At 62.4% G+C, this 55,541-nt stretch carries 55 protein-coding genes and 2 pseudogenes (1 of these 57 running past the window's edge); 40 read left to right on the top strand and 17 right to left on the bottom strand.

Features of this window, described 5'->3' with window-relative positions:
* Positions 1-943 carry the 5' portion of a LysR family transcriptional regulator gene (locus tag AWB68_RS03595; protein WP_087642988.1) on the bottom strand. The gene continues 71 nt to the left of window position 1, outside the view, so the window shows 943 of its 1,014 coding nt (coding positions 1-943); it begins with the start codon at positions 941-943; its stop codon lies off the left edge, out of view.
* A gap of 495 nt (positions 944-1,438) precedes the next feature.
* On the opposite strand from AWB68_RS03595, the gene aspT (AWB68_RS03590) reads away from it, so the two are divergent.
* From aspT (AWB68_RS03590) to AWB68_RS03575, 4 genes are all read left to right on the top strand, one after another.
* The gene (aspT, locus tag AWB68_RS03590) at positions 1,439-3,121 is read left to right on the top strand and encodes an aspartate-alanine antiporter (protein WP_087642987.1); all 1,683 of its coding nucleotides are present in this window, start codon (positions 1,439-1,441) and stop codon (positions 3,119-3,121) included.
* 26 nt (positions 3,122-3,147) lie between these two features.
* The gene (gene aspT, locus AWB68_RS03585) at positions 3,148-4,830 is read left to right on the top strand and encodes an aspartate-alanine antiporter (protein ID WP_087642986.1); all 1,683 of its coding nucleotides are present in this window, start codon (positions 3,148-3,150) and stop codon (positions 4,828-4,830) included.
* Between the two features lie 67 nt (positions 4,831-4,897).
* The gene (locus AWB68_RS03580; protein WP_087642985.1) at positions 4,898-5,743 is read left to right on the top strand and encodes an aldo/keto reductase; all 846 of its coding nucleotides are present in this window, start codon (positions 4,898-4,900) and stop codon (positions 5,741-5,743) included.
* Between the two features lie 298 nt (positions 5,744-6,041).
* A complete protein-coding gene (locus AWB68_RS03575) occupies positions 6,042-6,311 on the top strand; it encodes a hypothetical protein (protein ID WP_087642984.1) in 270 nt (89 codons plus the stop codon).
* 38 nt (positions 6,312-6,349) lie between these two features.
* Here AWB68_RS03575 and hfq read toward each other — a convergent pair whose 3' ends face one another.
* Positions 6,350-6,667: an RNA chaperone Hfq gene (gene hfq / locus AWB68_RS03570; protein ID WP_087642983.1), complete on the bottom strand. Its 318-nt coding sequence runs from the start codon at positions 6,665-6,667 to the stop codon at positions 6,350-6,352.
* Positions 6,668-7,213: 546 nt separating this feature from the next.
* Positions 7,214-8,428 (bottom strand): MFS transporter, encoded by a 1,215-nt coding sequence (locus tag AWB68_RS03565; protein ID WP_087642982.1) that lies wholly within the window; start codon positions 8,426-8,428, stop codon positions 7,214-7,216.
* A 299-nt stretch (positions 8,429-8,727) separates the two neighbouring features.
* Between AWB68_RS03565 and xdhA the strand changes: the two genes are divergently transcribed.
* The 5 genes from xdhA (at position 8,728) to AWB68_RS03540 (ending at position 13,840) form a co-directional block, all read left to right on the top strand.
* Complete coding sequence (gene xdhA / locus AWB68_RS03560) at positions 8,728-10,272, top strand: xanthine dehydrogenase small subunit (RefSeq protein ID WP_087642981.1); 1,545 nt, start codon at positions 8,728-8,730, stop codon at positions 10,270-10,272.
* Positions 10,273-10,287: 15 nt separating this feature from the next.
* Positions 10,288-12,651: a xanthine dehydrogenase molybdopterin binding subunit gene (gene xdhB / locus AWB68_RS03555; RefSeq protein WP_087642980.1), complete on the top strand. Its 2,364-nt coding sequence runs from the start codon at positions 10,288-10,290 to the stop codon at positions 12,649-12,651.
* The gene (xdhC, locus tag AWB68_RS03550; protein WP_087642979.1) at positions 12,648-13,142 is read left to right on the top strand and encodes a xanthine dehydrogenase accessory protein XdhC; all 495 of its coding nucleotides are present in this window, start codon (positions 12,648-12,650) and stop codon (positions 13,140-13,142) included. The genes xdhB and xdhC overlap by 4 nt, the downstream gene beginning before the upstream one ends.
* A gap of 81 nt (positions 13,143-13,223) precedes the next feature.
* Positions 13,224-13,550 (top strand): type II toxin-antitoxin system RelE/ParE family toxin, encoded by a 327-nt coding sequence (locus AWB68_RS03545; protein ID WP_087642978.1) that lies wholly within the window; start codon positions 13,224-13,226, stop codon positions 13,548-13,550.
* Positions 13,547-13,840, top strand: a complete 294-nt coding sequence (locus tag AWB68_RS03540; protein WP_087642977.1) for a helix-turn-helix domain-containing protein — start codon at positions 13,547-13,549, stop codon at positions 13,838-13,840. The genes AWB68_RS03545 and AWB68_RS03540 overlap by 4 nt, the downstream gene beginning before the upstream one ends.
* Here AWB68_RS03540 and AWB68_RS03535 read toward each other — a convergent pair.
* The 3 genes from AWB68_RS03535 to AWB68_RS03525 all read right to left on the bottom strand — a co-directional run bounded on the left by AWB68_RS03535 (position 13,837) and on the right by AWB68_RS03525 (position 17,270).
* A complete protein-coding gene (locus AWB68_RS03535; RefSeq protein WP_087642976.1) occupies positions 13,837-14,784 on the bottom strand; it encodes a LysR family transcriptional regulator in 948 nt (315 codons plus the stop codon). The genes AWB68_RS03540 and AWB68_RS03535 overlap by 4 nt on opposite strands.
* 286 nt (positions 14,785-15,070) lie before the next feature.
* Positions 15,071-15,730, bottom strand: a complete 660-nt coding sequence (locus AWB68_RS03530) for a 2-hydroxychromene-2-carboxylate isomerase (RefSeq protein ID WP_087642975.1) — start codon at positions 15,728-15,730, stop codon at positions 15,071-15,073.
* 67 nt (positions 15,731-15,797) lie between these two features.
* Positions 15,798-17,270 (bottom strand): TAXI family TRAP transporter solute-binding subunit, encoded by a 1,473-nt coding sequence (locus AWB68_RS03525; protein ID WP_087642974.1) that lies wholly within the window; start codon positions 17,268-17,270, stop codon positions 15,798-15,800.
* A 703-nt stretch (positions 17,271-17,973) separates the two neighbouring features.
* Between AWB68_RS03525 and AWB68_RS03520 the strand changes: the two genes are divergently transcribed.
* Positions 17,974-18,342 carry a BON domain-containing protein gene (locus AWB68_RS03520; protein ID WP_087642973.1) on the top strand — a complete coding sequence of 123 codons (369 nt, stop codon included), beginning with the start codon at positions 17,974-17,976 and terminating at the stop codon, positions 18,340-18,342.
* A 350-nt stretch (positions 18,343-18,692) separates the two neighbouring features.
* Entirely contained in the window at positions 18,693-20,810 is a 2,118-nt protein-coding gene (locus AWB68_RS03515) for a D-(-)-3-hydroxybutyrate oligomer hydrolase (RefSeq protein WP_087642972.1), read from the top strand.
* Between the two features lie 8 nt (positions 20,811-20,818).
* On the opposite strand, the gene AWB68_RS03510 is transcribed toward AWB68_RS03515, so the two are convergent.
* The 3 genes and pseudogenes from AWB68_RS03510 to AWB68_RS51310 form a co-directional block, all read right to left on the bottom strand.
* Positions 20,819-21,571, bottom strand: coding sequence for a DUF2242 domain-containing protein (locus tag AWB68_RS03510; protein ID WP_087642971.1), 753 nt, complete (start codon positions 21,569-21,571; stop codon positions 20,819-20,821).
* A 201-nt stretch (positions 21,572-21,772) separates the two neighbouring features.
* Complete coding sequence (locus tag AWB68_RS51965; protein ID WP_510183567.1) at positions 21,773-23,005, bottom strand: Ig-like domain-containing protein; 1,233 nt, start codon at positions 23,003-23,005, stop codon at positions 21,773-21,775.
* Between the two features lie 451 nt (positions 23,006-23,456).
* Positions 23,457-24,344: pseudogene (locus tag AWB68_RS51310) on the bottom strand (Ig-like domain-containing protein); the annotation flags it as partial.
* Positions 24,345-24,573: 229 nt separating this feature from the next.
* Here AWB68_RS51310 and AWB68_RS03495 point away from each other — a divergent pair.
* Positions 24,574-24,864 (top strand): co-chaperone GroES, encoded by a 291-nt coding sequence (locus AWB68_RS03495; protein ID WP_025527889.1) that lies wholly within the window; start codon positions 24,574-24,576, stop codon positions 24,862-24,864.
* A 108-nt stretch (positions 24,865-24,972) separates the two neighbouring features.
* Positions 24,973-26,613 (top strand): chaperonin GroEL, encoded by a 1,641-nt coding sequence (gene groL / locus AWB68_RS03490; protein WP_087642968.1) that lies wholly within the window; start codon positions 24,973-24,975, stop codon positions 26,611-26,613.
* A gap of 105 nt (positions 26,614-26,718) precedes the next feature.
* Here the strand turns inward: groL and AWB68_RS03485 are convergent.
* The 3 genes and pseudogenes from AWB68_RS03485 to thiD form a co-directional block, all read right to left on the bottom strand.
* Positions 26,719-27,083 (bottom strand): annotated as a pseudogene (locus tag AWB68_RS03485) (hypothetical protein).
* A 97-nt stretch (positions 27,084-27,180) separates the two neighbouring features.
* The gene (locus AWB68_RS03480; protein WP_087642967.1) at positions 27,181-27,957 is read right to left on the bottom strand and encodes a DUF72 domain-containing protein; all 777 of its coding nucleotides are present in this window, start codon (positions 27,955-27,957) and stop codon (positions 27,181-27,183) included.
* Between the two features lie 34 nt (positions 27,958-27,991).
* Complete coding sequence (gene thiD, locus AWB68_RS03475) at positions 27,992-28,879, bottom strand: bifunctional hydroxymethylpyrimidine kinase/phosphomethylpyrimidine kinase (RefSeq protein WP_087642966.1); 888 nt, start codon at positions 28,877-28,879, stop codon at positions 27,992-27,994.
* Positions 28,880-29,285: 406 nt separating this feature from the next.
* Here thiD and AWB68_RS03470 point away from each other — a divergent pair, with 406 nt between their 5' ends.
* Positions 29,286-29,456, top strand: coding sequence for a rubredoxin (locus AWB68_RS03470; protein ID WP_025527884.1), 171 nt, complete (start codon positions 29,286-29,288; stop codon positions 29,454-29,456).
* Between the two features lie 304 nt (positions 29,457-29,760).
* Here the strand turns inward: AWB68_RS03470 and tnpA are convergent, their stop codons facing one another.
* Positions 29,761-30,177, bottom strand: a complete 417-nt coding sequence (gene tnpA / locus AWB68_RS03465) for an IS200/IS605 family transposase (RefSeq protein WP_087642965.1) — start codon at positions 30,175-30,177, stop codon at positions 29,761-29,763.
* Between the two features lie 22 nt (positions 30,178-30,199).
* Between tnpA and AWB68_RS03460 the strand changes: the two genes are divergently transcribed.
* Positions 30,200-31,426: an RNA-guided endonuclease InsQ/TnpB family protein gene (locus AWB68_RS03460; RefSeq protein ID WP_087642964.1), complete on the top strand. Its 1,227-nt coding sequence runs from the start codon at positions 30,200-30,202 to the stop codon at positions 31,424-31,426.
* A gap of 88 nt (positions 31,427-31,514) precedes the next feature.
* Positions 31,515-32,879, top strand: a complete 1,365-nt coding sequence (locus AWB68_RS03455) for a hypothetical protein (RefSeq protein ID WP_087642963.1) — start codon at positions 31,515-31,517, stop codon at positions 32,877-32,879.
* Here AWB68_RS03455 and AWB68_RS03450 read toward each other — a convergent pair.
* Positions 32,876-34,345 (bottom strand): cryptochrome/photolyase family protein, encoded by a 1,470-nt coding sequence (locus tag AWB68_RS03450; RefSeq protein ID WP_087642962.1) that lies wholly within the window; start codon positions 34,343-34,345, stop codon positions 32,876-32,878. The two genes, AWB68_RS03455 and AWB68_RS03450, sit on opposite strands and share 4 nt — an antisense overlap.
* Positions 34,346-34,375: 30 nt before the next feature.
* Here AWB68_RS03450 and AWB68_RS03445 point away from each other — a divergent pair, with 30 nt between their 5' ends.
* Genes AWB68_RS03445 through AWB68_RS03420 form a run of 6 tightly spaced genes read left to right on the top strand, consistent with a single transcriptional unit; the run spans position 34,376 to position 39,112 of the window.
* On the top strand, positions 34,376-34,954 hold the full coding sequence (locus tag AWB68_RS03445; RefSeq protein WP_087642961.1) for a YqgE/AlgH family protein: 579 nt from the start codon (positions 34,376-34,378) through the stop codon (positions 34,952-34,954).
* A gap of 10 nt (positions 34,955-34,964) precedes the next feature.
* Positions 34,965-35,411 carry a Holliday junction resolvase RuvX gene (ruvX, locus tag AWB68_RS03440; RefSeq protein ID WP_087642960.1) on the top strand — a complete coding sequence of 149 codons (447 nt, stop codon included), beginning with the start codon at positions 34,965-34,967 and terminating at the stop codon, positions 35,409-35,411.
* Positions 35,398-35,913, top strand: a complete 516-nt coding sequence (gene pyrR, locus AWB68_RS03435) for a bifunctional pyr operon transcriptional regulator/uracil phosphoribosyltransferase PyrR (protein ID WP_087642959.1) — start codon at positions 35,398-35,400, stop codon at positions 35,911-35,913. Before ruvX ends, pyrR begins: the two co-directional genes overlap by 14 nt.
* A gap of 46 nt (positions 35,914-35,959) precedes the next feature.
* Positions 35,960-37,003 carry an aspartate carbamoyltransferase catalytic subunit gene (locus AWB68_RS03430; RefSeq protein WP_087642958.1) on the top strand — a complete coding sequence of 348 codons (1,044 nt, stop codon included), beginning with the start codon at positions 35,960-35,962 and terminating at the stop codon, positions 37,001-37,003.
* 19 nt (positions 37,004-37,022) lie between these two features.
* Positions 37,023-38,300 carry a dihydroorotase gene (locus AWB68_RS03425; RefSeq protein WP_087642957.1) on the top strand — a complete coding sequence of 426 codons (1,278 nt, stop codon included), beginning with the start codon at positions 37,023-37,025 and terminating at the stop codon, positions 38,298-38,300.
* 2 nt (positions 38,301-38,302) lie between these two features.
* Entirely contained in the window at positions 38,303-39,112 is an 810-nt protein-coding gene (locus AWB68_RS03420; protein ID WP_087642956.1) for a lysophospholipid acyltransferase family protein, read from the top strand.
* A gap of 3 nt (positions 39,113-39,115) precedes the next feature.
* On the opposite strand, the gene AWB68_RS03415 is transcribed toward AWB68_RS03420, so the two are convergent.
* Entirely contained in the window at positions 39,116-39,958 is an 843-nt protein-coding gene (locus tag AWB68_RS03415; RefSeq protein WP_087642955.1) for a symmetrical bis(5'-nucleosyl)-tetraphosphatase, read from the bottom strand.
* 322 nt (positions 39,959-40,280) lie between these two features.
* Here AWB68_RS03415 and rfbB point away from each other — a divergent pair, with 322 nt between their 5' ends.
* From rfbB to AWB68_RS03370, 9 genes are all read left to right on the top strand, one after another.
* Positions 40,281-41,342, top strand: coding sequence for a dTDP-glucose 4,6-dehydratase (gene rfbB, locus AWB68_RS03410; protein ID WP_087642954.1), 1,062 nt, complete (start codon positions 40,281-40,283; stop codon positions 41,340-41,342).
* Positions 41,343-41,352: 10 nt separating this feature from the next.
* A complete protein-coding gene (gene rfbA, locus AWB68_RS03405) occupies positions 41,353-42,246 on the top strand; it encodes a glucose-1-phosphate thymidylyltransferase RfbA (RefSeq protein WP_087642953.1) in 894 nt (297 codons plus the stop codon).
* Positions 42,231-42,782 carry a dTDP-4-dehydrorhamnose 3,5-epimerase gene (rfbC, locus tag AWB68_RS03400; protein ID WP_087642952.1) on the top strand — a complete coding sequence of 184 codons (552 nt, stop codon included), beginning with the start codon at positions 42,231-42,233 and terminating at the stop codon, positions 42,780-42,782. Before rfbA ends, rfbC begins: the two co-directional genes overlap by 16 nt.
* 10 nt (positions 42,783-42,792) lie before the next feature.
* Positions 42,793-43,704, top strand: a complete 912-nt coding sequence (gene rfbD / locus AWB68_RS03395) for a dTDP-4-dehydrorhamnose reductase (RefSeq protein WP_087642951.1) — start codon at positions 42,793-42,795, stop codon at positions 43,702-43,704.
* A 272-nt stretch (positions 43,705-43,976) separates the two neighbouring features.
* Positions 43,977-44,759, top strand: coding sequence for an ABC transporter permease (locus tag AWB68_RS03390; RefSeq protein WP_087642950.1), 783 nt, complete (start codon positions 43,977-43,979; stop codon positions 44,757-44,759).
* Between the two features lie 13 nt (positions 44,760-44,772).
* Entirely contained in the window at positions 44,773-45,525 is a 753-nt protein-coding gene (locus tag AWB68_RS03385; protein ID WP_087642949.1) for an ABC transporter ATP-binding protein, read from the top strand.
* 447 nt (positions 45,526-45,972) lie between these two features.
* Positions 45,973-47,214 carry a rhamnosyltransferase WsaF family glycosyltransferase gene (locus AWB68_RS03380; RefSeq protein ID WP_235028189.1) on the top strand — a complete coding sequence of 414 codons (1,242 nt, stop codon included), beginning with the start codon at positions 45,973-45,975 and terminating at the stop codon, positions 47,212-47,214.
* Positions 47,214-48,380: a glycosyltransferase family protein gene (locus tag AWB68_RS03375; protein WP_235028188.1), complete on the top strand. Its 1,167-nt coding sequence runs from the start codon at positions 47,214-47,216 to the stop codon at positions 48,378-48,380. Before AWB68_RS03380 ends, AWB68_RS03375 begins: the two co-directional genes overlap by 1 nt.
* Before the next feature lie 207 nt (positions 48,381-48,587).
* Complete coding sequence (locus tag AWB68_RS03370) at positions 48,588-49,457, top strand: glycosyltransferase family 2 protein (protein WP_235028187.1); 870 nt, start codon at positions 48,588-48,590, stop codon at positions 49,455-49,457.
* A 432-nt stretch (positions 49,458-49,889) separates the two neighbouring features.
* Here AWB68_RS03370 and AWB68_RS03365 read toward each other — a convergent pair whose 3' ends face one another.
* On the bottom strand, positions 49,890-50,804 hold the full coding sequence (locus AWB68_RS03365; protein ID WP_087642946.1) for a polysialyltransferase family glycosyltransferase: 915 nt from the start codon (positions 50,802-50,804) through the stop codon (positions 49,890-49,892).
* Positions 50,805-50,832: 28 nt separating this feature from the next.
* On the opposite strand from AWB68_RS03365, the gene AWB68_RS03360 reads away from it, so the two are divergent.
* The 8 genes from AWB68_RS03360 to AWB68_RS48095 all read left to right on the top strand — a co-directional run bounded on the left by AWB68_RS03360 (position 50,833) and on the right by AWB68_RS48095 (position 53,996).
* Positions 50,833-51,321 carry a hypothetical protein gene (locus AWB68_RS03360; RefSeq protein WP_125482859.1) on the top strand — a complete coding sequence of 163 codons (489 nt, stop codon included), beginning with the start codon at positions 50,833-50,835 and terminating at the stop codon, positions 51,319-51,321.
* On the top strand, positions 51,318-51,530 hold the full coding sequence (locus tag AWB68_RS03355; protein WP_087642944.1) for a DUF7940 domain-containing protein: 213 nt from the start codon (positions 51,318-51,320) through the stop codon (positions 51,528-51,530). Before AWB68_RS03360 ends, AWB68_RS03355 begins: the two co-directional genes overlap by 4 nt.
* The gene (locus AWB68_RS03350) at positions 51,511-51,948 is read left to right on the top strand and encodes a glycoside hydrolase family protein (RefSeq protein WP_087642943.1); all 438 of its coding nucleotides are present in this window, start codon (positions 51,511-51,513) and stop codon (positions 51,946-51,948) included. The genes AWB68_RS03355 and AWB68_RS03350 overlap by 20 nt, the downstream gene beginning before the upstream one ends.
* Positions 51,949-52,085: 137 nt before the next feature.
* Complete coding sequence (locus tag AWB68_RS03345; protein ID WP_087642942.1) at positions 52,086-52,481, top strand: hypothetical protein; 396 nt, start codon at positions 52,086-52,088, stop codon at positions 52,479-52,481.
* Between the two features lie 459 nt (positions 52,482-52,940).
* The gene (locus tag AWB68_RS46275; RefSeq protein ID WP_125482858.1) at positions 52,941-53,276 is read left to right on the top strand and encodes a hypothetical protein; all 336 of its coding nucleotides are present in this window, start codon (positions 52,941-52,943) and stop codon (positions 53,274-53,276) included.
* A gap of 77 nt (positions 53,277-53,353) precedes the next feature.
* Positions 53,354-53,641, top strand: coding sequence for a phage fiber-tail adaptor protein (locus tag AWB68_RS03335; RefSeq protein ID WP_087642940.1), 288 nt, complete (start codon positions 53,354-53,356; stop codon positions 53,639-53,641).
* 18 nt (positions 53,642-53,659) lie between these two features.
* Positions 53,660-53,791 (top strand): hypothetical protein, encoded by a 132-nt coding sequence (locus tag AWB68_RS50755; RefSeq protein WP_268810913.1) that lies wholly within the window; start codon positions 53,660-53,662, stop codon positions 53,789-53,791.
* A gap of 109 nt (positions 53,792-53,900) precedes the next feature.
* The gene (locus tag AWB68_RS48095) at positions 53,901-53,996 is read left to right on the top strand and encodes a lipoprotein (RefSeq protein WP_160109952.1); all 96 of its coding nucleotides are present in this window, start codon (positions 53,901-53,903) and stop codon (positions 53,994-53,996) included.
* Here AWB68_RS48095 and AWB68_RS03330 read toward each other — a convergent pair.
* Positions 53,989-54,246 carry a hypothetical protein gene (locus AWB68_RS03330; RefSeq protein WP_087642939.1) on the bottom strand — a complete coding sequence of 86 codons (258 nt, stop codon included), beginning with the start codon at positions 54,244-54,246 and terminating at the stop codon, positions 53,989-53,991. The genes AWB68_RS48095 and AWB68_RS03330 overlap by 8 nt on opposite strands.
* Positions 54,247-54,440: 194 nt before the next feature.
* Here AWB68_RS03330 and AWB68_RS03325 point away from each other — a divergent pair, with 194 nt between their 5' ends.
* Positions 54,441-55,022, top strand: a complete 582-nt coding sequence (locus AWB68_RS03325; protein ID WP_087642938.1) for a class I SAM-dependent methyltransferase — start codon at positions 54,441-54,443, stop codon at positions 55,020-55,022.
* Positions 55,023-55,541: the final 519 nt, after the last annotated feature.

Below are 55,541 nucleotides of genomic sequence, written 5' to 3'. Positions count from 1 at the left end.
GCACCCGCGTCAACGCGGCATCCGGGCGGTCGATTCCCGCGTTCACTTGCGGAGCCAGTTTCTCGAGCGCGTAATCGATGAAAAGGCGCGTCTTGGCGGGCAAGTACTGGCGGCCCGGATACACGATCGATACCTTCATGTCGGGGTCGTCGATCGTGTAGTCCGGCAGAATGCGCTCGAGCGTGCCGGCTTCGAGGTCCGCGGCGACGAGGCCTTCGGGCAGGATCGAGAAGCCCATGCCGGCGAGCGTCGCGAGCCGCACCATCAGCGCGTTGTTGACCGTGTAGACCGGCGTGAGCGTGAGCTGGTCGGAGGAGCCCTGGCGATGGCGGAAATGCCAGGTCGCACTGCGTATCTCATTCGGCAGCGCCACCGACGGGCAGCCTTGCAGATCGACCGGCGCATGCGGGACGCCATGCTCGGCGAGGTAGGCAGGGGTCGCGACCGGAATCAGCGGATTGGTCGCGACGGGCCGCTCGACGAGCGCCGTGCTCGACACCATGAACGCCGTGACGATGCCGACGTCGAAGCCGTCCTCGACCAGGTCGATATGACGCTCGGCGAGCGTGAGGCGCACGTTGACCTTGGGATAGTGTTTGCGGAACCCGTCGATAAGCGGCGTCAGCATGAGCAGCGACAACGAACTTGATGCGACCACGCGCAGCGTCCCGCTCGGTTCACCTTCGGTATGGGCGAGGGCCGTTTCGAGGTTGTCGAGTTCTTCCAGCAGCGCACGGCAACCTTCGAGATAGCGCGTGCCGGCTTCTGTGAGCGACAAGTTGCGGGTGGTGCGATTGATCAGGCGGGTGCGTAAATGCGCTTCCAGCATGGCAATCGATCTCGTAACAAGCGCGTTCGACACGTCGAGTTGCTGTGCGGCGCGCCGGAAACTCTCGGTCTCGGAAACGCGGACGAATACTCGCATTGCGTGGATCTGGTTCATCGCGGTGCCCTCGGATATATGCTTTACTTGTCGGCGTCTGATAAACGTCGCGTATACATCGGACTTTTGCAAGCTGCCTGAAAAGCATATTGACACTCGGGCAGAATTGCAATATTAAAATTTATTCCGGCAATTGTTATCGGTGGCGTGCAATTGCGGTCTGAAATCTCGCATAAATAAGTCGGGATGCTGCGTGGCGGCGCGCAAGAAGGGGCGCGCGATTGATCTTCAATCTGAGTGCGGTGGCGAGAGCCAGAGTCGATAAGGCTTGCGCGGGTCGCGGAGTTCGGGGCTTAATGTGGCGGATACTTAAAGCGTGTTTTTTTGGCGATTTCGTCATTTTGGCGTCATCTAAGGCGCATTGGGACAAGCTGCGATCGGTGATTCTTCAAGATGAATTTATTTATCAGTCGCCGCTTCTTCATAATTATTATTGTTGGCGTGCGTAATCGATCCATTTCTGAATTGGCGCGATAACCAAACGGACAAATAACCATGCTCTGGCATCTACTCGCAGCACAGCCGGAAATCGCGTTGTTTGCCAGTCTCGCTATCGGCTATTTCATCGGTTCCTTCAAGATCGGCCCGATTCAGCTCGGCGGAGTTTGCGGCACGCTGATCGTGGCGCTGATACTCGGACAAAGCGGCGCGCGCATTTCACCGGACCTGAAAAACATCGCGTTCGCGCTATTTATTTTCGCGCTCGGTTTTACGGGCGGCCCGCAGTTTTTCGCCAATGTCGGCCGTGGCTGGCGCTACGGCATCCTGTCGCTCATTGAAATGGCTGTCGTGATCGCGCTCGTGCTTGGCTTTGTCACCGTGCTCAAGCTCGACCAGGGCACGGCAGCGGGCCTGCTTGCGGGTGCCGCGACCGAATCCGCGGTGGTCGGCACGGCGTCGGAGGCAATCGGCCGGCTCGGCCTCTCCGCCGCCGATACCGCGCGCCTGCAAGCGAACATCGTCACCGCGTACAGCGTGAGCTATCTGTTCGGGCTCGTCACCATCGTGCTGTTCACGAGCCAGTTCGCGCCGCTCATCCTGCGCGTGAATCTTCGCGACGAAGCCGAGCGCCTCTGGCGCAAGCTCGGCGGCGACGGCGCGCTGGGCGAGGGCCAGAGCCTCGCGGCTCCGCCGCTCGTCGGGCGCGAGCTGAAGGTGACCGGCGGCGCGGGGCAGACCATCGGCGACATCGAACAGCGTCACGGGCACAACATCAGCATCCAGCGCGTCCTGCGCAGCCGCTCCGTGATCCGGGCGCAACCGGCCGTCGTGCTGAAGGCGGGCGACCGCATCTTGATCGGTGGACGGCGCGAAGCGGTCGTGCAGGCGATTCCCGAGCTCGGCGAGGAAGTGTTCGGCGCCGACCTCGCCGACGCCTATGCCGACAAGCTCGACGTCATGCTCACGCATCGCGGCGTGAATGGCCTGACGGTCGCACAGGTGCGCGAGCGCGCGTCGCCCTCCGACGCGCGCGGCGTGTTCATCGCGGCGGTGACGCGGCTCGACAGCACGATTCCCGCGTTGCCCGGCACGGAGCTGCATCGCGGCGACGTGCTGACGCTGGTCGGCGCGCGGGAGGACGTCGCGCGGGGCGCGGCGAAGCTCGGCTACGTGGTGCGCGCGACGCAGAAGACCGACTTCGTGTTCCTCGGGCTCGGTGTGCTGGTGGGCATCGCGTTCGGGCGGCTCAGCGCGCGGCTCGGCGGTATCGACGTGACGCTCGGCACGGGCGGCGGCTGCCTGCTCGCGGGTCTGTTGTTCGGCTGGATCCGCTCGCGTTATCCGCTGATAGGCTCGCTGCCGTCGGCTGCTGCGCAAATCCTCAAGGACTTCGGCCTCTGCACCTTCATCGCGGCGGTGGGGCTGTCGGCGGGCTCCGACGCGATCCGCCTGATCCGTGAATACGGCGTCGCGCTGCCGCTCGCGGGCATCGTCATCACGCTCGGGCCGGCGCTCGTGTCGCTCGTCGTCGGGCGCTGGCTCCTGAAGCTCGAAGTGCCGATGCTGCTTGGCGCGATCGCCGGTCAGCAGTGCAGCACGCCGGCGATCAGCGCGCTCGTCGGCGTGACGGGCAATTCGACGCCTGTCATCGGCTACACGATCACCTATGCGCTTTCCAACGTGCTGTTGCCGCTGATGGGGCCGCTGGTCGTCGGTCTCGCCGGCCGGGTCGGCTGAGACTCCCGCAAAAAGAAGAGGTCCCGATGGACTGGCTACACCCGATATTCCAGAAGTCGCCGGAAGTCGCGCTGTTCATGTCGCTCGCCATTGGCTACTTGATCGGCCAGATCAACTTCGGCAAGTTCCAGTTGGGCGGCGTCGGCGGCTCGCTGCTCGCGGCGGTCGTGATCAGCCAGGCAGGCGTGCAGATCGACAACGGCGTGAAATCGGTGATGTTCGCCGTATTCATCTACGCGGTCGGCTATGACTCCGGGCCGCAGTTCTTCAACTCGATCAACCGCAAGACGCTGCGCGAGATCGCAATGGCTGTTTTTCTCGCGGCGACCGCGCTCGTCACGGTGCTCGTCTGTGCGCGCTTGTTCGGGCTGAACAAGGGGCTCGCGGCGGGCCTCGCGGGCGGCGCGCTCACGCAGTCGGCGATCATCGGCACCGCGGGCGACGCGATCGCGCGGCTCGGCCTTCCGGCCGCGGAAACGAAGGCGCTGCAATCGGACGTCGCGATCGCCTACGCCGTGACTTACGTGTTCGGCTCGCTCGGCGCGATCATCGTGTGCGTGAACATCCTGCCGAAGTTCATGGGACAGAGCTTGCGCGACGCTTCGATCGAAGCGGAGAAGTCGCTCGGCGGCACGACAGGGCCGGGCGAGGGCCAGATCTCCGCGTTGCCGGTGCTCGTCGGGCGCGCGTTTCGCGTGCGCGGCGCGGCGGGACGCACGGTCGCGCAGGTCGAGACGGCCGAAGCGGACATGATCACCATTGAGCGCATCCGCCGCGCGGGCAAGGTGCTGGAGCCGGGTCCCGAGGTGATGCTCGCGGCGGGCGATATCGTGCTCGCCGTCGGCCGCCGCGAGGTGATGGTGAGCGCCGCGTCGCAACTCGGCGAGGAAGTCGGTGACACCGACGGCATCAGCATCGTGATGCAGCGCCGCCAGGGCGTGTTCACGCGGCGCGGCATGAATCACAAGACGATCGCCGCCGTGCGCGCGAGCGTCGACCGCGAGTTGCGGCACGGCGTGTACATCCACGAGATCCGGCGCGTCGACCGTCCGCTGCCGGTCCTGCCCGAGACCGAGTTGCAGCACGGCGACGTGATCACCTTCTTTGGCTCGCCGCAGGACACGAAACGCGCCGTCGATACCGCCGGCTACGAGTTGCCCTATACCAACAAGACGGACTTCATCTACATGGGCGTCGGCATCGTGCTGGGGCTTTTGATCGGCCTGGTCGTGGTGAACGTTGGCGGCATTCCGCTCACGCTCGGCTCGGGCGGCGGCTGCCTGCTCGCGGGCCTCGTGTTCGGCTGGATGCGCGGCAAGCACCCGATGTACGGCGTGATGCCGTCGGCGGCGTCGCAGTTGCTGAAGGACTTCGGTCTTGCCGCGTTCGTCGCGGTGGTGGGGATCAATTCGGGCCTGCAGGCGGTCGTGACGGTGAAGGAAAGCGGCATCACGATCTTCCTGCTCGGCGTGTTCGTCACGCTGTTCCCGCTGCTGGCGACGATGCTGTTCGGCCGCTACGTGCTGCGCTACGACAACGCCGCGTTGCTGGCCGGCGCGCTGACCGGCTCGCGCAGCGCGAATCCGGCGTTCGGCGGCGTGCTCGACAAGGCCGGAAGCGCCGTGCCGACGGTGCCGTTCGCGATCACCTATGCGCTCGCCAACGTGCTGCTGACGCTGCTCGGGCCGCTGATCGTGGGGCTGGTCTGACGGCCGCAGGAACCCGCACGCGCCTTCGTGGACCAAGGTATTTTCGAGGTTTCACCGAGGACTCGCGATGAACCGATCGATTGCAACTGTCACCTTGCCCACCGGCGAGCCGATTCCGAAGCTGGGCCAGGGCACCTGGGAAATGGGCGAGCGCCCCAACGCGCGCCGTGAAGAGATAGCCGCGCTGCGTGCGGGCGTCGAACTCGGCATGACGCTCATCGATACCGCCGAAATGTACGGTGACGGCGAAAGCGAAAAGCTGATCGCCGAAGCGCTCGCGGACTTGCGCGACGATGTCTTTCTCGTGAGCAAGGTGTATCCGCACAACGGCAGCGAGCGCGGCGTGCAGGCCGCTTGCGAGCGCAGCCTGAAGCGCCTGAAGACCGACCGGCTCGACCTGTATCTGTTGCACTGGCGCGGCGGCGAAGATCTGGAAGGCGTGGTCGCGGGCTTCGGGAAGCTCAGGCGCGACGGCAAGATCCGCCACTGGGGCGTGAGCAACTTCGATACCAACGACCTCGAAGAACTCTTCGATCTCGACGGCGGCAACGCGTGCGCGACGAACCAGATTCTTTACAACGTCGCGCGCCGGGGACCGGAATTCGATTTGCTGCCGTGGTTGCGCAAACGCGGCATGCCCGGGATGGCTTACAGCCCGGTCGATCATGCGCGTCTGCCGAAGGACAGCGTGCTCGACGAGATTGCGGCGGGGCGTGGGATGTCGGTGGTCCAGATCGCGCTCGCGTGGGTGCTTCAGCAGCCGGAAGTCTTTGCGATTCCGAAGGCTTCGAGCGTGGCCCATATGAAGGCGAATCGCGCGGCGGCGGATATCGCGCTATCGGCTGACGAACTCGCGAAAATCGATAGTCAGTTCAAGCCGCCGAAGGGGAAACGTTCGCTTGAAATGCTGTAGGGATTGGGTGCGGGAGAGGTCGGGCGAGTAAGCACGTACCCGCCACCGGCCTTTGAAGTTCATATGTTTTGCAGCGCACGGACACATCGCCCCACCGGGTGTCTCATTGAGCTATCCCGACAGCCATCGAAACCTGGATTGTTCCAGCGTGCACGCCGACCGCTGTCGGGTCAGGCGCAATACCGCACGCGCGCTGCTTGCCGGCATCACGGCATCACGGCATCGAGGCATAAGCGCCGGCAGCAGCAAACGCGGTGACACTATCGGCTCCCCGACGAGCCGCGGCAAGGAGCAATCGATGTTGAACCGGCTTACCCGTGCGAGCGCGCAATTGAATGGAACCGCGGCATGCGCCGACTTCGATCGTGATACCGGCCGGCTGCGCATCTTCGAAAACGGTGCGCTCCGCTTCGAATGGTTCCCGCCGCATTCATGGTTCATGATCTCGTCGGCGGCGGGCTTCAGCAAATGGGGTTGTCATCCCGGCGAAAAGGAACTGGAAGCGGTGCTCCATGAAGTGCTGTCGCGCCGCCCGTGGGTCGAGACCGCCGACGCCAGTGTCTCTTGATGCCTGCGTGCCGCGCACGTGACGGCGCGCAGCATCGCTTACCTGTGGCTATCCCTGTCTCTGTCTCCGGGGCCCGAACGCCGCGGCGATGACGTACGGTCGTCGCCGTGCGACCCGTCCGAATGCGTCCGGCGATTGGTCGGCGGCTTGCCGGTGTCGGGCTGGATCGTGGAGATGGCGTGCTTGTAGACGACCTGCACGCCCGTCGGCGCCCGCAGGATCACGACGTGCCGGTCGAACGACTCGATGTAGCCGACGAGCCGTATTCCGTTGACGAGAAAAACCGCCACGCGCACCTGCTCCTCGCGGGCGGCGTTGAGCAGGTCGTATTGCGGTTCGTCGGGTTTCTCAACCATTTGCGCTCACCTGATATTTGAATGTGTTGTAGTCGATGTCGGGTTGATTCGGGCGAACACGGCGGTGCGGTCGCGGGAATCAGCGGCGTCGTGGAACCTGGGTTCCTTCGCGCGCGCAACTTCCATGAGGGTATCGCAATGTCGCCCGCACGGCTCACGCCGCTCGTTCGAATTTGACATTCGAACCACCGTTCGCTGTTACGTTCAGTTAATCGTTCAACCGTGCGCTTCAGCGTTCCGCTCCAGGGAGCGGCGGGTCGTCAGCGGGTGTCCGGTCTCAAGGATCGGGTACGGGTTGGAGTGCCTGCCGGTTGCTGCATTGCCGGCCGCTGCACGTCAATAGTTTCATCGCCACAAATCCATGTCCAGCGCGTTGTCTCGGGCGCTATTCGTGTGATGGATGGCGCGACGTTCGCGAGCCACACAGCGATGTTTCAATGACGGCGCGGGGCGCTGCTTCCACGTCCGAATAGCGCGTGGCCGCATCCGCGAGCCAATAAAAAACGCTCACCGAAGCGAGCGTTGATTGTCCATCCGGGCCGGAACTCAAACAGTCGCCGGCCCGCCGACGCCGCGCGCCGTGCGCATATAAAGCGCGGTCGACAACGCGACAGCCAGCGCCGCCGCGACGGCCGCGAACAGGAACACCGATCCATAGCCAAGCTCGCCCGCGACATAACCCGCGAGCGGCCCGGTGAGCCCGAGCGACAAGTCGAGAAACACCGAATACGCCGACAGCGCCGCGCCACGGCTCGCGGGCGGCACCAGCCCGACCGCCTCGACGCCGAGCGCCGGGAACACGAGCGCGAAGCCGAAACCGGTCAGCGCCGCGCCGGCGAGCGCAAAAGTCGGATCGGCGGAAAGCCAGAGCATCAGCAAACCCGCGCATTCGAACGCAAACGACACGATCGCGACACGAAAGCCGCCATAAGCCTTGATCGTGTTCGCGAACAGGAGGCGCGCGCCGACGAACATCGTGCCGAACACGGTGAGCGAGAGCGCCGCGTTCGGCCAGTTGTGCGCGGCGTAGAAGAGAGTGATGAAGGTGGCGATCGAACCGAAGCCCACCGAGCCGAGCGCGAGGCCCAGACCATGCGGCAGCACGCGGAAGAACACGCTGCGATACGACATGCGCTCGCCGTGGACGACCGGCACCGGCGCCATGCGCGTCGCGAGCCAATAGCCGAGCAGGCCGAGCGCGATCACGATGAAGCCGAGCGCGGCGAAGCCGAGCGAATGGTCGATGGCAACGCCGAGCGGTGCGCCAATCGCGAGCGCGCCATAGGTGGCGATGCCGTTCCAGGAGATCACCTTCGCGTTGTTCGACACCCCGACGCGCCCGATGCCCCACGTGATCGCACCGGTGCCGACCCAGCTTTCACCGAATCCGAGCACGAGCCGCCCGACAATCAGCAACGCGAGGCTGAGCGCGTGCCACTGCGCCGCGAGGGCCGACGCGAGCAGCAGCACGCCGCTGATCGCGCACGCCGTGAGGCCGTACAGCACCGTCTTCTTCGGCCCGAGCGTATCGGCGGTGCGGCCGGCCAGCGGGCGCGAGGCGAGCGTCGCCAGATACTGGACGCTGATCGCCGCGCCCGCCATCACCGATCCGAACCCGAGGTCCGTGTGCACGAAGCCCGGCAGCACCGCGAGCGGGATGCCGATGGTCAGGTAGCAAAGGAAGGTGAAGACGACGACGGACACAATGCGTCCGGTGGTAGCGAGGTCGCTGCGACGCGTGGCGGAAGAGTCGGTAGGCATAGGGTAACTGCGGGTTGAATTCGGCCGGGAGTCATGATTCTCCCATATGTTGCGGTGCAGCGTTCGCTGGTTTTTGTAACCAGATGGATCAAATCACGCATTTCCGCGTACTGGCGGGTGGCCGCAAACCCTTGACGCCAAAGGCTTTGAGAGGATATTGGGACAGGAGTATGTCGTTCATCCTGGGCTGCCTATGGGTTGTGGTTTTTTTCGATGTTAATTTTCCGACCATCGCCACAGGCTGCGCGAGCCCTGCGCAACCAGCCAATCAGTACCCACGCCCCCGCGAGACATCAACCATGAGCCAGCCGATCCGCTTCTACCACCGCAACGTGATCCGCGAAGTGAGCGACGCATCGACGACCCGCACCGTCCTCCAGTATCTGCGCGAGGATGCGCGCTGCACCGGCACCAAGGAAGGCTGCGCGGAAGGCGACTGCGGCGCGTGCACCGTCGTGATCGGCGAGCCGGACGCTCAAGGCGGCGTCGCGTTCAAGGCGGTGAACGCCTGCATCCAGTTCCTGCCGACGCTCGATGGCAAGGCCTTGTTCACCGTCGAGGACCTGCGCCAGCCGGACGGATCGCTGCATCCGGTGCAACAGTCGCTCGTCGATTGCCACGGCTCGCAGTGCGGCTTCTGCACGCCGGGCTTCGCGATGTCGATGTGGGCGCTTTACGAAAAGCACGGTCATGCGACGAAATCCACGTGCGCCACGAGCGCCACGACGCAATGCGCGCACAAGACCGTGCCGTCGCGGGAAGAGATCAGCAACGCGCTGACCGGCAACCTGTGCCGCTGCACGGGCTACAAGCCGATCGTCGATGCCGCCGAGCAGATGTTCACCGCGCCCGCTCCGATCGCGCCGGTCGACGTCGAAGCGCTGGCGCAGAAGCTCGCCGCCATCAAGCGCGATGACACGTTCCAGTACGAACACGCCGGCCGCCGCTTCGACGCGCCGCGCACCGTCGAGGCGCTCGCGCAGTTGAAGGCCGAGCGGCCCGCCACGCGCATCCTCGCGGGCAGCACGGACGTCGGCCTGTGGGTGACCAAGCAGATGCGCGATCTCGGCGATATCGTGTATGTCGGGCAGATCGCGTCATTGCAGCGCTGCGAAACCACGGACGAATGGATCGAAATCGGCGCGGGCGTGACGGTCGAGCGCGCGTACGCCGAGCTGGCCAAGCAATATCCCGAACTCACCGAGATGTGGCTGCGCTTCGCCTCGCTGCCGATCCGCAATGCGGGCACGCTTGGCGGCAACATCGCGAACGGCTCGCCGATCGGCGATTCGATGCCCGGCTTGATCGCGCTCGGCGCGCGCGTCGTGCTGTACGGCGCGACCGGCGAGCGTGAGATGGCGCTCGAAGACCTGTATCTCGCGTACCAGAAGAAGGACATGGCCGAGCACGAGTTCGTCGTGGGCCTGAAGGTGCCGACCCGCACCGGCGTGCGCGCGAAGTTGCAGTTCCGCACCTACAAGCTCTCGAAGCGTTTCGACTCCGACATTTCCGCCGTGTGCGCGGCGTTCTCGTTCATCGCCGATGGCGAGGAGATTCGCGAACCGCGCGTTGCGTTCGGCGGCATGGCGGCGACGCCCAAGCGCGCGGCGCATGCCGAAGCCGTGCTCGCCGACGCGCAGTGGCACGAAGCCACCGCGCAGGCCGCGATGCTCGCGTTGGGCAAGGACTACGCGCCGCTCACCGACATGCGCGCCAGCAGCAACTATCGCCTCGACACGGCGAAGAGCCTGATGTATCGATTCTGGCTGGAGACGCGTCCGCACGACCCGCTGCCGAAACACGCGCTCGACGTCCGGGCAATCCAACTGGTCGAAGTGCAGTAAGAGGAGAACAAGAACATGAACCAGCAAGCCGAAGCCTTCCTCGCCGACGCCCAGTCGCTCGCCAACGAAATCGATGCGTTCAAGCAGGTCCACGTATCGCGTCCGCATGAATCGGCGCATCTGCACGTGAGCGGCCGCGCCAGCTACACCGACGACATTCCCCTCGTCGCGGGCACGCTGCACGCCGCGCTCGGGATGAGCCCGAAGGCGCACGCGAAGATCGTGTCGATGAACTTCGACGCGGTGCGCGCGACGCCCGGCGTCGTCGCCGTCTTCACCGCCGAGGACATCCCCGGCGTCAACGATTGCGGCCCGATCATCCACGACGATCCGGTGCTCGCGAGCGGCGTCGTGCAGTACGTCGGACAGCCGATGTTCATCGTCGCCGCGACCTCGCACGATGCCGCGCGGCTCGCCGCGCGCCGCGCGCAGATCGAATTCGAGGACTTGCCCGCCGTGCTGACCGCGCAGGACGCGCGCAAGGCGGAATCGTATGTGCTCAAGCCGCTCAAGCTTTCGCGCGGCGACGCCCCGGGGCGCATGGCGCGTGCCGCGCATCACGAGCGCGGCGAAATGCTGCTCGGCGGCCAGGAGCAGTTCTATCTGGAAGGCCAGATTGCCTACGCCGTGCCGAAGGACGACGACGGCATGCACGTCTACTGCTCGACGCAGCATCCGACCGAGATGCAGCATCTCGTCGCGCATCTGCTGAATGTGGCGTCGCATAACGTGCTGGTCGAATGCCGGCGCATGGGCGGCGGCTTCGGCGGCAAGGAATCGCAGTCGGGCATTTTCGCGTGTTGCGCCGCGCTCGCCGCGTGGAAGCTGCTGTGCCCGGTCAAGCTGCGCCCGGACCGCGACGACGACATGATGATCACCGGCAAGCGCCACGACTTCCACTACACGTTCGAAGTCGGCTATCGCGACGACGGCGTGATCGACGGCGTTGCCGTCGACATGACCTCGCGCTGCGGCTTTTCCGCCGACCTGTCCGGCCCGGTGATGACGCGCGCCGTCTGTCACTTCGACAACGCGTACTGGCTGCCCGACGTCCATATCGAAGGGTATTGCGGCAAGACCAACACGCAGTCGAACACCGCGTTCCGCGGCTTCGGCGGACCGCAAGGCGCGTTCGGCATCGAGTACATCATCGACAATGTCGCGCGCTCGGTCGGCATGGATTCGCTCGACGTGCGCCTGAACAATCTGTACGGCAAGACGGACAACAACCGCACGCCGTATGGTCAGACGGTCGAGGACAACATCCTGCCCGAACTGCTCGCGGAGCTTGCCGAGACGAGCGAGTACCGGCGTCGTCGCGAAGCGGTGCGCGAGTTCAACTCGAAGAACGAGATCCTGAAGAAGGGCCTTGCGTTCACGCCGGTCAAGTTCGGCATCGCGTTCAACGTCACGCATTTCAACCAGGCGGGCGCGCTCGTCCACATCTACACCGATGGCTCGATTCTCGTGAATCACGGCGGCACGGAGATGGGGCAGGGGCTGAACACCAAGGTCGCGCAGGTGGTCGCGCATGAACTCGGCATCAATTTTTCGCGCGTGCGCGTGACCGCCACCGATACGAGCAAGGTCGCGAATACGTCGGCGACGGCGGCATCGACCGGAACCGACCTCAACGGCAAGGCCGCGCAGGACGCCGCCCGTCAGCTTCGCGAGCGGCTGGCCAAATTCGCTGCCGAGAAGTTCGGCGCGGGCGAGGTGTCGGCGGCGCAGGTGCGCTTTGCGAGCGACCGCGTGATCGTCGGCGACGATGCGATTCCGTTCGAGGAAGTCATCGCCAAGGCGTATCTGGCGCGCGTGCAACTCTGGTCCGACGGTTTTTACGCGACGCCCAAGCTCTACTGGGACCAGGCGACGCTGCAGGGCCGGCCGTTCTATTACTACTCGTATGGCGCGGCGGTGTCGGAAGTCGTGATCGACACGCTCACCGGCGAGATGCGCGTGCTGCGCGCCGATGCGTTGCACGACGTGGGCGATTCGCTGAATCCCGCGCTCGACAAGGGTCAGGTGGAAGGCGCGTTCGTGCAGGGCATGGGCTGGCTCACGACGGAAGAACTGTGGTGGAACGCGGGCGGCAAGCTGATGACGCATGCGCCGTCGACCTACAAGATTCCGACCGTCAACGATACGCCGGCCGATTTCCGCGTGAACCTCTTCAAGAACCGCAACGTGGAGGACAGCATCCACAAGTCGAAGGCCGTTGGCGAGCCGCCCTTGCTGCTGCCGTTCTCGGTGTTTTTCGCGATCCGCGACGCGGTCGCGGCGGTCGGCGACTACAAGGTCAATCCGCCGTTGAACGCGCCGGCCACTGCCGAGGAAATCCTGAAGGCGGTCAACGCAGTCAGGAGCGCACGGTCATGATGCACGTCGTGTTGTTTGGCGCGGGGCATGTGGGGCACGCGCTCGTGAAGGTGCTTGGGACGTTGCCGTGCGTCGTGCAGTGGGTGGATGCGCGCGATGAACTCTTCCCCGACGAAGTGCCGGCCAACGTGCAGATCGAGCCGACCGATTTGCCGGATGCGATCGTCGATGAGGCGCCGGCGGGCGCGTATTTTCTTGTGATGACGCACGATCATTCGCTGGATTTTTCGCTTGCTCAGCGCATCATGCGGCGCGACGACTTCACGTACTTTGGGATGATCGGCTCGAAGACGAAACGCGTGAAGTTCGAGCGCCGGCTGATGGATCGGGGTGTACCCGTGGAGCGGCTTGCGGAGATGACGTGCCCGATCGGCGTGGAAGGGATCGTCGACAAGGCGCCGGCTTCGATCGCGCTGGCGGTTGCGGCGCAGTTGCTGCGGGTGAATTGTGCGCAGGAACGGACAGTGGGAGCGATGCGGTTGGTGGTGTGAAAGGCTCGGCGGTTCGCTGCGGCTTTTCGCTGGATACGACTTGGGTGTGGAAATTTATATCCAATTGGATATAATGAGGAGATGAAGCCGATTCGATTCCTTGGAGACGCGCTCAAATGCTTGCGCGATTTCCCCGAGGACGCGAGGCACGACGCCGGATTCCAGCTAGACAAAGTGCAACGCGGTCAGCAACCGGACGACTTCAAGCCCATGCCGTCCATCGGCAGAGGGGTCGAAGAATTGCGCATATGGGATGAGTCGGGCACCTACCGAGTCGTCTATACGGCACGCCTTGCTGACGCGGTTTACGTATTGCACGCCTTTCAGAAGAAAACTCAGGCCACGTCAAAACGCGACATCGATCTGGCAGCCGCCAGATTCAACGAATTGATGAGAGGTTTGAAATGACCCAGGGCAAAACGGAACCGGATACCTACGCGAGCGTCTGGGACGCTCTTGCGGACACGCCCGAACAGGCAGCTAACCTGCAAGCGCGCGCTGAACTGATGCAACAGATCGCGACCGTCGTCGGCAGCAGCGGATGGACACAAGAAGAGGCCGCGCGCCGCTGCGGCGTCACGCAGCCGCGTATCAACGACCTGCTGCGCGGGCGCGTGTCGCGCTTTTCGCTCGATGCGCTCGTCAACATCGCGACCGCGCTCGGTCGGCGCGTCCACATCGAACTACAGGCGGCTTAACCCCCGACCGCTCCCGCCTTCTTCCCCGTCAACCTCTCCGATACCTCCGCCATCAATCCCCGCAGCCATGCGACATCGGTCGGTTGGTCGGGCTGCGGCAGCGAAAGCTGATAGCACTTGATGCGCGGAAACGGCACCGGCGATTCAAGAACCGCCAGCGGCAGCACCGCCGCGTAATGCTGCGCAAACCGCCGCGGCGCCGTAAAAATCAGATCCGACTTCAGCAACACCTGTGGTACGAGCCCGAAGTACGGGATCGTCGCGACAACACGCCGCCGGACGCCCGCGCGCTCCAGCCCGATATCGATCGGATGGCGTTTCGCGCCGCTATAAGGCGTCGGCGCGAGATGCGCGGCGAGCGCATAACGCTCGGCCGTCAGCGGTTCGCGAGCAAGCGGATGATCGGCGCGCATCAGGCAGACGAATACATCGGTAAAGAGATCCTGACGCTCGAAACGCGCTTCCGGCTTCGTCCAGTTGGCGACCACCAGATCGATCTCGCCTTCGTCGAGCGCGCGTTCGTGATCGCGCATCGGATTGAGCGACTCGATCTCCAGACGCGCATGCGGCGCCGCTTCACGAAACGCGCCGACGAGCGTCGGCATGAAGAAGTCGTTCAGGTAATCGGGCGCCGAGACGCGGAAAGTGCGGCGCGAACTGGCGGCATCGAAATCGCCGTGCGGCGTCGCGACGAATTCGACTTCGCGCAGCGCGCGCTGCGCCGGATCGAGCAGCGACTCGCCATATTCCGTCGGCACCATGCCCTGCTTGCCGCGCACGAGGATTGGATCGTTCAGGATCTCGCGCAGACGCCTGAGCGCGGTGCTGATCGCCGGCTGCGTCTGGTTCAGCCGTTGCGCCGTCTGCGTGACGCTGCGCTCCAGCAGCAGCGTGCGCAACACGCGGATGAGCCAGATGTCGAGAGAGTCGGCGATTTCGTTCATGAGCGGCGATTTGGTGGCGGACGGTGCAACGGCTGACCGGCACGCGATCGGAAACGGGGATATGCCAAGTTAAGCCGTTCCGGCCCGCAAAGCCATAGCGGGTGCGCTATGCGTGGCATAGGCGGGGTGGTTTGCGCGCGGTGATCCGCGTTGCGGGACGAAGCGATCTACCCGGCGAATGCGGCGCGGCGCCTACGTCCCGCAGGCGCCCATGGCGCGCCAAGCCCAGCAAGCCATGGCTGGCGCCCCCGTTCGCCCGCGGCTCAGCCAACCGCCCCGCGCCTTCTTAGCTGAAATCCGCGTCGGACGGCGCCATCGGCAGATTGCTGATGCGGCGCACTTCGGTGCCGTCGAGCCAGTTCGGCGAGCGCGCCACGTAAAGCACCATCGGCAGCGTGTCCTCGCCCCAGAACAACTGGTCGTTCACCACGAAGCTCGGCACGCCGAACACCCCGAGCGACACGGCCAGGTCGTTATTAGCCCGCAGCCTGGCCTTGACGTCCTCCTGTTCGATCAGCTTCTCGCCATCGGGCAGCCCGACGTGGTGGCACAGGTCGCGAAAACCCTCGGGCGTCGACGGATCGCGCCCGTCGCGCCAGATGAACCGATAAATCTCGCGGATGCAGCCGATTTCGCTGCCCGCCGCCACGGCGAGCCGCAGCGCCTTGCCCGGGTCGAACGGATGCACCGGCGGCATCCTGAACGGAATGCCGAGTTGCTCGGCGCGGAAGAGCGCGTGCCGATAGGTGAAAACACGCTTCGACGGGATCGTCGCGGCGTGTGGCTGGCCCCATCGATCGAGCAATTTGTACAACTCGACCGGCGTGATCTCGAAGGGCATCGCGGGCCATTTGTCGTGCTGTTCGAGCAACAGGTACGAGAACGGCGAGATGAAATCGAAGAAAAAGTACGGTTGGCCGTGACCGGCGGAACGCGAGGCGCTCATGTTTGTTCTCCCTGACTCTGCTGGCGCGCTGTTATTCGATCTGTGTCATTTGATATTAGGTGTTGCGTCACGCGGTGTCTGCCCGCGACGCGACATCCTGCGATTGCGCCGCCGCTTTCTGCAATAAAGCCGCCGCGTGGCCTTCGTGGGCCTCGCGCGCGACCGCCTGCTCGTGCGTGAGCCGCTGCCGCACGAAGCCGATGTGCTCGCGCAGCACGTAGAACTGGTCGGCGAACGCGAGCGGCATCTTCATCCGGTTGACGGCGTTTTCGATCGCATCGACGCGATCGATCAGCGCTTCGCGCTGTTCGTGGTCGGGATCGCCCATCGCTTCACGTTCGATTGCAATCAGCGCGCCATACCAGCGGTAGATGCGCGATTTCACGCGCCATCGGTACAGTCCCGGCACCAGCCGCAGGCCCGGAATCAGCACGACGATGATCGGCACCAGCAGCACGATCACGCGATCGGCGAGACTCGCGACCCAGAACGGCAGCGTGCGATACAGGAAGCTCTTGCCTGATTTGTAATAACGCTCGGCGTCGTCGCTGATGCGGAAGTCGTGGACGAGCGGCGCCGGGAACTCGTTCGCGTGCTGCATCAGGTTCGCGCGCCCGTGCACCTCGCGCGCGGCTTCGATCAGCAAGTCGGAGAGCGCCGGATGCAGCCCGTCCCGCGCGACGAGTTCGGCCGTCGGCGCCACCATGTGGATCGGGCGCGGCGGCAGGTTCTTCGCGAAATCGAAGGCACCCATCGGCAGTTCGATCACGTTCAGGTACGGAAAGCGGCGCGAGTACGCTTCGGCCTGCGTGAAGTCGAAGAAGCGCACGCCCGGCGTGCGGAACAGCTTGCCCATCGTCGGCGGCTGGGCGGAATCGCCGGTGAGAAACGCCGCGTCGACGTCGCCCTTGGTCAGCGCGGCGGCGGCTTCGTCGCCCCCGAGCGGCAGCAGTTCGGTGTCGCCGCCCGGCTCGATGCCGTTCGCTTTCAAGAGCGCGAGCGCCAGCGCGCGCGTGCCGCTGCCTTCGGCGCTGATCGCGAGGCGCTTGCCCTTCAGCTCCGAGAGCCGCGTGATGACCGGGCCGTGATAGAACACGGCGAGCGGCACATAAGAGACGCTGCCGAGCGACATCAGGTCGTCGTGCGTCGCGCCCGGCGGGCTGATGCCGCCCTGCACGAAGCCGACGTCGACCTTGGCCTTCGGATCGTCGAGACGGCGCAGGTTGTCGAGCGAGCCTTGCGTCTCCAGCACGTTCAGCGTGACGCCGTTGCGGGCGAGGATCGTCTTGTACTTCTGCGCGCTGGTCCAGAACGAACTGCCCTTCGTGCCGGCGGCGATCGTCAGCGTGCTTGGCGGAGCGGGCTGGATCAGGCGCACAGCCAGATAGATCGCCGCCGCGCTCACGACGAGGATCGGCCCGAACGTCAGCGCCAGGTCGCGCCAGGAAATCGCGACGAAGCGCGCGACGATGCGCGGCGGGGGTTTGCGCCCTGGATTGCGTGATTGAGGTCCGGGGCCGGGCGCTGAAGGCTGGGTCATCTCGTAGTCGGTGGTCGGGAAAACGCGCGGAACGTGTGGAACTGCGGGATCAGGCTGTCTCGCGCCGCATTCAGTAATCGATTCGTAAAAAGCGCCTTCGTTCGCGGAAACGCCGGAAGAGCGCGGCCAAGCATCGTCGAGCGGCGTTCAATGCCGGTTTCCGTCGATGGTACATGAGATCGAATCGGCGCCGGACCGTCGCAACGGATGCACGGGCGCCGCGCGACGTGACAATCGCGTGTCGTTTGCGTTGGACAGACGGCAACGCCCTGTCGCTAAAAGCTTTGCGCTTATCGGCGTGCTGGATTAAATTGACGTTCGCCGTCGTGCGACCTGCGCGCGCTTGCGCTTACCCGGCATTTGGGCAATCGTGGGCGAGGCGGACGGGACGCGCGCAATGCAGCAAAATGAACATCAGGCAGCAGATAGAACGCACGCGGGTAACATGCAGGAAGCAGCACCCTATATTTGAGCCGCCGGGCCACGCCCGCAACCGGCCGAGCATTCGTTTCATTCGCCAGTCTCTCGCAGCACCGTGTCGCCACATCCGCCGGGTCGCCGGCCGTCAGGCATGCGCCACGCCGCGCCATGCGTACGGCCGAACGTGCGATCCGCACGATGTCGTAGCCAAGCCGCTAGGTAGATGCGGTCCGATTCAAGAAGCAACTGTGCGAAGTCAATAAGCGAAGTAAAAGGAGAAATTATGAAAGCTGTCGATATGTTGAAGGCGCTGGGCGTGGTGGTATGCGTGGCGGTGGCCTCGAGCGCCTATGCCCAATCGAGCGATGCCACGGCAACCGCCGACTCGGCCGCCTCGGCCCAGGCGGCGAAGACCACGGCCAAGAAGACCGATCGCAGGCTCGGCCTCGACGTGCGCAAGGCATTGTCGAAGGCGCAGGGTTTTGACGTGTCGAACGTCTTTGTGAAGGCACGCGGGGGCGCGGTCGTGCTGACAGGCACCGTGCCGGACGGTGCCCAGATCGGACAGGCAGAGGAAGTTGCGAAGGGCGTGCCGGGTGTCAAGTCCGTGTCGAACAAGATCACGCTCGGCACGCAGGGCGGCGGAGGCTAAGCAGCCGATGGGCGTCGTCGTGCGAAGCGCGGCGTCGCCCGCACGCATGTCCTGACGGGTTCCGGCGCTCATGCGCCGGAACCCGTTTTTATTGGGCGTCCGTTTGGCTGGGCGCGGCGACGCCGTGTCGTCGGCGAGGCTGCTTTTTGCGGCCGTTTGCAAAAATGCCGTGCGGCGCGCTTTCTGTTCGGGGTGAAATCCAGGCGAAGGAGCCTTGTGCTTCATGGCTCGCGGCAGCGCGCCCGGCTGGGCGCGGAATTTGCGTTGGCCTCATCGTTTTTTGCGTTCTGCGAAAACGCTCACCGGGTTGCTCGACCCGGCCGGTATAAAAATCATGACGGAGACTGAGCATGAAAAAAACGCCCCGGGTTCGTGCAGGGATGGCATTGGTCGTGTCGGGCACGTTCGCGCTCGCCGCCTGTCACGGTGACGACGACGACAACAACATCAATAACGCCCTCGCGAACAACACGCTGCCGAACTTCATCGCGGGATCGGTGAAGACGCAGACCTACGACGGCTCGACCGACGACCTCCTGACCGCCGGGCTCGGCAAGACCGGCCTCGCCTCCGCGACGCCGCCCGCGATCGCCAACGCCGCCCAGCCGACGGCCGCCGAACTGCGGCGTCTCGCGATCTATTCGAACTATCGCGCGCTCGTCGACATGTCGGCGAATGGCGGCTACGGGCGCTTCTGGGGGCCCAACGTCGACCTGAACGGCAACGACACGCTCGGCGAAGGCAAGATCGCCGGCAAGGAATACCTCGCCTTCGCCGACAACGGCACCGGCACGAAGAACGTGAGTCTCCTCGTGCAGATTCCAACGAGCTTCAACCCGGACCAGCCGTGCATCGTCACGGCGACGTCATCGGGCTCGCGCGGCGTGTACGGCGCGATCTCGGCGGCGGGCGAGTGGGGCCTGAAACGCGGCTGCGCGGTCGCCTACACCGACAAGGGCAGCGGCAACGGCGCGCACGAACTCTCGACCAACCTCGTGACGCTGATCGACGGCACGCTCACGGGCGCGAACCTCGCCGGCCGTGGCAGCATTTTCACGGCGAACCTCGGCTCGACATCGCTCTCGACGTTCAACACGAGCTTCCCGAACCGCTACGCGTTCAAGCACGCGCACTCGCAGCAGAATCCCGAGAAGGACTGGGGCACGAACACGCTGCAGGCGATCCAGTTTGCCTACTGGGCGCTCAACGATTCCTACGGCCCGCTCGACGGCACCACGCGCAAGGTCCGCTATACGAAGGGCAGCGTGACGACGATCGCGGCATCGGTGAGCAATGGCGGCGGCGCGTCGCTCGCGGCCGCCGAGCAGGACACCGACGGCTGGATCACGGCGGTCGTCGTCGGCGAGCCGCAGATCAACCTGAACCTGCCGTCGCAGGTGTCGGTCAGGCAGGGCGGCGTTTCGGTCGGCGCGTTCGGCTCGCCGCTCGCCGATTACACGACGTTCGCCAACCTGATGCAGCCGTGCGCCGCGCTCGCACCGGCCGCCCTCGGCGCGCCGTATCTCACGGCGCTCCCGCTCGCGACGACGCTTGCGATCCGCACGGCGCGCTGCGCATCATTGGCGGCGAGTGGGCTGGTGTCCGGCGGCACCACACTGGAGCAGGCGAGCGACGCGCTCGCGAAGCTGCATCAGGCCGGCTACCAGAGCGATTCGGACACGCTGCAGGCTCCGATGTGGGATTCGCAGGCGGTGCCGGCGGTGGCCGTCACGTATGCGAACGCGTACATGCAGGCGAGCGTCGCCGATAACCTTTGCAACTTCAGCTTCGGCACGACGAATCCGCTGACGGGCGCGGCGGGCGTGACGCCGCTCGTCTCGCCGATGCCGACCGTGTTCGGCAATGGCAACGGCGTGCCGCCGACCAACGGCGTCAATCTCGTCTACAACGCGGGGACTTCGGGCGCGGCCGATCACCGGCTGGCGACGGCCGATGCGAGCTTCGCGGGCGCCGTCTGCATGCGCACGCTCTGGACCGCCGGCAATCCGACGATGGCGGCGAACGTCAACGCGATCCGCGTGAATGGGAACCTGCACGGCAAGCCCGCGATCATCGTGCAGGGACGCGCCGATGCGCTCGTGCCGATCAACCATGCGTCGCGTCCGTATCTCGGCGCAAATCAGGTGGTCGAGGGCAAGTCGAGTCAGTTGTCGTTCTACGAGATCACGAACGGCCAGCACTTCGATGCGTTCCTGAGCGTCGCGGGGTTCGATACGCGGTTCGTGCCGCTGCATTACTACAACATCCAGGCGCTGAACCTGATGTGGAACCATCTGAAGAACGGCGCGGCGCTGCCGCCGTCGCAGGTGGTGCACACGGTGCCGCGCGGCGGCACGGCGGGCGCGGCGGCGCCTGCGCTGACGACGGCGAATCTGCCGGCGATTTCGGCCAGCCCGGGCTCGAATGCGATTTCGGTTGTCGGCGGAGCGGTCAACGTGCCGAATTGAGGGCGTCGTTACTGCGCCGGCCGCGACGCCGCCACGGACGCCGATGCTGCCACCGCCTCGGCCGCACGCGTCGCGGCGGCGGCCTCGTCCGGGCTTTTGATCGCCGTCGCGGCGGCGGGCGCCTGCACGACGATGGGCGTCGGCGTCACGTCGGGCGAATTCAGGATCAGCGATGGGGCGAGCGTTCGCATCTTGATGTCATCGTCGGGGACGGGCGAACTGCGCGGCACGGATTGCAGATAGTGGCTCATCAGCGCGAAGAAGCGGTCGTAGAACTTGCCCGCCGGAACCGTTTCGCTGGAAATCTTGACCATCGCATCGCTGTTCGAGCGGATCGGCAGCGACAGCGAGCCCAGAATGCTCAAACCCACACTTGCCGACGTATCGCTCTTCTTGAGCGTGTAGCCGTCCTGCACGGCGTTCACGTAGGCGATGCTCGTGTTGGTCGTGTTCTCGCCCGGCGTGCACACCACATGGAACGACACCACGACGTGCGTGTCCGCCGACGGCTGGAAGTTCTTGTTGGCGTCCACCGTATCGGGCTGGACCATTGTCGTCATGAAGCCCTGTGAAAGCAGCGCGCGGCGCGCGGCTTCGCAGGTTTCCTTCGTCGGGGCGTCGAAGTTGTGCGCGTAAGGGCTGGCGCCGGTGCTGAACATCTCCTGCTGATAGCTGGGCGTGGTCGTGGCGTTGCCGCCGCAGGCGGCGAGGGCGATCAGCGGAAGACCAAGGACGAGTCGACAGCAAAAACGGGTGCGCATGGAGAAAGGAAGCGAGTGATAGCGGCGGATAGATTGTAGTGCGGGTGGGGCGGTGGAGGTAAAAGCGGGGGATTTCGGGCGCAGGCCGACGGGTTTGGCCGCGAAACAGGGTCGGGAGATGCCAACGGCCACCGGGGACGCCGGTGGCCGTTGGTTCCCCGGCCGCGCATTGCACGCGGCCGGGGTTTTAGTGCCTACAGCTTACTGATGCACGGTCGTGGCGATACCCTGCTGAACCAGCAACTCGACATGCGCGCCCGAATGCTCGAAGACCGCATACGTCACACCGCCGACCTGCGCGGTGCCGTGTTGCGCCCACTGACCATCGGCGACACCGGCGACGTGCGCGTTCGACAGATCGACCGTGTCACCCGCCGCGCCCTTGACGGCGACCTGCTGCTTGCCGTCGTGCATGAACAGGTCCTTCTCGCCCAGGTTCAGCACGTCGAGCAAGGATATTTTCAAGGTGTTCTGGTGACCGCCGAGGTCGAACGTTTCGACGCCCGAAATCTTCGTCGCCATGGTCTTGCCGGTGAGCGAGGTGAGATCGAGGACCTGGTGAGCGCCGATGAGGGCGACGGCATGCCCTTGATCCGTGTAGCAAACAGTATCAACCGTGCCGGGCACAAACGGAGGCGCCACTATTTCGACGGTGTAGTGGAACGCGTCCGACATTGCGCTGGACACGCCGGTGCTCGACTTGGTCGCGGTGAAGGTGATGTCGTGCTCGCCGTTGGCCATCGGAAGGGCGGGTGCGAAACTCCAGTTGCCGTTGCCGTCGGCGGTAGTCGAGCCGACCAGCGTACCGTTGTCGAAGACCTTGACGGTATTGCCCGGAGCGACGCCGTTGCCGCGGAACAGCGCCTGGGAATCGTCGGTGGTGGAACCGGCTGCGATCGCACCTTGAATCGAGCCCACGTGATCGTCGACCTGGATCAAATGCGGAGCGCTCGGAGCCGCCGTATCGACGCTGATCGAAACGGCGATCGAAGCCGGACTGGTCACGCCGGTCGACGGATTCGTCTCGGTGGCAGTGAGGCTGTGCGAACCGTCGGCGAGCGGATTGGCCGGCGTGAAGCTCCAGGTGCCGTCGGCCTTGACGGTGGCCGAGCCGATCGCCGTGCCGTTGTCGGAGACAGTGACGATGTCGCCGGCGTGGACGCCCTTGCCGGAGAGGGTGGGACGGGGTATCGTCGGTGGCGCCGCCCGGGGCGATGTTGCCCGTGACGGGACCGGCGTGATCGACGATGGCGTCGATGGTCGGGGCCCCGGCTGCAGGCGTGCCAAAGGTGACGGGGAACGTGGCGGACTCGGCGCCGCCCTTAAACGACACGGCGTGGAAGCTGTGCGTGCCCGATGCCATGTTGTTGAGCTGGAACGACCACTCGCCGGCGTTCGAGACCTGGACGGCACCCAACAGCGTGACGCCGTCATAAATCTTGAGCACGTCCCCCGCTTGGCTGTGGCCCTTCAACACCCCGTTGACGTCGTCCGTCACGCCACCGCTGCTGACGTTACCCTGCACGGCGCCCACTGCGTCGACGAGGTAGTCGATGGTCGGGACATCGGTTGCGCTGCTTTGGAGGTGGTAGACAAACGGGTCCGAAGAAGCGCCGCTGCTCGAGCGAGTCGTGATAGTCAGGTTGCCCGGGTTCAGGTCCTTCAAATGAATCGTGTACGTGCCGTCGCTCTCCACCCTCACGCCGTTGACGAGCGTGCCGTTGACGTAGCACGAGATCATGTCGCCCGGCGTGCCGTGGCCCTTGAGCGTCGCGTTGCTGTCGTCGCCTGTTCCGCCGTTTTCGACGTTGCCTTGCACCGGGCCCGCTGCGTCGACCAGAAAGTCGATGGTGCGCTTGTCCGGTTGAACCGTGAAGGTGACAGGCGCCGACGGAGCGCTCGCCGGCTGACCTGCGCTCGAAGCCACCGCCACGATGTAGTGGTTGCCGTTGGCGAGCGGATAGCTGGGCGTGAACGACCAGTTGCCGTTGCTGTCGACGGTCGTCACGCCCAATGGCGTGCCGGCATCCAGTACGTTGATGACGTCGCCGGCGTGACCCGTGCCGCTGATCGTCGGATGGGTGTCGTCGGTCTGGCCGCCGGAAGCGATGTTGCCCGTGTGGTTGCCCACGTGGTCGTACACGCTGGTGATCGCGGGCGTTTGGGCCGTACCCGCGCTGATCGTCACGACATAGTCGGACGAAAACGCGCTGACGACGCCTGCCGCGTTCGTATCGGTTGCGTGGATGGTGTGCGAGCCCTGGCCAAGCGGCGCGGAAGGCTTGATCATCCACCGGCCGTCGCTGCCGGCGATGGTCGAGCCGATCAGGTGGCTGCCGTCGTACAGCTTGACGATGTCGCCCGCGTGGCCGGTGCCGAGGAAGGCGGGTTGCGTGTCGTCGGTCTGGCCGCCGTTCGCAATGTTGCCCTGGATCGCGCCCACTGCGTCGAGCGCGCCGATGATGGTCGGAGCCGCGGGTGCTTCGGGTGCCACAGGCGTGGAGGATGAACTGATGACGACCGAAACGCCGTCCGAAGGCAAACCGGTCAGGCCCGTGCGCGAACTCGTCTCGGTGGCGGTGAAGGTGTGCGGGCCGTTGGCGAGCATATTGGTGGGCGTGAAACGCCAGTTGCCGTTGATGTCGACAACGCCTGCGCCGATAAACACGCCGTTGTCGAACACGGAGATGGTGTCGCCGGGGATCGCGTTGCTGCCGGCGATGATCGGCCTGGCGTCGTCAGTGGTGCGGACGCGAAGGGCATGCGTTGCCATTCAGCGACGGGCATCCCTCGTTCGCCAGGAAGCTCATTGCACTGCAACAAATCTCATCACGCTCTTATTTCCGCCAAACCTGAATCCCTTCTTGAAATTGCCACCACCCGTCCATATAATTGGCACTCACCGCACGAGAGTGCTAACAAGTTTGCCGTCTGGCGGGCTCAGCCCCGCCAGTACGGGTTTTCCCGCGTTTCTTCAGTCTCAATTCAAGTGAGGAGTGTGTATGAACCTTCGTCCTTTGCACGATCGCGTCATCGTCAAACGTCTGGATCAGGAAACCAAGACTGCCTCGGGCCTTATCATCCCCGACGCCGCAGCCGAAAAGCCGGATCAAGGCGAAATCCTGGCCGTCGGCCCGGGCAAGCGCGATGACAAGGGTACGCAGAACGCCCTCGACGTCAAAGTGGGCGACCGCGTGCTGTTTGGCAAGTACGCCGGCCAGACCGTCAAGGTCGACGGCCAGGAACTGCTCGTGATGCGCGAAGAAGACATCATGGCCGTTCTGGTCAAGTAACACCCTTATTAGTGCGTTCGGCCTTCGCGGGCGCGGCGATCGATCGAAGATCTCGCCGCCGTCAATCGCAAGGCCCGATAAAACTGAAACGAATCAAGGAGTTTGGATATGGCAGCTAAAGACGTCGTGTTTGGCGATTCCGCACGCGCAAAGATGGTCGAAGGCGTGAACATCCTGGCTAACGCAGTCAAGGTCACGCTGGGCCCGAAGGGCCGCAACGTCGTGCTCGAACGCAGCTTCGGCGGCCCGACGATCACGAAGGACGGTGTTTCGGTCGCGAAGGAAATCGAACTGAAGGACAAGCTTCAGAACATGGGCGCGCAAATGGTCAAGGAAGTGGCTTCCCGGACCAGCGACAACGCAGGTGACGGCACCACGACGGCTACCGTCCTCGCGCAATCCATCGTTCGCGAAGGGATGAAGTACGTCGCATCGGGCATGAACCCGATGGACCTGAAGCGCGGCATCGACAAGGCCGTGACGGCCGCCGTCGAAGAACTGCGCAAGATCAGCAAGCCGTGCACGACGAACAAGGAAATCGCTCAGGTTGGCGCGATTTCGGCGAACAGCGATGAATCGATCGGCGATCGCATCGCTGAAGCGATGGACAAGGTCGGCAAGGAAGGCGTGATCACGGTTGAAGACGGCAAGTCGCTGGAAGACGAGCTGGACGTCGTGGAAGGCATGCAGTTTGATCGCGGCTACCTGTCGCCGTACTTCATCAACAACCCGGACAAGCAAGTCGCCCTGCTCGAAAACCCGTTCGTGCTGCTGCACGACAAGAAGGTGTCGAACATTCGTGACCTGCTGCCGGTACTGGAACAAGTCGCGAAGGCAGGCCGTCCGCTGCTGATCATTGCTGAAGACGTCGAAGGCGAAGCGCTGGCTACGCTGGTCGTGAACAACATCCGCGGCATCCTGAAGACCGTTGCGGTCAAGGCTCCGGGCTTCGGCGACCGTCGCAAGGCGATGCTCGAAGACATCGCGATCCTGACGGGCGGCCAGGTGATCGCCGAAGAAACCGGCCTGACGCTCGAAAAGGCGACGCTGGCTGAACTGGGCCAGGCGAAGCGCATCGAAGTGGGCAAGGAAAACACGACGATCATCGACGGCGCTGGCGAAGCCGCGAGCATCGAAGGGCGCGTGAAGCAGGTTCGCACGCAAATCGAGGAAGCGACGTCGGACTACGACCGTGAAAAGCTGCAAGAACGCGTGGCGAAGCTGGCCGGCGGCGTTGCGGTGATCAAGGTCGGCGCTGCGACCGAAGTCGAAATGAAGGAAAAGAAGGCACGTGTCGAAGACGCGCTGCACGCCACGCGCGCAGCCGTTGAAGAAGGCATCGTGGCAGGCGGCGGCGTCGCGCTGATCCGCGCCCGCAAGGCAATCGAAGGCCTGAAGGGCGCGAACCCCGATCAGGACGCAGGCATCAAGATCGTGCTGCGCGCGATGGAAGAGCCGCTGCGCCAGATCGTCACGAACGGCGGCGAAGAAGCCAGCGTCGTGGTGGCAGCCGTGGCCGCTGGTCAGGGCAACTACGGCTACAACGCAGCAACCGGCGAGTACGTCGATCTGGTCGCTGCAGGCGTGGTCGACCCGACGAAGGTGACGCGCACGGCGCTGCAAAACGCGGCATCGGTGGCGGGCCTGCTGCTGACGACGGATGCCGCAGTCGCCGAACTGCCGAAGGAAGATGCTCCGATGGGCGGCGGTATGGGCGGCGGCATGGGCGGCATGGGCATGGACATGTAAAACCGGCTCACGCCGGCTTGCATGGACGGACGCGGGTTCTGATAGAACCCGCGTCCGTCAGAAAAAAACCCGCAGCGATGCGGGTTTTTTTATGCGCGTTCGGTTTTACTTCGCCTGCGAACGCATCTGCTCGGCAACCGCCTTGTAATCGTAGGTCGGGTAAAACTCCGTGCGATAACCGCCCCAGGCGGTGTTCTCGATCGCACGGTTCACGTCGCGCAAACGCTCGGCCGGCACGCGCAGCGTGACCACCTGGCCGATGCCCATCATCCGTACCACGACACCACTTGCACACCCGGCGGCGGGAACGCCTTGAAGAAGCCTTGCTCCTTCAACTGTTCGTTGATTTTCGGCAGCGTTTTCGACTGGTCGTGTTTCAGGAATATCGTCAGGAGAAAGGTGCCGTCGCCGGCGGGTGTGGCGTTGGGCGGCGGAGGCGTCGGGTCCGACTGAGCCATCGCGGGCAGCATGGCGCACAGCGTCGCGGCGAAACTCAAAGCTCGTGTCCACTTGCGCATCGGTTTCTCCTCATGGACGAAGGGACGAATCGAGACGTTGATCGAGACGCTATTTATGATGCAGCCGCAAGCGTTCCATCAGATGCAGGCCGTTCGGCTGCGCGGCGCCCTCGGCGGTGTTGTCGAAGATGCACCAGACTTGCGCGCCTTTCTTCGCGCGCTGCTGCAGCGTGTGCGCGACGTCGTCGAGGTACGTGTAGTCATAGGACGATTTGTACATTTCCGGCGAGCCATGCAGCCGCACATAAACCAGCGACGTGTCCGCGCGATGCTTGATTTCGCAATCGTCGGGGATCGGATCGGCATCGACATACGCGATGTGCTTCGACTTCAGCAGCGACGCGGCCTCGGTCGTGAACCAGCTCGGATGCCGCGCCTCGCACGCCAGCGGCAATTGCGTACGCTCGCGCAGCGCGGTGAAGAACGCCTGCGCGACCTCGTGATCGAAGCCAAGACTCGGCGGCATTTGCATCAGCCAGCAGCCGAGCCGGTCGCCGAGTTGGCCCGCAGTGGTGAGAAACTCGTCGATGAGCGCTTCGCAGCCGACGAGCCGCGCATCGTGCGTGATCGCTTTCGGCATTTTCACGGAAAAACGGAACGACGCCGGCACGCTCTGCGCCCAGTTCGCATAAGTCTCCGGGCGATGCGGCTTGTAGAAACTGGAGTTGATCTCGACGCAAGTGAACACGTGCGCGAAGCGTTCGAGATGCGTGCCTTCGGCCGGAAAATGCGCGCCGACGGCGCTCGACAACCCCCAGCCCGCGCAGCCGACGCGAATCGCGCCGTGTTGGATTGCCTTGTGAAGGTGGGGCAGTCGATACGGCATGCGCTCTCAACGCCTCGTGGTGATTGGTTAATGATCAGTGACGCGCCTCGCCGGGCGCGGCCGGCGGCAGGTCGGTGATGATTTCGGGACTGCCGGTGCCGTCGGTTTCGTCATCCGCGTCGTTCGAGCGCGCCCAGAAGAAGCGGTCCGGCAAATACGCGCCCATGCCCGGACGGAACGCGGCGCGCGTCGCCTGGAACAGGTACTCCTGCGCCTCGCGCGCGGCTTCGGCCGGTTCCTGGCCGTTCGCGAGCAGGGCGGCGATGGCCGAGCCGAGCGTATCGGTCAGGCCCATGATGCGGTTCGGCCCGCGATCCCACGTGTCCTGCCGCACCTGGCCTTCCTCGCTGTAGAGCGTGTTGACGTGCCGATGCGTGCCCGTCTCCGTCGCGAGGATGTATTCGCAGCCCTGTGCCAGCAAATGGGAAATCGCGGCGTCGAGGCTCGGCGCTTCGGCGTCGCCGTCGGGTTGCGCGAGCTGCAGCAGCGTGGCGTGATCGGCGACCAGCATGGTCGTCTGCGGCACGAGCAGGTCGGCAAGCGATTCGCGCAGTTCGTCGGCGGAAAGGACGTGTTCATCGTCGAGCGTGAAGTCGGGGGCGAGGATCAGCGGGATGTCGTCGTAATCGGCGACCACTTCCGCGATCGCGCTTACGACTTCCGCCCGGGTCGCCGCGCCGATCTTGAACGCGGCAATCGGCATATCTTCCAGCAACATGCGCGCCTGGGTCGCGACGGTGTCGGGATCGAGGCCCGTGACCTCGTCGGTCGTGGCGGAGTCGCGCACCGTGTAGCCCGTCAGCACCGACACGCCGTGGCAGCCCATGCTCGCGAGCGTCAGCAGGTCGGCTTGCAAGCCGAAACCGCCCGTCGGGTCGGAGAGGCCAAAGGTAAGAACGATCGGAGGCGTGTCGCTGGGCATGACAAAAACAGACATGGAGGGTGGAAAAGCGTAAAAAGCTAGCTTGAGGAAACGCGTAGCCACGAAGGATTCAGGGCGACAGGGAAGCGCTGAAGCGTAATCCAAAACGGTGCAATCGGTTCGATTATGCGGCCTAACGACGCGACGGGGCATTCTTTGCGGACATTTTCCCGAAGAATCCACCCGGCGCGCCGGAGACAAGCTTTCATGCGCGGCTCAGCACGCATCGGCCCGCGCTCGCGGTATGATTTTGCGCCGCGCACGTTGGAAGTTGTGCGTTGCCGGCGCTTGCCCTTGGCGCCTGGCGCCCCGGTCCCGGCGCGGCCGCCCGTCGCTAGGCATCGCGGCGGCAACACGGTACCATCATGTCCTTAAATTTCAACCGACCATTCGACTCGGCATAAGCATGGAATACAGAAGCTGGATGTGCCTGATCTGCGGCTGGATCTACGACGAGGAAGCGGGCCTGCCCGAAGAAGGCATTGCGCCCGGCACGCGCTGGGAGGACGTTCCGATCAACTGGACCTGTCCCGAGTGCGGAGCCCGCAAGGAAGACTTCGAGATGGTCCAGATCTGAGCCGGCACCCATCACGCGCCGCATGACTTCACCGTCATGCGGCGCGTGTTTTTTGGCGGCCCGCTTTTGTTGCGATGATGGCAACGTTCCCCGCGTGCGGCCGCAAACCGTCGAACCCCGTTCGACGCGTTAGGCTTACTGCTTGAGTGTGGGCCTGTTCTCGTTGGAGAGGGAGCCGGCGGCCGAGCCCCGGCCGCCTCGGCTGGCCTGTCCGATCCGGGCTCAGCCATGATTCTGAGCGGCAAACCTTCCCCGCCCTGAAGGCCGAGGGATGGCCTGGACGGCGTAGCCGTCCGCGGGTAGCTCAGTGAGGCGTCTGCTGCTGCTCAATGTACTGCCGGATAGCTGCAATTGGTGCGCCGCCACAGCTACCAGCGAAGTAGGACGGCGACCAGAGTGCACCGCCCCACAGCTTGCTGCGGATGTTCAAATGGTTTTTCTTACGGATCATCCGGCTCGAGACGCCTTTCAGGCTGTTCACCAGTGCGGCCACCGAAACCTTGGGAGGGTAATTCACAAGCAGGTGTACGTGGTCGTCCTCGCCGTCGAATTCAGCGAGTTCGGCCTCGAAGTCCAAACAGACGCTGGTGAAGACGACGCGCAAGTCGTCCAGAGTTTCTTTCGTGAAGACGCCGCGCCTGTACTTGGTTACAAAGACCAAATGGACGTGCATAAGGAAGACGCAGTGCCGGCCGCGTCTAATGTCGTTGTTTGTAGTCATAGACCAAAGTATGCTCTCGCCTATGGAACGACTCCAAGCCTTCAAATTCGAACTGATGCCCACGGGCGCGCAGGCGCGCAAGATGCGTTGTTTTGCGGGCGCGTGCCGGTTCGTCTATAACAGGGCGTTGGCGTTGCAGAAGGAAAATTACGCGGCGGGCGGGAAGTTCATTGGCTATGTGGCAATGGCGAAGCATCTGACAGCATGGCGCAACAGCGCGGAGACGCCTTGGCTCGCCGATGCGCCTGTGCATCCATCGCAGCAGATGCTCAAGGATCTGGATCGGGCCTACACTAATTTTTTCGCCAAGCGCGCGGACTTTCCGCGCTTCAAGCGCAAGGGGGGCGGCGATAGTTTCCGCTTCCCGGACCCGAAACAGATCAAGCTAGAGCAGGACAACAGCCGTCTGTTTCTGCCGAAGCTCGGCTACATCCGCTATCGCAACAGCCGCAACGTGCTGGGCGAGGTGCGTAACGTCACCGTCAGTCAGTCAAGTGGGAAGTGGTTTGCGAGCATCCAGACCAAGCGCGAAGTCGAAATGCCTTTGCCGACCGCAATCAGCGCGATTGGCATCGACGTCGGCATCTCGCGTTTCGCAACGTTGAGCGACGGCTCGCACGTCGCAGCGGTCAACAGCTTCAAGAAGCACGAGAAGCGACTCGCCAAGTACCAGCGACGCATGTCGCGCAAGACCAAATTCAGCAATAACTGGAAGAAGGCGAAAGCCCGCGTCCAGCGCATTCACTCGGACATCGCCAACGCCCGCAAGGATTTCTTGCATAAATCCACGACCACGATCAGCAAAAACCACGCGATGGTAGTCGTCGAACAACTGCAGGTGCTCAACATGAGCAAGTCGGCAACCGGCACCATGGAGGCGCCGGGCAAGAACGTGCGGGCGAAGGCAGGGCTCAATAAGTCTATTCTCGACCAAGGCTGGCGCGAATTCCGGCGCCAACTTGAGTACAAGACGGCTTGGTCCGGGGGCATGCTGCTCGCGGTATCGGCGCACAACACGAGCCGCACGTGCCCGTGCTGCGCACACGTGGCGAAGGAGAACCGGAAGACTCAAGCCCGGTTCGCGTGTGTGTCGTGCGGATATGAGAATCACGCCGATGTCGTCGGTGCAATCAATATTTTAGAGCGCGGACAGCGCTCCTTAGCCTGTGCAGAATCTTCGCCTGATGTAAGGGCGTCGTGGCAGGAACCCACTGAAGCGACCCAGGCTGTTCTAGCTTGGGCGCCGTAGGAATGCTCGTCCTTTAGGACGAGGAGGATGTCAAGCAGTTCAACCCGCGCGCTGTCACTCGGCCGCGAACCGGCTACTGAGCGCTTCCATGACAACTCGATCCGACCTGCCTAATTCGTTCGAAGCCTTGCCCAACCCCCGCGGCGGTTCGGTGCGTATCGCGGAAATGGCGCTCGCCGACGCGTTGCACGCGTTCCAGCGGCAGGGCGACTCGGCCGCCGCATTCAAGCGCGCGATCAACGGGCTGCATTCGGCGGGCTGGCTGCCGGCACAGCGGTTCGCGGAAACGCTGGCGCTGGTCGCGCCGCTCGGCGAGGAAACCGACGCGAACCACGCGCGCATCGCCGATACGCTGCGGGTCTTCGGCACGGCGGTCGAGCGGCGCAATCTGCGCGAGCTCGCGTGCTCGACGGTCCTGTTCGACCACTATCGCGCGCTGCATGCGCTGCTCGCCGCGCACACACGCGTCACCCCGGTTTCCTTCGATGACCTCGCGCTCGCCGGCCGCGCGATCCCGCCCGCGACGCTGCGCGCGATCGCGCCCGAACGTCTCGCGCGAGTGCGGGCGCATTACGAAGAGGCGCTGCTCGGGGTGCTGCGCGCGCCGTCGAACAATGGCGACGACGCGTTCTCGCGCCTCGACGCGTGTCTTGCCGATCTCGTCGGGCCCGATCCCTACGATTTCTGGCGTCTCGCGGTGGCGGCCGTGCGCGCATTGCGGGAGCGCGCGCACAGTACGCCGTCCGATGCGCCGGCCGCCGACGCTCGCCGTCTCTACGCCCGCTTCAACCTGGTGCTGGCCGATCAGGCGCATGCATCGTCGTATGCGCCGAAGTCGCTCGTGCGCGCGACGCTCGCGCTGCTGTGGCGCGATTTCGCGCTGTTCGGCGCGGCGCCCGAGGACACCGCCCACGTCGATGTGCTGCGCGACTACGGCCTGACGGTCGCGTGGCACGTGGCCGCGACGCAGGCATCGGAGACGGTTTGGGAGCAGGGCGCGGCGCAAGCGGGCGAAGCGGCCACGCGCGATGCCGTCACGCGCGATCTCGGCGTGCTGCGCGTGAACGCGGCCGCCTACGAGGATTTCCTGCAGAGCGCGGAAGCGTCGATCGACGGTCTTGTCGAGCGGGGCGGCGCGGCGCGCGAATCGGAGAGCATCGACACGGACGCAGCGCTGCACGCCGCCGATGCGTCTTACCGGTTGGGCGCGGCGGCTTGTTCGCTGGGACTGGGGCACGTCGCGCTGCTTGCGGATACGCTCGGGCTCGCGTGGCGGCGCATCGCGTATGAGTTCCAGACGCATACGCTCGACGCCGCGATTCCCGAACGCGCGGCCGAAACGCTGCGCTCGATGCTGCATCAGGCGGCGGCGGGCATTGCGCCGGCGGAGGGGCGCGGGTCGGTGCTTTCGCTGATCGCGATGATCGAGCGGCAGACGCCGGTTGCGCGCTAGTTCGCTTCGGACGCCTGTTTCACCACATCATAGCGCGCCAGCGTGAGCTTGCGAGCGACTTCGTGATCGACCAACGGCAGCGGGTAATCGGCGCCGAGCGCGATTTTCGCGGCCTTCAGCGCGTCAGGCTTCGCGCGCCACGGCGCGTGAATATCCTTCTCCGACAACGCCGCCAGCTCCGGCACATAGTGGCGGATGAACTTGCCGCTGGCATCGAATTTCTCCGACTGCGTCACCGGATTGAAGATGCGGAAGTACGGCTGCGCATCGCAGCCGCTCGACGCCGCCCACTGCCACCCGCCATTGTTCGACGACAGCTCGAAATCGTTCAACAGCGCCTCGAAATACGCTTCGCCGCGCCGCCAGTCGATGCCGAGATCCTTGGTCAGGAAGCTCGCCACGACCATCCGCAAGCGGTTGTGCATATAGCCCGACTGGTTGATCTGGCGCATCGCGGCGTCGACGAGCGGGTAGCCCGTGTGCCCCGCGCACCACGCGGCGAAGCTCGCCTCGGCGGCGTCGCCGGTTTCCCATTTGATGCGATCGTATTCCGGCCTGAACGCGCGATGGTCGCCCGGCACGCCGACGTACGGGAAATGGTGCAGCACAGAAAAGTAGAAGTCGCGCCAGATGAGTTCCGACAGCCATGTTTCGGCGCCGTGGTCGCCGTGGCGCTGGGCATCGTGAGCGGTGCGGGCGAGGGCGCGTATCGAGATCGTGCCGTGTCGCAAATGCACGCTCAGGTAGCTCGGGCCTTTGACTGCGGGAAAATCGCGCGTGCGGTGATAGTTGGGCATGCGGTCGCGGAAGTCGTCGAAAAGCCGCAACGCGCCGCTCGTACCGGCCGGCAGCGCAGGCGCGTGGTCGGCGCTGAAGCCCAGTTCGCCGAGCGCGGGAATCGCACGCTTCACGTTCGACGGCGGTTTTGCCAGCGCGGAAAGACGATCCTCCGACGCATACGGTTCAAGCGCTTCAGGCGTGAGCGACGCGAGCCAGTTGCGTTTGTACGGAGTAAATACGGTGTACGGCTTGCCGGCGCCGGTTAGCACATCGTCGTGATCGAAAACGGCTTGGTCCTTGAAGGAAAAAAACGCGACGCCCGCGCTCGCCAGCTTGGCCGAGATGGCGTCGTCGCGCGCTTTCGCCGACGGCTCGTAATCGCGGTTGGCGAACACCGCCTGGACGCCGCATTCCCGGGCGAGCGCCGGAATTTCCCGAAGCGGCACGCCATGGCGCACGATCAGCTTGCCGCCCGCGTCGCACAAGGCCTGGTCGAGTTCGACGACGCTCGCGTGAATAAACGGCACGCGACGATCATTTTTCGGCAACGGCGCGAGGATTTCACGGTCGAAAATGAACGCGCACAGGACCCGGCGGCAGCGTGTGAGCGCGTGATAGAGTGCAGCATGGTCTGCCACGCGCAGGTCTCGCCGAAACCACACCAGCCCCAGATCAAAGTCGGCCATCAAGCAGCGCCTTTGGTAAAATCCCGAATTATGTCCAAGACTTCCGATCGCATCAATTTGACGAATCAGTTCCTGATCGCCATGCCCAACATGGCCGATCCGACGTTCTCGGGGACTGTAGTCTACCTTTGCGATCACAGCGAGCGCGGCGCGCTCGGCCTTGTCATCAACAGGCCGACCGACATCGACCTCCAATCGCTTTTCAATCGCATCGACCTGAAACTCGAGATCGAGCCGCTCGTGCATCTGCCCGTCTATTTCGGCGGTCCGGTGCAGACCGAACGCGGTTTTGTCCTGCACGAAGCGGGCGACGGCGAGCCGTACACGTCGTCGATGAACGTGCCGGGCGGCCTCGCGATGACCACCTCGAAGGACGTGCTCGAAGCGGTCGCGAGCGGCAAGGGGCCCGAGCGCTTCCTGCTCACGCTCGGCCATTCGGGCTGGGGCGCAGGCCAGCTAGAAGAGGAAATCTCGAAGAACGGCTGGCTCACCGTCGAAGCCGATCCGCGCATCATCTTCGACGTGCCCGCCGAAGAACGCCTCGAAGCGGCGCTTTCGCTGCTCGGGGTCTCGCGCTCGATGCTCTCCGGCGAGGCGGGGCACGCATGAGGGGCGGCGAATGACCCGGGCAGCGACGCTGCTGGCATTCGATTATGGCGAGAAGCGCATCGGCGTCGCCGTCGGCAACACGCTGACCCGGCAGGCGCGCGCGCTCCTCGTGCTTGAAAACCGCAATCGCGAATATCGCTTCGAAACGGTCGGCAAGCTGATCGACGAGTGGCAGCCGAACGCGGTGGTGGTCGGCCTGCCGCTCCATCCCGACGGCACGCCGCACGAAATGACGCAGCAGGCGACGCGCTTCGGCAATCAGGTCAACGGACGCTTCAATGTGCCGGTGAGCTGGGTCGACGAGCGCTATTCATCGGTCGATGCGAAAGCCGAACTGAAGGCGAGCGGCGCGCGCACCAACGCGCGCGGCCGCTACGACGAAATCGACGCCGAAGCCGCCCGCGTCATCCTTCAACAATTCCTAGACGGACTGTCCGACGATCATGAGTTCCATTGACGCCGAAGCGCTCTATCGCGTGCTGCTCGACCAGATTCGCGCAGCGTATGGCGAGTCGCTCAGAGAAGCCGATGGCGCCGTGCTCGCGGGCATCTACAGCGGCGGCGCGTGGCTGGCCGAGCGTCTGGCGAAAGACCTGGACGTGAAGGAATTCGGCGTCGTGAACGTGTCGCTGCATCGCGACGACTACGCGAAGAAGGGCCTGCACAGCCAGGCCAGCCCGACATCGCTGCCGTTCGAAGTCGACAACCGCAGGATCGTGCTGATCGACGACGTGCTGTCCACCGGGCGCACCGTGCGCGCGGCGGTGAACGAGTTGTACGACTACGGCCGCCCGGCATCGGTCGCGCTCGCCGTCCTCGCCGATCGCGGCGGACGCGAGCTGCCGATGGCGGCGCGCTTCACCGGCGGCATGGTCGAGGTCGCCGCCGATCAGGACCTCGTGCTCGCCAGGCAGGACGACGGCACGTTCACCTTCACGACCGAAGCGCGCGCAGGCTGAAGGCCGCGCGGCTGCATCATCATCGAACGCAATCCCCAGGATCGAAATGAACACCGCCACTCAGGGTTCTGCCGAAGGCAGCACGCCGGACAACGAATCCGCGCGCGCATCCGACAAGTTCAGGTACGGCTTTCTCAAAGGCAATCCGCAGCTCACGAAGAACGGTGAGTTGAAGCACCTGCTGACGATCGAAGGCCTGCCGCGTTCGATCGTCACGCATATCCTCGATACCGCCGAGCAGTTCGTGAGCGTCACCGACCGCGAAGTGAAGAAGGTGCCGCTGTTGCGCGGCAAGTCGGTGTTCAACCTCTTCTTCGAGAACTCGACGCGTACGCGCACGACTTTCGAAATCGCCGCCAAGCGGCTGTCGGCGGACGTGCTGAACCTGAACATCAACGCATCGTCGACGAGCAAGGGCGAGTCGCTGCTCGACACGATCAACAACCTCTCCGCGATGCACGCGGACATGTTCGTCGTGCGCCACGCGTCGAGCGGGGCGCCGTATCTGATCGCCGAGCATTGCGCGCCGCACGTGCACGTGATCAACGCGGGCGACGGCCGTCACGCGCACCCGACGCAGGGCCTGCTCGACATGTACACGATCCGCCATTACAAGCGCGACTTCACGAAGCTGCGCGTGGCGATCGTCGGCGACATCCTGCATTCGCGGGTGGCGCGCTCGGACATTCACGCGCTTACCACGCTCGGCGTGCCCGAAGTGCGCGCGATCGGGCCGCGCACGCTCTTGCCGGGCAACCTCGAACAGATGGGCGTGCACGTCTATCACAACCTCGACGAAGGCCTGAAGGGCGTCGACGTGATCATCATGCTGCGGCTGCAGAACGAACGCATGAGCGGCGCGCTCTTGCCTTCCGCGCAGGAGTATTTCAAGAGCTGGGGCCTCACGCCAGAGCGGCTTGCGCTCGCCGCGCCCGATGCCATCGTGATGCATCCGGGGCCGATGAACCGAGGCGTCGAAATCGATTCGCAAGTGGCCGATGGACCGCAGTCCGTGATCCTGAATCAGGTGACATTCGGCATCGCGGTGCGCATGGCGGTGATGGGTATCGTGGCAGGCAATAGCGACTAAAGCGATTAAAGAAGACACCATGAAGATCCAGATTCAGGGCGGCACCCTCATCGATCCTTCCGCCGGCACCGAGCGCCAAGCGGATGTGTTCATCGCGGCGGGGCGCATCGTCGCCATTGGCGACGCGCCCGCCGACTTCAACGCGGCGAAGACCATCGACGCGAAAGGGCTGTCGATCGCCCCCGGCCTCGTCGATCTCTCCGCGCGGCTGCGCGAGCCGGGCTTCGAGCACAAGGCGACGCTCGAATCCGAAATGGCCGCAGCGATCGCGGGCGGCGTGACGAGCCTCGTGTGTCCGCCCGACACCGATCCGGTGCTCGACGAACCCGGCCTTGTCGAGATGCTCAAGTTTCGCGCGCAGAAGCTGCATCAGGCGCATGTGTATCCGCTCGGCGCGCTGACGGTCGGGCTCAAGGGCGTCGCGATCACTGAAATGGTCGAGTTGACGGAGGCCGGCTGCATCGGCTTTTCGCAGGCCGATTCGCCGATCATCGATACCCGCACCTTGCTGCGCGCGCTGCAATACGCGACCACTTACGGTTACACCGTGTGGCTGCGTCCGCAAGACGCGTATATGGCGAGTGGCGGCGTCGCGGCGAGCGGCGCGGTGGCGTCGCGGCTCGGGCTGTCGGGCGTGCCGGTGACGGCGGAAACGATCGCGTTGCATACGATCTTCGAACTGATGCGCGTCACGGGCGCGCGGGTTCACCTGTCGCATTTGTCGTCGGGGGCGGGGGTCGCACTCGTGCGCGCCGCGAAAGCCGAAGGGCTGCCGGTGACGTGCGACGTCACGGCCAATCACGTGCACCTGACCGACGTCGATATCGGCTACTTCGATTCGCAATATCGGCTCGACCCGCCGCTGCGCTCGCAGCGCGATCGCGAAGCGATTCGCGGGGGCCTCGCCGATGGCACCATCGACGCGATCTGTTCCGACCACACCCCGCTCGACGAGGACGAAAAGCTTCTGCCGTTCGCCGAAGCGACGCCGGGTTCCACCGGCCTCGAACTGCTGCTCTCGCTGACGGTGAAGTGGGCGCGCGACGCAAACGTGCCGCTTGCGAAAGCGCTTTCGCGCATCACGTCCGCGCCCGCCGACGTGCTGAAACTGCCCGCCGGGCGGCTCGTCGCGGGCTCGATCGCCGATCTCTGCATCTTCGATCCGCGCGCCGAATGGCTCGTCGACCCGAGGAAGCTCAAGAGCCAGGGACGCAACTCGCCGTTCCTCGGCTACGAGTTGCCAGCCCGCGTGCGCGCGACGATCGTGTCGGGCCACGTTGCCTACGAAGCCCGCTGACGATGCGGCTCGCATGGCGTAAGGCTCGCCTCGTCGGCCACTTGCTGCATGGAATGTGGACCGTCGCGACGCGCTTTCCGCGTGCGTCGGCGAGCGAACGGCTCGAGCTGAATCGCGCGTGGTCGCTGAAGATGCTGCGGCTCGCGGGCATGAAGCTCGTCGTTCACAACGACGAAGCACGACTCGACCGCGGCGTGCTCGTGGTCGGCAATCACATCTCGTGGATCGATATCTACGTGATCAACGCGTGGCGGCCGACGCCGTTTGTCTCGAAGGCGGAGATTCGCAACTGGCCGGTCGTCGGCTGGCTCGCGCAGCAACTGGGGACGGTGTTCATCCAGCGCGAGAAACGCAGCGACGCGAAGCGGATCATGCATGAACTCGCGAGCCGGCTGATGGCGGGCGAGATCATGTGCGTGTTTCCCGAAGGCACGACGTCGAATGGAGAAAAGCTGCTGCCGTTTCACGCGAACATGTTTCAGGCGGCGGTGTCGGCGTCGTGTCCGGTGCAGCCGGTCTGCCTGATGTACGAGGACGCGCTCGGCCGGCAGTCGACGGCGCCCGCATATATCGACGACATGACGCTCGGCGATTCGCTCGACATGCTGCTGCGCGGCACGCCGCTGACCGCGCATCTGTACGTGTGCGACGCGCTCGCGCCCGGCGCGGACCGGCGTGTTCTGGCAAGCGAGGCGCAGGCGGCGATCGAAGCGGCACTGCACCGCATTCGCGGCGAAGCGCCGGTGCAGGCCGCGGCGCAAGTTTCGATGGATCGCGACGAGGACGCGCTGCCATCGCAGCGGCCGGCGTGATCGTTACGGTTTCATCGAGCAACTGACCTGCGTCACGACGCGCTCGGCCGGATCGGCCGCGAGTCGTACCGCCGACAGCTTGTTGCCCCACACGCAACCCGAATCGAGGCACAGCACGTCGTCGCGGATCATCAGGCCCAGTGCGGCCCAATGGCCGAACACCACCGTCACGTCCTGCGTGCGGCGCCCTGGCACGTCGTACCACGGCATGAAGCCGGGCGGCGCCGCGTCCGGCCCGCCATTGTTCGCGAACTCCATCGCGCCGTCGGCCGTGCAGAAGCGGATGCGCGACAGCGCGTTATACGTCACGCGCAGGCGATCGGCGCCGGTCAGCGACTGGTCCCAGCGATGCGGCTCGTTGCCGTACAGCGAGGCCAGCGTCTCCTTCCACTTCGGCCCGCGCAGCGCCTGCTCGAGTTCGTGGGCGAGTTCGAGCGTCTTCGTCACGTCCCATTGCGGTAGCACGCCGGCGTGAACCATCAGCATGCCGTTCTCGAAGTGCGCGAGCGGCTTGTGACGCACCCAGTCGATGAGATCGTTCGCGTCCTTCGCCGTGAGGATTTCGTCGAGCGTGTCGCCTTTCTTCGGCTTGCGCAGACCCGCCGCGACCGCGAGCAGGTTCAGGTCATGATTGCCGAGCACGACCGTGGCCCGGCTGCCGAGCGCGATCACGTCGCGCAACGTGGCGAGCGATTCGGGCCCGCGGTTGATGAGGTCGCCTGCGAACCAGAGCGGGGTGTCGTCGGTGGGAGCCAGCTTGCGCAAGAGGCGTCTGAAGGGGTCGCGGCAGCCTTGCAGGTCGCCGAAAGCGAGAGGGGGAGCGGCGAGAGTGCTTGCGTCGGTCATCGGAGCGTATTTGAGGTATTCAAGGCGTGGCGGTCATTATGGGGCAGAGCGTGCGGCACCGTCGGCGCGGCCTCGAAATGGCACAATGCGCTCCGTTACAAGTTTGCAACCGATGACATTTACCTGTTTCAAGTTGTTAGGCATGTAGTCTTTGCACTCGACGGCTTTATAATCAGTGTCCAATCAAGACGGCGACACCGCGCCCGGCTTCCGGTCGGATTTGCCATGTGTCAAGCCGCGAGCGCGAGTTTTCGCGCAATTTTTTCCACGTCTACGGGCGGTTTTTCGACACGATCGTCGAAGAACTGCAAAGAGGGCTTCTATGATTCTCGTAACGGGCGGTGCCGGCTTTATCGGCGCCAACTTTGTGCTTGACTGGCTGCAGGGCTCCGATGAAGCGGTTCTCAACGTCGACAAACTGACGTACGCAGGCAATCTCGGAACGCTCAAGCCGCTGCAGGGCAACCCCAGCCACGTGTTCGTGCGCGCAGACATCTGCGACCGCGCCGCGATGGATGCGCTGCTCGCCGAGCACAAGCCCCGCGCCATACTCCACTTCGCGGCGGAAAGCCACGTCGACCGGTCGATTCACGGGCCGGCCGATTTTGTGCAGACGAATGTCGTCGGCACGTTCACGCTGCTCGAAGCGACGCGCGCTTACTGGAGCGCGTTGCCTGAAGCAGAGAAGCAGGCGTTCCGCTTCCTGCACGTTTCAACGGACGAGGTCTTCGGCTCGTTGTCCGCCACCGATCCGCAGTTTTCCGAGACCACGCCGTACGCGCCCAACAGCCCGTACTCGGCGACCAAGGCTGGCTCCGATCATCTGGTGCGCGCGTATCACCACACCTACGGCCTGCCGGTTCTCACCACGAATTGCTCGAACAACTACGGCCCGTACCAGTTCCCCGAGAAGCTGATCCCGCTGATGATCGCGAATGCGCTCGGGGGCAAGGCGCTGCCGGTGTACGGCGACGGCCAGAACGTGCGCGACTGGTTGTACGTGGGCGATCACTGTTCCGCGATTCGTGAAGTACTCGCGCGCGGCACGCCGGGCGAGACGTATAACGTCGGCGGGTGGAACGAGAAGAAGAACCTCGAAGTCGTGCATACGCTGTGCGATTTGCTGGACCGCGCGAAGCCGAAGTCGAGCGGCTCCTATCGCGACCAGATCACGTACGTGACGGATCGCCCGGGCCACGACCGCCGTTACGCGATCGATGCCCGCAAGCTCGAACGCGAACTCGGCTGGAAGCCCGCCGAAACCTTCGAGACCGGGCTTGCGAAGACGGTCCAGTGGTATCTGGACAACCAGGCATGGGCGGACGAAGTGGCTTCCGGCGAGTATCGGAAGTGGGTCGAGACCAACTACGCGCAGCGCGCGTGAAGGACTGACGATGGCGCGCAAAGGTATCATTCTGGCCGGCGGTTCTGGCACGCGGCTTTATCCAATCACGCACGTCGTGTCGAAGCAGCTGCTGCCGGTCTACGACAAGCCGATGATCTATTACCCGCTGTCCACGCTGATGGTCGCGGGCATCCGTGACGTCCTCATCATTTCGACGCCGCAAGACACGCCGCGCTTCGAAACCATGCTCGGCGACGGCAGCCAGTGGGGAATGAACATCCAGTATGCGGTGCAGCCGTCGCCGGACGGGCTGGCGCAGGCGTTTATCATCGGGCGAGAGTTCGTTGGGAATGATCCGTCGGCGCTGATTCTCGGCGACAACATTTTCTACGGGCACGATCTGGCGAAGCAGCTCGAGAGCGCGGATTCGCGCACCGACGGCGCCACCGTGTTCGCCTATCACGTGCACGATCCGGAGCGCTACGGAGTCGTTGAATTCGATGAAAAGTTTCGCGCGCTATCGATCGAGGAGAAGCCCGCGAAGCCGCGTTCGAACTACGCGGTGACGGGTCTTTACTTCTACGACAACCAGGTATGCGACATCGCCGCCGACATCAAACCGTCGCCGCGCGGTGAGCTCGAGATCACTGACGTCAACTCGCGGTACCTCGAGCGCAAGAAACTCGATGTCGAGATCATGGGCCGCGGCTATGCGTGGCTTGATACCGGCACGCACGATTCGTTGATCGAAGCGGCGACGTTTATCGCGACGCTGCAGAAGCGGCAAGGGCTCGTCGTGGCGTGTCCTGAAGAGATCGCTTATCGCCAGGACTGGATCGGCGATGAGCAACTGCTCGCGCTGGCGAAGCCGCTCGCGAAGAACGCCTACGGTCAATATCTTCTCAATCTTCCGAAGGACCAAGTCGCATGGCCATCCAGGTAACTACAACGGCATTGCCCGAAGTCAAGATCATCGAGCCGAAGGTGTTCGGCGATGCGCGCGGCTTCTTCTACGAGAGTTTCAATGCTCGCGAGTTTGCCGAGCAGGTCGAGGGCGGTGTCGAGTTCGTGCAGGACAATCATTCGCGCTCGGCGAAGGGCGTGCTGCGCGGGCTGCATTATCAGATTCAGCATCCGCAGGGGAAGCTCGTGCGGGTGGTCGAGGGCGAGGTGTTCGATGTCGCCATCGATGTTCGCAAGAGTTCGCCGAACTTCGGGAAATGGGTGGGCGTGAATCTGTCGGAGGAAAATCACCGGCAGTTGTGGGTGCCGCCGGGATTCGCGCATGGTTTTGTCGTGCTCTCGGAGACCGCGCAGTTTCTCTACAAGACGACCGACTACTGGTATCAGGCGCACGAGCGCAGCATTGTGTGGAACGATCCGGAGATCGGCATCGAATGGCCGATCGATTTCGAGCCTTTGCTCGCGGCAAAGGATGCGGCGGGCAAGCGGCTCGCCGACGCCGATGTGTTTGCATAAGGCCAGGGACATGACGAACCAATCAACCGAGCGAACGATTCTGGTCACAGGTGTGAACGGGCAGGTGGGTTTCGAACTCGCGCGCAGCCTGCAGGGTCTGGGCCGAGTGGTCGCCGTCGACAGAAGCGCATTGGACCTGTCCGATCTGGACGAGATTCGCCGGGTGGTCCGTGACCTCCGGCCCGCACTGATTGTTAATCCCGCTGCCTACACGGCGGTCGACAAGGCTGAAAGCGACGTCGATGCCGCAATGCGCATCAACGCAGAAGCGCCGGGTGTGCTGGCGGAAGAAGCGAAGCGCCTTAATGCCGCGTTGATTCACTATTCGACTGACTATGTGTTCGATGGCACGAAGGACAGCCCTTACGTCGAGGACGACGCGACCAATCCGCAGAACGTCTACGGCGCGAGCAAGCTCGCGGGCGAGCGTGCGATCGCCGATGTCGGTGGCTCCCACATTGTGTTTCGGACGAGCTGGGTTTATGGGCGACGCGGCAAGAATTTTCTGTTGACGATGTTGCGTCTCGGCGCCGAGCGGCCTGAACTGCGCATCGTGGGCGACCAGTTTGGTGCGCCTACATGGAGCACGACGATCGCTACGCTGACCGCGCACGTGGTCGCGCAGGGACTGGCGGCCAGTGAAGGCGACGCAAGCTGGTGGCAGGAGAAAACAGGGGTGTACAACTTGACCGCATCGGGATCGACGTCCTGGGCCGGATTTGCTGAAGCCATCTTCGAGCAGGCGAATCCCGCCTTGAAGCCGAAGGTCACATCGATCGCTGCGGCCGAGTATCCTGTGCCCGCCAAGCGCCCGTTCAATTCGCAGTTGTCTGGCGACAAACTTGCAAAGACGTTCGGGCTACGCGCGCCGAATTGGATTGACGCGTTGAAGCTGTGTTTTGGCGATGGCCTCAGCGTGTGACGAGTCGAGCGCGCACCACCGAAATATCATTTGCCATTCGTTCAGAAGCCATTCGGAAGGCCAATGAGAATGGTGTAGACGCGCCACTACAAGAAACAGGTGCGCGCACTCGCGTTCCTGCGAAACATCGGAAACGGGTTGTGTTGGCCCATGATGCGGCGGGATGGGGCGCATGAGCGCCCTTCAGATGCGAATGTGTCCTTGTCGCAGCGTCGATGCGCGCGATGGATCACGATTCGCCCCAACTCTAATTTTTTCGACATCTGCTTACGATGCTTAATTCGATTTTCGATGATCTGAGGGCCAGCCTCGCCTCCTGGCGCCTGTGGACCTTGCTTGGCTGGCTGGAGGTGCGTCAGCGCTATGCTCGGTCATTGGTGGGACCTTTCTGGCTGACCATCAGCATGGGGGTCATGATCGCTTCCATTGGGTTGGTGTACGGCACGCTGTTCGGTCAGAATATGAGCGAGTATCTGCCGTTTCTGAGCAGTGGCCTGGTCATGTGGACGCTGTTTGCACAAACCGTGAACGAGGGCAGCAACGCCTATATTGCCAGTTCAACGTACATTCGCCAGGCAGCGACCCCCAAGCTTCTCTACGTGCTTCAAGTTGTGTGGCGCAACGTCGTAATCCTCGCGCACAATATCGTAATCGTCCTCGCGCTCTTCGTGATCTTCGGAGTCAGAAACTGGGATGTCTTGCCCCTGTTTGTGCCGGCGCTGCTTATTTACTTGCTCAATGTGACATGGATCGCAATGGTTGCGGGTTTGCTTTCCGCACGTTTTCGCGACCTGCCGCAAATTGTGGCGGCGCTTATCCAGGTCGCTTTTTATGTTACGCCGATTATGTTTCGGCCCGATGCGCTAAATCGATTCTCTTGGATCGTCCGATTCAATCCTCTTTCATATCTGATTGAAGTGGTTCGCGCGCCGTTGATCGGGCAGGCCCCAAGTGCCTTGGCATGGGGTATCACGATAGGCATGGCAGTTGTAGGCTGGATCGTTGCGCTGTTGCTGACGGCCCGCTATCTGAAACGTATTCCTTTCTGGGTTTGACAGGGGCGCCCATATGACAGCCTATATCCACTTGCAGAATGCAACGCTCGACCTGCCGATTTATGACGTGCAGGGTAGATCGCTGAAAAAGCAAATGTTGCGGATCGGACGGCGCAACCGCATTGCTGAAGATAACGACGGCGTGATTGTGGTACGCGCCTTGGACTCTATCGATGTGTGTCTGGAGGCGGGTGACCGAGTCGGCCTTATCGGCCGGAACGGCGCTGGAAAATCCACGCTGCTGCGCGCTATGGCGGGCATTTACTCACCGACCGCGGGAATCATCGAGCGCAAAGGCACGATTGTGCCTTTGCTCGATATCACGCTCGGGATGGACGAGAATTCCACGGGGCGGCAGAACATCCGCCTTCGAGGCTTGTTGCTCGGCATGACCAGTTCGGAAATCATTGCGAAGCAAGATGCAATTGCCGAATTTTCTGATCTTGGCGACTACCTTGATTTGCCTCTACGAACCTATTCGAGCGGAATGCGTGTGCGACTCGCTTTTGCGGTCTCGACCGCGGTGGATGCAGAGATCCTCTTACTAGATGAGGTCATGGGGGTCGGTGACGCAGCGTTCAAAGGAAAGGCGAACAGGAGACTGCGGGACCTTCATAGTCGTGCCGAAATTGTCGTTTTGGCGATACATGCGAATGACGAGATTCGCAAGACCTGCAACAAGGTCATCTGGATGGAGCAGGGCCGAGTTCGGGCATTCGGGCCCGTTGAAGAGGTGCTCGCTGAATACGAGGCTTTGACCGATTGAGCAGCTTTGAGCTGGGTAAGCGTGTCCTTTCGTGCGAGCGAGATGCTCCGCGATTTCCGTCTGGGCGTTGCGGAAGCGTCCAGCACGTGCGACAGACAGCGCAGAACCTGTGCCCCATGTCGATAGATCCGTTCAATGTGATTAGAGATCAATGGGCAGACCCATTGTTCATACCATGTGGTGCACAAGTACGCTGCGCGTGGTCAGGCAGGGCTCGCAAAACATTCGGTTGGGGCACGATCGCTCATTCGCTGCGTGACGTCTATGGGCAATGAAGTCTGCCAGCGTTGGCACGTATGAGGGCCGATGGAATTCGCGGAATCGACCGTCGCTGAGTTTCGACGGATCGTTTGGTAATGTTTATTGAAGAGCAAGCAACAGAGGCTGCTAATGATTGATCGAGCGTATAGGGTTTATTGCTATTGGAAAAGCCACGGGACGGCCGCCTTGCAGCAGATTGTTTATCGTAAACTGGCTAATAGGCTTCATAAGTCCTCCGACTCGATGGGGACGAGTGAGGCCGAGAAAAAGACCGCCGCGCAAATTTCCCGCGTCCGTTTCGAGACTATCACACCTCTGAAGACGTACTCAATCCCTCAGGCAGGCAATCGTCGCATAAGTATCGTCACGGATAGCGTCGGAAGCGGAAGTTTATTCGGCGGCGTGGGTACGTCCCTGATTTTTGCGGCGCTCTTGGCCAACAGGCTGGACGCGCAATTGCGGATCATCACTCGCACTCATCGTGCTCAGCCGGAAAACGTCAATCACGTCCTCTCGCTCTATGGGATTAGCCTAAAGCACGACCCGCAGTTCAAGTTCGCCGCGTTTTTCGACCAGAAGTCCGAGATCGACGTTGTAGACGACGATATTTTCATCACGACTTCGTGGTGGACCACCGCGTCGGCCTTGCCCAGCGTCCGTCACGACTCGATTATTTATCTGCTGCAGGAAGACGAGCGGATGTTCTATCCTTTTGGCGACGATCGTGTTAAATGCGAGTCGATCCTCCGGAACACGGATATTCGTTTTCTGATCAATACAAAGTTGCTGTACGATCACTTTGTCCAGGATGGTTTGGCTAATATTGAGGCCAAAGGCGCATGGTTCGAGCCGGCCTTTCCTGCCAATGTCTTTTATCCACGCAGGAAGGATGCAACGGAAAAGAAAAAGTTTTTTTTCTACGCGAGGCCGAATAATTTTCGTAATCTTTTCTATCTTGGTATAGAAGTTATCGAGAGTGCGATTACTCAAAGGGTTCTTGATCTTGACCGCTGGGAAGTTTTTCTGGTCGGTAAGGATATTCCTGCTGTCGTCTTCGACGGCGGCTATATGCCAAAAAAATGCGAGAATCTTACCTGGTCGGAGTACGCCCAGTTGGTCGGGACGGTCGACGTGGGCCTCAGCCTGATGAGTACCCCACACCCAAGTTATCCTCCTTTGGATCTCGCTGCGAGTGGCGCTGTAGTCGTAACGAATCGCTTCGGCAACAAGACCGATTTGAGTGGCTATTCGCGTAATCTGATTTGCGCGGATCTTGAACGTGGTGCATTGGTGGACGCCCTTAAGTTGGCCATAACGCTCGCGCTCGAATCTCAACTTTGCGAGGAAAATTTCCGTGGAAACGGACTCCTCGTTGATTGGCAGCAGGCATTCGGCGGCATAATCCAGCAGCTATCTGAAGAAATTTAATGTTTAAAATTGACAATCAGGTAGTTCCTTATTCCGACCCCTGGAATATTCCTCTGTCCGAGCGTATCCGAATGCTCGTGGCGGGAAGGCAGAAGGTTGCTTACTTTTATGAGGCTCCGAATAACAGCACTTTCCGCTACCGTGCTTACAACATGGTGCAGGTGCTCAATGACGGAAAGAGCCGCGATGTTTCAGCCAGCTTTTTCTTTTTGGAGGATTGGGCCCGAATCGATGAAGTCGTCGACTATGCCGATGTTCTTGTGATATGCAGGTCACGATATTCTAACCGAATCAATCAACTCGTGATGAAGTTCCGGGTTCAGGGAAAGCGAGTCCTTTTCGATATCGATGATTTCGTTTTCGATTCGAGCTATGCGCATCTGATCATGAGTACGCTTGACCAGGATGCCAGTGATCCGGACAGACTGGATTATTGGTTCTCTTATATCGGTCGGTTGGGCGGGACACTGAACCTTTGTGATGGTGCTATAACGACCAATCAGTATCTGGCAAAAAAAATCGCAAATTTTTCCGGATTGCCCGTGAGCGTGGTCCCCAACTTTATGAACAAGGAGCAGGTGAGTTATTCCGACGATCTGTTCCGCGGCAAGGAAATGTCAGGATTCGCGCGAGACGACAAGATCCATTTGGGCTATTTCAGTGGCTCCCCATCGCACAAGTTGGACTACGCGATCATTGAGCCGGCCCTGGAAGAAATCCTGGAAATAGATCCTAGGGTTGAAGTGATGGTCGTAGGATATATCGAGTCGGGACCAAATTTAAAAAAATTTGGAAACAGAGTAACGCGTCAGCCTTTCCAAGATTACGTGAATTTGCAGCGTGTTATCAGCAGCGTGGAGTTTAATTTAATGCCGTTGCAGGCGAATGATTTCACAAACTGTAAATCTGAGCTTAAATATTTTGAGGCGGCCGTGGTGGGTGCGGTGAGTATTGCTTCGCCTTCTTACACTTACGCTGCCGCTATCCACGACGGTGAAAATGGTTATATTGCTCGGGCGCACGAATGGTTGTCGGTAATCAAGGAGGCGATTGAAGACACATCGAGATATCGCAGAATCACTGAAAACGCACGGGAGGATGCTCGCGCGAAATACGCCTGGTTCAATCAACGAGAAAACATTCTCGAGGCGCTGCATCTTGAATAGAATAAGTTCGGATATTTTCGTGGTTCCGCAATTGGCGACGTTGCCTCGCTTCCGCGCGGAAACATGTAATTTTCGGGATCGTACACAGCCTGAGCCGATAGTGGGCGTGCGTCTTCACGACCTCGTGGGTTCGAGCGCTTCATTGAATGCAACGATATGAATCGTGATTGTGCGCAATCTCGTGAGGCGGGCGTAATCGCCATCGTAGTGAGCTATCACCCTGATTTGACTCGACTTTCGGAGTTATTCAAGGCGGTGGCGCCCCAGGTTGAACGAGTGGTTGTGGTGGACAACGGATCGCCTCAGGACGTGATCCTTTGGCTAGCGGGCTTGGACGACGCGAGGCTGCACGTTTTGCCTCTGGGCCAGAATCGCGGGATAGCCGCCGCCCACAACGCGGGTATCCGTTGGGCGCGAGAGCAGCGCGGGAAGTATGTACTGCTAATGGATCAGGATAGCGTCCCGGATCCCGGCATGGTGGCAGATCTGCGATCGGCCTATGAAGAGCTAATCGCTCAAGACAACAAGGTAGCGGCGATTGGCCCTCGATTCAGGGACCCCGACAGTGGTCGCCTTTCACAACATGTCCGTTTCGGAAGGCTGTGGATAGTACCCGTCGGTTGCCTGCCAGGGCAACGGGTCTCCAAGACAGATTTCCTGATTTCTTCAGGGTCGCTCATTTCCATGGACGTGCTGGATGCTATAGGGGAGATGGATGAGGAACTCTTTATCGATCAAGTTGATACTGAGTGGGTGCTTCGCGCTCTTGCCAAAGGCTACTCGCCCTGGGGGCACTGCATGGCCGTGATGAGCCATTCCTTAGGAGAAACCCGCCGGCGCGTGTGGTTTGGTCGCTGGCGTGAGGTCCCGTTTCACAAGCCGTTTCGCTATTACTACATTTTTCGGAACAGCGTGTTGCTTCACAGACGAGGCTACCCGTGCTGGGCATGGAGGCGCGTGGATGCGATCCGACTCTTGCAAATGCTTGTGTTTATGGTGATATTCCACCCCGAACGGTTCAAGGCGCTGCAGATGATGCTGCGAGGATTGTGGGATGGATTGCAGAAAGGCCAGTAGCGATAACCGGGGGACACCATCGTTATCAAACGTCACATAGTCTGTCTGTTTGCTGTAAATCGTTAAGCGCCTGGGTTTTTCAGAACGACGTCAGTGTGGTCGTCGATAATAATAGGTCGAGCTTCCCTCTGTTTTTCGCCTTCCAGATGCCCCTAGCTAAGTTAAGATACCTCCGACGCGCGGTGGACAGCGTTCACTTCCAATTTTCCCAGCGGTACTTTCGATAATATCAATCCTTGATCTGAGCAGTTGGGGCAGTCAAGGCCGAAGAAAGAAAGTAACCATTCGTCACGAATCGCTATCCGTATCGAGGTCATGATTTCAGTGTGCTGCGAGCATCGCAACCGATGCCGAATTTATGACGAATGAAATCGCGTTCGAAGTGTGTGTCGCACTCAGGCGTGGTGTCCGCAACTGGTAAATTAAGCGCGCTCAAAATCGCATGCCAAAAGGCCGACGTATGGTACTCGAACATGACCGGCACATAGCCTCTGATCGGCTGCCGCGTTGAAATCCAGTGAACGGGCTTATGAAAGGATTCCGCCTCATGCCCTGTAGACGACGAGAATGTGATAACAGCGGATACACGACTCGATGACATGAGTCGTACACGTTTTCGTCGGTTAAGCGGGAGTTGGGAAGCGTCAACAATGCTTTGACAACATCGCAATCAGGCTCCAGAGGGTGCGGCTTAATGAGCAGGTTGGTCGAGTTGTAGGAACCGACGATATTTTGTACGCGTTCAAGATAAGGTCGTGCATCGAAGAATCCGCCGTTCGGCAGAATGACTGACGAATCGTACTGTGTCTGGGCCAGGAACACGACGGCTCTCTCTGGAATGTCGTCCCGAGATGCGATGATCGAAAACCCACGCCGAAGTTTGTTGCTCATGCGCTCAAATTCTGCGCGAGGATGCTCGTACGCCTTCAATGCATTACGCGCTGCCGGAGAATTCGAGATAAATGCAAGCGGCAGGTCATCCATGAATCTCTCGGAATGCGCTCGCACATCGATGTATGCAATGGCGCAACGTTCAAAGACTCGCTTGAGCATCGGGGACGCTTCAAACGCGATGACAATCGAATCTGAAAAAATTTCTTTTAGCAGATCGACCATACGCTGTTCAGCATATGGGAATGTGTATAGGCTGGAGACGTGGTAAGTGCGAACCCATGATTCTAGGGACGGCGTCAAGCCAAAGCCGGCATACGCAGAGCGCACAACCTGTTTGTAGTCGTCGTCAGGAAGATCGGGAAACAAGGATACGGGCCAGATCGTTGAGGCGTGGATGTGCGGCGCCACGATCTCAAAGATCTTTTCGATGTTCGGCTTCTGATTGAAGTCCAACCTTTCGCTCGTGCGCACGAAATCCCACGTGAAAATGATCTTTAACGGATTCGTTGAGCGGGGTGTTGATGTCCGGCGACGGGTTGCACGGTTACATATGGAAGCCGCACGCGGGCGGCTTTTTTACGCCTGCACAAAATCATACCAACAACCGCCACCGAGCGGCTTTTTTACTTTCCGGACGCCCATGGAAGGTCAACAGGAAGTCGTCGCGGCGATTTTGTCGCTGCAAGCGGACCTCAATCAGCGTCACAGCGAAAACGTGACGCGCCACGACGTAACGGACAAGAAGGTCGAAGAGGCGATTCGTCGCATCGACGACCTGCACAAGGCTTTTCCTGGTGGGGACTGGGACGGCCATCGCAGGTATCACGAGGCCGTGATTCAGAAGATCGCGGCGCGCGGCCGGCCTTATCAGGATCTGCAGGCGGAGTTGGCGAAGAAGGGCCTTTGGGCTTTCATCGTCGGCCTTGCTGCGGCGGTTTGGTACTACACAAAAGCGAAGGTGATTTCATGATTCTTTCCCCAAATTGGGCCAAGGCGCACAAGCGTTACTCGGTCTGGGCGCTTGCCGCGAGTACGGCGCTTCAGGTGCTGTGGGCGGCCGTGCAAGATCCGCCGCTATGGGCCGTGCTTCTCGCAAATGGCGTCATTGGCGGGCTCGTGATTGCGTATCTCGCCCAGCCCAGCGTCACCGGAGAAAGCGATGCGGACGCTTCCGAGTAGACCGGGCAAGAAGTCACTTGCCGTCATCGTCGGGACGGTCGTTGCTTCGATGGCGATCTCGTTCACCTCGTCACGTGAGGGCGTTTCTCTGAAGCCGTACGACGATCGTCTCGCCGGAAGTCTGCAGACGGTGTGTTATGGCGAGACGAACGTCGGGATGCGGAATTACAGCCTCGACGAGTGCAAGGAAATGCTCAGCGAGAGTCTCGCCGGGTACGCGATGGAGGTGCGCCGCCTCACTCCCGGATTCGACGATCTCACGGACGGTCAGAAGGTCGCTGTGATCGACATGGCCTACAACAACGGCGTCGAAGCCTACCGAACATCGACGCTCCGGACCACGTACGGAAAAAGAAGCAATTCCCGGCCGCGTGCGAGCAGTTCCTGCGCTGCCGCGTGGTCACCGTGCGCGGGGTGAAGCTGGACTGCTCGATCGCGGCGAACCGCTGTGTCGGGAAGTGGACCCGAGCAAAGCTTCAGCGCTCGGCGTGCCTCGGATAAAACAAGACTGTCTCGCCCGCCTCGCGCGGGCTTTTTAATTCCTGGAGCCTCTCTATGAACATTGGTCTTTCTGTAGCCGTGCGCAATGCGCGCCTGACAGCCATCGTGACGGCCGCAGGTGCGAGCGCGATTCTCACGACCTACAACGGCACGCTGCCCGCAACAGTCGGCACGGCCACGACCGTGCTCTCGGCGCACGCCTGCGCGTCGGTGCTCGGCACGGTTGCAAACGACGTGCTGACGTTCAACGCGATCGGCAACGCAACAGCCTCTGCTACCGGCACGGCGACCTGGGCGCGGCTCACGACATCCGGAGGCACGTTCATCGCCGACTTCGACGTGAGCACCACCGCGGCCGGTACGGGCGTGCTCCAGATGGCGACCACTTCGATCGTCACGAATGCGACCGTCCAAATCAGCTTGGGCCAGTTCACAGAAGGCAATGCATAAGGCGTAGTCCGTGGGCTCTCTCTCCGGCTCTACCACAATCCTCGCGGGCACGGAGACGTTCAACTTATCGCCGCCCGCACAGACGGACTGGATCGAGTTTCACTCGGCAACGACACCGAACCGCAAGAGCGGCGCGGGGTCGACCATTGGCTTGCCGACGTTGCTCGGTTCTGGCGTCTCGTGGGGAACGCATTCTCCGATCGCGAAACGGTCCCGGCAACAGTCAGCGGGGCACTTTCGGGCGTAAGCGGGTCGTTCTCGGGAACTGAGTCGATCCCGGCGTCGGTTGGCGGCACGCTTGCCGGCGTCGTCGGCAGCTTCGCTGGCGCGCAGTCGATTCCGGGCATCTTCAGCGCGACGCTCGCGGGTGTCTCCGGATCGTTATCTGGCGACGAAACGCTGCCTGATGCCATATCTTGCACTTTGGCCGGCGTGTCCGGCAGCTTCGCCGGATCTTCGTTGCTGGGTTTGACAGATGCAATCGCCGGGCGCCTGGACGGTGTGAGCGGGGCATTCATTGGTAACACCATCGAGAATCCGGCCGGCGTGATTGCTGGCACGTTGGCGGGCGTCACAGGCGCGTTTTATGGCGTGGCCTATGCCAATTACTCCGCGGTGATCACGGGTGCGCTTGATGGTATCTCGGGCCGCATGCTTGGCGCCGTCGTCAACGTGGGCGTGCCGAAGCCGATTCGTTGTCTGGTCTCCGGCCGAATCGCGAGAAGCATCAATCCCGGGCGAGGAGAGGTGCGCAGTTGTTCGGCCCGAGGTCCGAATCGATCAAATCAAACCTGAATCGCGCCGGCTCGTTGTTCGAGCTGAGAAGCGATTGTCTGTCGTCGCCTGATGGCGACCTTCGAAGGGAGATCCAGATGGCGAATTACCCGGCCGCGCCCAGCTTCGTGAAAGACCCGGTGTCCGTGCTCGATTTTCAATGGGATTGGTCCGAGTGGCTCGGCGAAGGCGAAACGCTCAGCGACAAGGACGTCTCTGCTGATGACGGCGTGACCGTCAACTCGTCTTCCATCGATGGCCCGGTCGTGTCTGCGTGGATCGCCGGCGGCACATCAGGGAAGTCGTACAACGTCAAATGCAAAGTCACGACGTCATCCGGCCGCGTCGACGCGCGGACGATCTCGATCGACGTCAGGAATCGCTAACCGGACAGGAAAACTGCAATGAGCCCGTATTTCATCATCGGCCTGGCGGCCGCCGCGGTCGGCGCGGCGCTTGGCTTCGGCACCGCGTATGTAATCGACGGCCGCGCGATGGCGCCCGAGCAGGCGGCGCATGCAGCGGTCATCGCATAGATCAACGCAGCCTCAGCGAAGGCGCTCGCCGACGCTCTGAAGAATCAGCAGGCCGCAGAAGGGAAGGTCGCGGCCATCGAAAAGTCGTTCACCAATGAGGTATCGAAGCATGCGCAAGATCCCCTTGATTACCGCGCTCGGCACGCTGCTGGCACTGACCGCGTGCGCGTCCGGATCGCCGCTGTTCTGCCGCAGCCTCAGGTGAAGGCACCTCCATCGCTGTCAGCGCTGATGGTGCCGCCGCCTACGGACACCTCGACGGCCAGGTTGCAAGCAGCGTTTTCTGAGTAGCGGCCGACGATCAAGTCGGGATCGGTAAGCTTTCGGCGCTTCAGGCCATTGTGCGAGCGATGCAGGATCAAGGGGTATATCTCGAAATGAACCGATACGTATTCGCTACGATCCTGCAGGTGCTGTTCACCTACCATGCTCGCCGCGCCGCTCGCGCAGATCATCGCGATGTTCTGCAGGGCGGACAGCTAGTACGTGCTCGACCTCAACTTGAAGCGCAGGCAGCGAAAGTTTTGGTAATATCTGGTAACCAATAGATCGGCGTTTCCCGTGCTTTGAGAAGTCGGTATGCCGAGGGTGCCGGGCATATATCCTTCGGTATCAAGAATGCCATTAAGGCAAGAAGAACGGAGAAGGTATGTTTGAAAAGTTGTCGGCTGAAACTGACCCAGCGGTTGCTCATGCGAGGGCGCAAGGCATTAGTTTTTACATGGACATTGCCCGCTACCTTGTGCAGAGGTTCCCCGGGATGAACTCTATGTCGCTCCTAGACATTGGATCCAGAACCGGGATCGGGCCTGGCCTCCTGCGTGCGATGTATCATCCTGCGTCATATTCATGTCTGAAGCTCGACCCCGTCACAGCGATCGAAATTGACCCAACTTTTCAGCCGGCCGCCGAGCGAGATTTCCCTGATATTGAAGCCCTGACCGGAGACGCCTTTTCGCTTGGCGACGGAAGAAGGTGGGATATTGTCATGTCGTCTCACACGATAGAGCACGTCGAAGACCCACGGGCTTTTCTGCGCGGCATGCAGTCGATATGCAACAAAATGGCAATAGTTGCGTGCCCGTTTGAAGAAGAGAACCTAATCAGATGGCATCGCAATCGAATCACTTACGGGATGCTCAGCGAGGCTGGCTTCCACGACATCCACGTCTACAGATCAACGCATTGGTTCAACAGCATGTGCGTCATCGCATCTTGGCGCAATTTTTAGGGCGGTCTACGGACGGCTGCCTAGCTCGCTAGCGCAAATAGGCGACCTCCTACCTTGATTGGAGGATTGCTTTGTTGTAGTCTCTCGCCGCCTAGTCGAGAGGGGTCCAAATTCCCTCAAGATTGTTGTAATGGCAGGCCGGGGCGCTCCGCAGCGTCACCGGCCTTTTGCATGCCATCGTCATCGGCGCCAATCGCTCGCACCCAAAACGCACAGCCGAACTCGGGGCGTGCGATCACCTGAGGCCTCGCGTCTCGCCCGCAGCGCGCGTGTGATCCCCCTGTAATATCTCCGACCCAGTGCTCGCAATGCCGGCACGCATTCGCGTTTCCTTCTCTCTCGAAAATAGATCGAGAAGGCTATTTTCACCGACCAATCGGCCGAGCTTGATGAAAGGCTTCTCGATCAGAAACGTAAGCAGCCGGCGAAGGCATCTTGATCTGCAAGTCGAGTAGCCCGACGATCATGTCCATGCAAATTTTAAATGGACATGTGTACATGATGGACGAAGTCGAGGTT

The sequence above is a fragment of the Caballeronia choica genome (genome assembly GCF_001544535.1).
Classification (GTDB): Bacteria; Pseudomonadota; Gammaproteobacteria; order Burkholderiales; family Burkholderiaceae; genus Caballeronia; species Caballeronia choica.
Note: the sequence above shows the minus strand (reverse complement) of the source record. Positions and strands in the feature narration are given on the sequence as shown.

Bases quoted from the DNA above. Each gene is read 5' to 3' on its own strand.
- aspT (WP_087642987.1), top strand. From the start codon at position 1,439: ATGCTCTGGCATCTACTCGCAGCACAGCCGGAAATCGCGTTGTTTGCC.
- aspT (WP_087642986.1), top strand. From the start codon at position 3,148: ATGGACTGGCTACACCCGATATTCCAGAAGTCGCCGGAAGTCGCGCTG.
- AWB68_RS03580 (WP_087642985.1), top strand. From the start codon at position 4,898: ATGAACCGATCGATTGCAACTGTCACCTTGCCCACCGGCGAGCCGATT.
- AWB68_RS03575 (WP_087642984.1), top strand. From the start codon at position 6,042: ATGTTGAACCGGCTTACCCGTGCGAGCGCGCAATTGAATGGAACCGCG.
- hfq (WP_087642983.1), bottom strand. From the start codon at position 6,667: ATGGTTGAGAAACCCGACGAACCGCAATACGACCTGCTCAACGCCGCC.
- AWB68_RS03565 (WP_087642982.1), bottom strand. From the start codon at position 8,428: ATGCCTACCGACTCTTCCGCCACGCGTCGCAGCGACCTCGCTACCACC.
- xdhA (WP_087642981.1), top strand. From the start codon at position 8,728: ATGAGCCAGCCGATCCGCTTCTACCACCGCAACGTGATCCGCGAAGTG.
- xdhB (WP_087642980.1), top strand. From the start codon at position 10,288: ATGAACCAGCAAGCCGAAGCCTTCCTCGCCGACGCCCAGTCGCTCGCC.
- xdhC (WP_087642979.1), top strand. From the start codon at position 12,648: ATGATGCACGTCGTGTTGTTTGGCGCGGGGCATGTGGGGCACGCGCTC.
- AWB68_RS03545 (WP_087642978.1), top strand. From the start codon at position 13,224: ATGAAGCCGATTCGATTCCTTGGAGACGCGCTCAAATGCTTGCGCGAT.
- AWB68_RS03540 (WP_087642977.1), top strand. From the start codon at position 13,547: ATGACCCAGGGCAAAACGGAACCGGATACCTACGCGAGCGTCTGGGAC.
- AWB68_RS03535 (WP_087642976.1), bottom strand. From the start codon at position 14,784: ATGAACGAAATCGCCGACTCTCTCGACATCTGGCTCATCCGCGTGTTG.
- AWB68_RS03530 (WP_087642975.1), bottom strand. From the start codon at position 15,730: ATGAGCGCCTCGCGTTCCGCCGGTCACGGCCAACCGTACTTTTTCTTC.
- AWB68_RS03525 (WP_087642974.1), bottom strand. From the start codon at position 17,270: ATGACCCAGCCTTCAGCGCCCGGCCCCGGACCTCAATCACGCAATCCA.
- AWB68_RS03520 (WP_087642973.1), top strand. From the start codon at position 17,974: ATGAAAGCTGTCGATATGTTGAAGGCGCTGGGCGTGGTGGTATGCGTG.
- AWB68_RS03515 (WP_087642972.1), top strand. From the start codon at position 18,693: ATGAAAAAAACGCCCCGGGTTCGTGCAGGGATGGCATTGGTCGTGTCG.
- AWB68_RS03510 (WP_087642971.1), bottom strand. From the start codon at position 21,571: ATGCGCACCCGTTTTTGCTGTCGACTCGTCCTTGGTCTTCCGCTGATC.
- AWB68_RS51965 (WP_510183567.1), bottom strand. From the start codon at position 23,005: ATGACGGCGTCACGCTGTTGGGTGCCGTCCAGGTCTCGAACGCCGGCG.
- AWB68_RS03495 (WP_025527889.1), top strand. From the start codon at position 24,574: ATGAACCTTCGTCCTTTGCACGATCGCGTCATCGTCAAACGTCTGGAT.
- groL (WP_087642968.1), top strand. From the start codon at position 24,973: ATGGCAGCTAAAGACGTCGTGTTTGGCGATTCCGCACGCGCAAAGATG.
- AWB68_RS03480 (WP_087642967.1), bottom strand. From the start codon at position 27,957: ATGCCGTATCGACTGCCCCACCTTCACAAGGCAATCCAACACGGCGCG.
- thiD (WP_087642966.1), bottom strand. From the start codon at position 28,879: ATGCCCAGCGACACGCCTCCGATCGTTCTTACCTTTGGCCTCTCCGAC.
- AWB68_RS03470 (WP_025527884.1), top strand. From the start codon at position 29,286: ATGGAATACAGAAGCTGGATGTGCCTGATCTGCGGCTGGATCTACGAC.
- tnpA (WP_087642965.1), bottom strand. From the start codon at position 30,177: ATGACTACAAACAACGACATTAGACGCGGCCGGCACTGCGTCTTCCTT.
- AWB68_RS03460 (WP_087642964.1), top strand. From the start codon at position 30,200: ATGGAACGACTCCAAGCCTTCAAATTCGAACTGATGCCCACGGGCGCG.
- AWB68_RS03455 (WP_087642963.1), top strand. From the start codon at position 31,515: ATGACAACTCGATCCGACCTGCCTAATTCGTTCGAAGCCTTGCCCAAC.
- AWB68_RS03450 (WP_087642962.1), bottom strand. From the start codon at position 34,345: ATGGCCGACTTTGATCTGGGGCTGGTGTGGTTTCGGCGAGACCTGCGC.
- AWB68_RS03445 (WP_087642961.1), top strand. From the start codon at position 34,376: ATGTCCAAGACTTCCGATCGCATCAATTTGACGAATCAGTTCCTGATC.
- ruvX (WP_087642960.1), top strand. From the start codon at position 34,965: ATGACCCGGGCAGCGACGCTGCTGGCATTCGATTATGGCGAGAAGCGC.
- pyrR (WP_087642959.1), top strand. From the start codon at position 35,398: ATGAGTTCCATTGACGCCGAAGCGCTCTATCGCGTGCTGCTCGACCAG.
- AWB68_RS03430 (WP_087642958.1), top strand. From the start codon at position 35,960: ATGAACACCGCCACTCAGGGTTCTGCCGAAGGCAGCACGCCGGACAAC.
- AWB68_RS03425 (WP_087642957.1), top strand. From the start codon at position 37,023: ATGAAGATCCAGATTCAGGGCGGCACCCTCATCGATCCTTCCGCCGGC.
- AWB68_RS03420 (WP_087642956.1), top strand. From the start codon at position 38,303: ATGCGGCTCGCATGGCGTAAGGCTCGCCTCGTCGGCCACTTGCTGCAT.
- AWB68_RS03415 (WP_087642955.1), bottom strand. From the start codon at position 39,958: ATGACCGACGCAAGCACTCTCGCCGCTCCCCCTCTCGCTTTCGGCGAC.
- rfbB (WP_087642954.1), top strand. From the start codon at position 40,281: ATGATTCTCGTAACGGGCGGTGCCGGCTTTATCGGCGCCAACTTTGTG.
- rfbA (WP_087642953.1), top strand. From the start codon at position 41,353: ATGGCGCGCAAAGGTATCATTCTGGCCGGCGGTTCTGGCACGCGGCTT.
- rfbC (WP_087642952.1), top strand. From the start codon at position 42,231: ATGGCCATCCAGGTAACTACAACGGCATTGCCCGAAGTCAAGATCATC.
- rfbD (WP_087642951.1), top strand. From the start codon at position 42,793: ATGACGAACCAATCAACCGAGCGAACGATTCTGGTCACAGGTGTGAAC.
- AWB68_RS03390 (WP_087642950.1), top strand. From the start codon at position 43,977: ATGCTTAATTCGATTTTCGATGATCTGAGGGCCAGCCTCGCCTCCTGG.
- AWB68_RS03385 (WP_087642949.1), top strand. From the start codon at position 44,773: ATGACAGCCTATATCCACTTGCAGAATGCAACGCTCGACCTGCCGATT.
- AWB68_RS03375 (WP_235028188.1), top strand. From the start codon at position 47,214: ATGTTTAAAATTGACAATCAGGTAGTTCCTTATTCCGACCCCTGGAAT.
- AWB68_RS03355 (WP_087642944.1), top strand. From the start codon at position 51,318: ATGATTCTTTCCCCAAATTGGGCCAAGGCGCACAAGCGTTACTCGGTC.
- AWB68_RS03350 (WP_087642943.1), top strand. From the start codon at position 51,511: ATGCGGACGCTTCCGAGTAGACCGGGCAAGAAGTCACTTGCCGTCATC.
- AWB68_RS03345 (WP_087642942.1), top strand. From the start codon at position 52,086: ATGAACATTGGTCTTTCTGTAGCCGTGCGCAATGCGCGCCTGACAGCC.
- AWB68_RS03335 (WP_087642940.1), top strand. From the start codon at position 53,354: ATGGCGAATTACCCGGCCGCGCCCAGCTTCGTGAAAGACCCGGTGTCC.
- AWB68_RS50755 (WP_268810913.1), top strand. From the start codon at position 53,660: ATGAGCCCGTATTTCATCATCGGCCTGGCGGCCGCCGCGGTCGGCGCG.
- AWB68_RS48095 (WP_160109952.1), top strand. From the start codon at position 53,901: ATGCGCAAGATCCCCTTGATTACCGCGCTCGGCACGCTGCTGGCACTG.
- AWB68_RS03330 (WP_087642939.1), bottom strand. From the start codon at position 54,246: ATGATCTGCGCGAGCGGCGCGGCGAGCATGGTAGGTGAACAGCACCTG.
- AWB68_RS03325 (WP_087642938.1), top strand. From the start codon at position 54,441: ATGTTTGAAAAGTTGTCGGCTGAAACTGACCCAGCGGTTGCTCATGCG.